Source organism: Acholeplasma laidlawii PG-8A (genome assembly GCF_000018785.1).
Lineage (GTDB): Bacteria > Bacillota_I > Bacilli_A > Acholeplasmatales > Acholeplasmataceae > Acholeplasma > Acholeplasma laidlawii.
In genome coordinates, this window is record NC_010163.1 from 980,413 (window position 1) to 1,038,083 (window position 57,671).

Here is a 57,671-nt window from a genome sequence, read left to right on the forward strand (position 1 = left end):
ATTTTACTGTCTAAGATATCCACACCATCTATTTGAATTTTTCCAGATTTAGATTGGATAACTCTACTAATGACATTAAAAAGTGTAGTTTTACCAGCACCATTTGGTCCAATAATCCCTGTTATTTTGCCTTCAGGAATGGTAAGACTAATATTTTTTAAGACTTCTTTATTACCATAGCTTTGGTGAATGTTTTCTAATATAATCATATTTTATGCTCCTTTATGATGAGATAAATCATGTAGATACCACCAAATAAACTAATGAAGGTGGTGACCACTGTTTTAAAGCCGATTAATTCTACGATCGATTGACCTAGAATTAATACAACAACTGCAATTAAACTAGATAAGATAAATATATGTTTATGGTGATATTTATCATAAAGTTCTTTAGCTATATTTACAGCGATGAGTCCTAAAAATGATAACGGACCAACAAGTGCTGTTGTAAGTGCAATGGCGATAGAGATAAATATTAAATCAATATGTGTTTGCCTTTTATAATCAATACCTAAATTCATCGCATGACTCATACCTAGTGCCATGACATCATATACATAAGTTTTACTATAAAAGTAAATTGTAGTAGCTACTGCAACCGGTAGTGCAATGAGTGTCAAAGTTGAATTAATATTGACAACAGATACATTGGTTAAACTTGTAATCACTTGAAACTCTGTAGGATTCATAAGTATTTGCAAGAATGATGCATAGTTTGAGGCAAGTGTTGAAATGACCATACCAACTAATAGTAATAATAAAATATTGTTTCTGTGTTTTCTTAAAATCGTTTTGTACATTAAAAGTGTTATGCCAACCATGAGTAAGACTGTAATCAAAAAATTAAGTATAGGGTTTACTACAAATTTTGACATACTTGCAAAATACACAAGTGTTGTTTGTGTGACTACAAAGATACTATCAAACCCTAATAAACTTGGTGTAATAATTCTATTTTGTGTTAGTGTTTGAAATACAGTAGTGGCTAAAGAAATAAGTATTGCTGCAATTAAAAGGGCAACAATTTGAACAGATCTTCTTTGAAAGATGGTGAGCATTGTTTTTAAAAATAAGGGTGCTCTATCTGGATCATTTAAACTAAAAACAATGACATCATATTGAGAAACCATCCAAACACTTAAATATAGCAAGATAGCTACAAGGGTAACCATAACCCAAAATTTATATGTTTTAAGCATGTTTTGTCTTCCTTAATAGTAGATATAAGAAAATCACGGAACCAACAATACCCATTACAAAACCTACAGCTATTTCAAAGTTATATCCTGTAAGTATAAATAAAACTATACGGGCTAAAATGTCACAAACTAAGACAAAGATACTTCCAAAAATCATTAAATCAAAGATACTTTTCTTTAAGTGATCTCTGTAGTATAAAGATACTAAATTAGGGATAATCAAACCTAAGAAAGGTAGTGGACCAACTACAATAAATGTGGATGCTGTAATGACTGCAACAATAATGATGCCTAAAGTAATCACTTTATTGTAGTTAACACCTAAGTTATTCGCAAAATCCTTACCTAAAGAGACTATATTAAACTCACTTGCGTAAATAATTGCTACAAGAAGTGCTGGAACAACAAAATAAACCATCTCATAAGTGCCAATGGTTTTATTGGTAAAACTACCAACGCCAATACTATTTAAGAATTGAAGTGTGTTCGTTGACTGTGCTACAACAATAGAAAAGGAACTAATTAAAGCACCAAACATCATGCCTATTAAGGGCACATAAACTTCGTTTTTAAACTGTATTTTGCTTAAGAATGTAATAAATATTAAACTTGCTATAAGTGATGTTACAAATGAAAAAATAAACTGTACCCATAGTGCTAAACCAGGGAAAAATAGGTATGCTACTAATACACCTAGCGTAGCTGCTTGGGTTGTTCCAATAACTCCAGGGGAAACAAATTTATTCTTTGCAACTGATTGCATAATTAAACCTGCAACACTTAATGCTGATGCACTTAAAATAATTGTTAAAGTTCTAGGTATTCTAGAAATGAGTAAAATTTCAATGGTTTCAGGTGTGAATTTAAACAAAGTCCATAAGTTCACATCTTTTCTTGCATCAATACTTAAAGATAATACAATCAATATAATTAAGACAAATACACTTACTGTACGTCTTAGCTTAATCATATTTCCGCTACAACCTCGTAGGTTTCACGAGCTACTTCAAGTATCTCTTCTGGTCTTTCATGACCTGCTTCTTTTTTAGCTTTATGCATCGCTATATGCTCAGGAGAGCCCTCCCAAACAAAAAAAGCGCGTTTATCTTTCCAATAAATCTCTTGCCTAAACAAGTCATAATCCTTATGTTTACTATCTAACAATAAAAAAGATTTCACATAACCTTCGGACTTAGACATTAGGTTTCGTTCGCTAAAGCGCTTAACGACATCTTCCTGGTGACCTTTTTTCACCTTCATGGTACGTACAACTACATACATAATATTCAATTTCCTTTCGTTCTACAAGTGTTCTTATTTAAGTATATAATAAATCGGTAATTGAATCAATCGTTTTTATTTATAATGTTTATAAATACCACAATATGTAAATATAATCGAAGTAATTGTTTAAATTATAAAACTAGTGTATAATCTCTACAGGTGAAATTATGGAAATCATTGGATTAAAGTTGGGAGAAGCTCGATCGAATGCGTATGTAGTTTCAGAAAATAAACAGTGTTTTATTATTGACCCAGGTTACGAGGGTTCTGAAATTATCGAATACATCAAGTCAAGAAAGCTTGACCCACAATTTATTTACATTACACACGGTCATCATGATCATACCGGCGGTGTAAAACAATTAAAGGAACATTATCATATCCCAGTGTATGCGCCACTAAAGGATAAAGTTTGGATGACAGATACTGTCTACAACTATTTTGCATACGAAATACCTGTGGACCAATATGTAGTTGAAGGCGATAAAATAGATTTTGGTCGCCACGTTTTTAAAGTTATCGAAACACCAGGTCACTCAGAAGGTTCTACTGCTTTATATAATGAACCATTTCTATTTTGTGGTGATACGTTATTTTTCGAATCTATCGGACGTACAAATATACCCTTTGGTGATGAAGAAGTTTTAATGGATACCATTAGAACTAAACTACTAACCTTGCCTGATAAAACAGTTGTTTATCCAGGTCATGGTAAACCAACTACTATAGGATATGAAAAGGAAAATAATCCCTTCCTAAAATGAAAACAGATGCGTTGATAGCATCTGTTTTTTTAACTTGAAAACTTTCTTTTTAAGTATTCTATATAATATTTTGAATTAAATGGCTCTCCAGTTGCAAGTAACATCAACTCTTTGGGTGACTTACTTTGACCATATTGATGAATATGTTCTTTTAACCATGCATTGATTTTTTCAATTTTATTATCAGAAATCGCATTTTCAACATTAAAATCTTTATTCATTGCATAATAAATTTGAGCCGCATACGCACTACCTAGCGCATAGGTTGGAAAATACCCAAAAGAACCTGCAGCCCAGTGTATATCTTGTAAAACACCATCTTTATCATCTTTAGGACGTACACCAACGTATTGTTGGTAGAGTCTCTTCCATCGTTTAGCGACATCTTTTGCTTTGAGTTTACCGCTAATCAGTAATTTTTCAATTTCATAACGCACCATGATGTGAAGTGGATAGGTCAGTTCATCAGCTTCCGTTCGTACAAGTGATCTTTCTGCACGGTTAATATATTGATAGAATTCTAGTAGTGTAACATTCTTAAGTTCTTTATCAAATATTTCTTTTAAGTGATCAAAGTGTGCTTCCCAAAATGCATAGGAACGGCCAATCATATTCTCATACATTCTTGATTGAGATTCATGAATACCCATTGAACTACCTGTGGCAAGATTCGTATCTTTTAATTCTGGATTGATGTTTTGTTCATAGATTCCATGTCCCATTTCATGAATTGTTGAGAATATTGCTGATTCAATGGAGTTTTCGATGTATCTAGTCGTAATTCTTACATCAAAACTTGAGAAGTTTGATGTAAATGGGTGTGCACTTGTTCGAAGCACACCATGTGTTAAATCAAATTTAAACACATCAGTTAGATACATGTTGAATTGTTTTTGTTTATATAAAGGAAATAGGTTTTTAGTTAATTTTCTAGATAACGGCTTTTTACCACTGGTTGCTGTTAAAACAAATGGTACAAGTTCATTTCTTAAATCTTCAAAAAATACATCATATTCCTTTGTTGTCATGCCTTCTTCATATAAATCAAGTAAGACATCGTAACCTTTAAGTTCAGGAGTTTGTAGGTAACGTACTATTTTTCTTTGGTATGCCACTATTTTTTCTAGTATGGGTAAAAACATTTCAAAATCATCGTTTTCTCTAGCTTTCGACCAAATTGAAGTAGATTTAGATAATAATACTTGATAATCTATATATTCTTCTTTCGGCATCTTCTTGATTAAACGAAGTTCTTTTTGTACTTTTTTTATTTCTCTTTTTAGTAAATCATCGAGTTTATCAATATTTTCATATAGATAATCTATTGCTTTATTATATTTTTTATCAGTTTCTAAAGCATAGATTTCATTACTTAAGACTTCAATTTGTTCGGCTCTATAATCTACAGCGCCCGTGGGGTGATCTGTTTCTAAATCCCACTCTAAAACCCACATCGCATAACCATATGCATTGAGGCGTTTACGCATGTTTTTGTAGGTATCTATATACGTTTGCATAGTGTACTCCTTTAGGTATTTAATTCTTTTTTATTATAGCATTAATATGTTGTTTTATCGTCTTTTTGTACAATTATTCTACTAAAACTCCATAGAAAGCGTTTCCAAATGGATAAATATAAAACACTTATATTGAATAAGTGTTTTATATTTTTATTTTTTATGAATATGACTCATGATATCTTTTTCATCTTCATAGACAATTACACAGTTCGTACACTTTTTGATTTGATCGATGAAATGCCAACTTGCATCAATTTCATCCCATCTCGTAAATAGTGTCTTATGTCCGGTAACAATATCTAAAATGAGTTTTTCATAGGCTTCTGGAATATTCCCTTCAACGGATTCTGAGGTGTTAAAGGATAGTGTAACTTCTTCTAAATTTTCTTTTAATCCAGGTTTTTTAGAGTTTATATTAAGTGCTACACCATCATTTGGTTGAATATGAATTGTTAGTTTATTTGGTAAAATATCTAAATGCCAGTTTTCTTGTTCATCAGTTGGGTAATAAAGTATTTCAATATAAGATTCTTTTTTAGCCAACTTCTTACCAGTTAATATTTCAAATGGAATACCTCTAAAACGTGGTGTATTCACATACGTTTTAAAGTAGACAAATGTTTCTGTATTAGAGTCACTTGGAATATTTTCTTCATCCAAATAGCCCTTATATTGACCAAATACGACACTTTCTTGATCAATTTCAAGACTTCTTAAGACTTTTACTTTTTCATCTTTAATGTAATCTGATTGATATTTTTTAGGTGCATCCATTGCAACTAAGGATAATATTTGTAGAAGGTGAGATTGAACCATATCCTTTAAGGCACCAGATGTATCATAATATCCAGCTCTTGATAGGATACATTCCTCTTCTTTTACATGGATTTTAACGGACTGAATAGATTTAGAATCCCAAGTATCTTTTAATATTCTATTAGCAAACCTAACAGTCATTAGATTTTGAATCATCTCTTTACCTAAGTAATGATCAATTCTAAATATTTGAGATTCATCAAAGTAGTTCCATAACATATCATTAACTGCCATTGCTGAATCTAAATCATGTCCAAATGGTTTTTCAAATACTAAGACTTGGTTTGGATTTTTATATTCTATCAGCTTCGATTGAGATACGTTTTTAGACACAGTTTTTAATATTTCAGGACCTATTGCCATATAATAAATTTCTTTAGTATCTGGTTTTAACATCGGCTCAATAAATTTTTGAAGGTTTACATAGTCTTGAGGTTCGGTGATTTGTATTTCATAATACGTTAAAATCTTATTTAAAGTCACCATATCTAACTTTTTAGTTGTGTGCTTTTGAATGTATTCTAAATAAGCTTTTGTATCAAAATCACGACGGCCTAGTGCAATGACTTGTAGGTTTTGTGTAATATTATTTGAGTTATATAGTGCAGTAATTGCAGGTAATAACTTTCTTGCAGTTAAGTCACCTGTAGAACCAAATATAACAATAATTAAGTCTTTTTTCATTTTTTCTTCTTATATACTGCATGTCCACCAAATTCATTACGCATTGCAGCTACCACTTTCTCGCTAAATTTGTGCTCATCTCTTGATTTGTATCTTGTAAATAAGGATTGTGCAATGACTGGAATAGCTACCTCTAAATTAAGTGCTTCCTCAACCATCCATTTACCTTCACCACTATCATCAATACGACCTTGTATTTCACTTAATTTAGCATCTTTACTAAATGCATTGCCAATATAACCTACAAGTGCAGATTCAATGATAGATCCACTGTTCCATACTTTAGTTAGACGCTCATAATCTACATCAAAATTAGAGGCTTCAATTAACTCAAAACCTTCACCAATAGCTTGCATCATGCCGTATTCTATACCATTATGAACCATCTTAACAAAGTGACCACTACCTGGACCACCCATATAGCCATAACCGTCTTTAGCAGATACATCATGATATACCGGTTTTAAATATTCAAATACTTCTTTAGTTCCACCAACCATTAAACAAGCACCATATCTAGCACCTTCAGTACCACCTGAGGTACCAACATCAACAAAATCAATGTCTAACTCTTTAAGTTTGTTGTAGCGTTCTATCGATTTATTAAAGTTAGAGTTTCCACCATCAATAATAATATCTTTTTCATTTAAATAAGGAATCACTTGTTCAATAACTTGATCTACTAACCCATTTGGTATCATAAGCCAAACAATCAATCTTGCATGATCTTTTCTTACTAAAAAACTAGCTAATTCATCATGTGTTTCAATACCAGCCTTATTTAATTGTGCTCTAGCTTGATCATTTAAATCAAAACCAATCACTTCATGTTTCTTATCTTTTAAGTTTAATGCCAAATTTGCACCCATTTTCCCTAAACCAATTAAATGAATTCTCATATTTGACTCCTTTTTATTTTTATTCTATATGTTATTTTAACACAGGATGTATCTTTATATTTTATATAAACTCTTTATGCCAGTAAAATGATTGCTGCAATGATAAAGTAACTTCCTAGTGCAAAAAAGTCATTGATTGTGGTAATTAGTGGACCGCTTGCCGCTTTTTCATCTAGATTAAACTTGCGCAGTATCATCGGTGTTAGGACACCAAATAGTGCAGATAAAACCATAGATATAAATATAGATAATGATACAACCAGTGCAACCAAGTTCATATCTGTATAGGTATTAGGTAGGATGTTTAAAAACGCATAGACAAATCCACCACCTATAACACCTGAAATCAAACCATTTAAGAAGCCAATCCCAAGTTCAAAAAAGACATCTTTTTTGAATAATTGGGGTTGATTCTGTAGTTTTAAAATGGATACAGCAATACTTTGAGTACCAATGTTACCTGCCATACCAAGTATAAGTGGTTGAAATAAAATAAGCGCAACATTCGTTTCTAGAACATTACTAAATCCAGAAAGAGCACTTACTATCATAATATTTAATAAAGCACATATCACTAGCCAAGGTAAACGGTTCATAGAGCGCTTTAAAGCGGAATCAGTATCACTTATTGTATGAGCTTTAACTAAACTCGTAATGGTTTCTGTATGTAATTCATCCATAATCGTTAAGGCATCATCTAATAAGATAATACCAATTTGTTTATGGTCATGATCAAGTACTGGAATGATTTCTATATCATAGTCTCTAATCTTTTTAATAGCAAGTTCAATTGGGTCATCTGAATATACAAAAGGATATTGATCATTGATGAGTTTTTCTAGACTTTGATTTGCTCTTGCAATTATCAGTTCTTGAAGTGGAATAGCACCTTTATATAAATCATCTTGGTCATGGAAAAAGATAACATCAAGTTCATCTTTTTCAGTGACTTCTGTTGTCACATAATGTGTTGCTTCTTTTACAGTTAATGTATTGGATAGATTGACAAAGTGTGGAGATGATAAGGCACCTGATGAGTCTACTTCATAGGTAAATAACTGCATAATTTCATTCTTAGTTTTTTCTTGCAATAAAGAGATGATAAATATTTGTTTTTGAACCTCATGTAAATCAATAAATGCTTTAATATCTTCAGTATCTAAAAACTTTAACATGGATTGTTTTTGCTCTTTTGTAAGTTCATCAAAAAACTCTATTTGAATGTCTTCGTCCAGTAATACAAATACATGTTTAAACATTTTAACACCGAGTGCTTGAAAGATTTTCATACGGTAGTCTTCATGGTCTTTAAATACTGTAGCAATATCAGAAGCATGATACTTTTGAAGCTGTACTTTTAACTTTTGTACAGATGCATTTAAGTCAATATTACGCATGGATTATCCCTCCTAGTAGTAAAGTAGCTAGACCAAAATAAATGACTAGGCATAAAACATCAATAATTGTAGTAATAAAAGGACCAGATGAGGAAGCAGGGTCAAAGTTGAGTTTGCTTAATATAAAAGGAACTAAAAACCCTATAATAGGTGCAAGTATTACTATAATCCAAATAGTTAAACTTACAACAATACTTACTAATAAAGGGGACTCCACTTTCATTAAATCACTTAAAATATAGGCTGCAATAAACGCTAAAATACCTAGTGCTAACCCAATTATCATTCCTGATAATGCTTCTTTTAAGCCGTCCTTAATTGAAACTCCTTCTTTACTCGTTAGTCCAACTAATGTAACAGCAAGTGTTTGGTGGGCAACATTACCGCCAGAATCTAATAGCAGTGGTTGGAATAATGCAAGTATTACGACACTTGTTAGAATTTCTTCGTAATTTGAAGTAATCAAAGCAAGTGGTATACTTAAAAGCATCATAATTATTAACCAAGGTAATCTTCTAAGCGCACTATTAAATACATTTGTTTTAACATCGGTATCCGGTAGAAGCGATAGTTTTTCAATATCTTCTACTGCTTCATCACGGTAGATATCAAGTAAGTCGTCGGTTGTAATTGCTCCAATGATTTTTTGTTCATCATTTAATACTGCAACATCATAAGCACCATAATACTTCATATGTTTGATGATGACATCGACATCATCAAACACATTGAGTACTGGTTCTTTTTTGAGAATATCTTGGGCAGTTAAAGGGCTTTTTGCTCTTACTAGAGTTTTGAGTGCAATTTGACCTAGATATTTCGATTCATTATCTGTTACAAATATTGTTTTAACACTCTTTAAGTCTGCTGCGCTTTTAATGAGCTTTTTAGTAATATCTTTGACATCATTTGTACCTTCTACAAACAATATGTCATTATTCATATAAGCACCAGCTGTATATTCCTTATATTGGATTAAGTTTATTACAGGATCACTAGCATCTAGTTCATTAATAAGTTCTAGTCTCTCTGATTTACCAAACTCATTAATAATATCGGCAGCATCATCGGGCTCAAGATTTTGTACGACTAATACTTGTTCCTCTAAGCTTTGAGTTTGGAGTAGTTCTGCTGCATGTTCCGGTTCTAGGTATGACAAAACATCAGCAAACTGCTCTGTAGGTAGAATTTGCTTTAATCTTTCTTGATATTCAGGTTTTAATTCTTTGAAGATTTCTACAATATCAAAACTGTGCATTTCTTCTAATGCTTGAAGGATATCCTTATCAGAAGCATCATTTAAAAGCATATCTTTAATATCCATATTTACACATCCCTTTAATTCTTCAACCGTTATTTTTATTACTAAAATTTGGTAAAGTCTTCTATTATCAATGATATCATTTTTAAGCCCCATTTGTCCATTATGCTGTATGATGTTATTTTTTTATTGTTCTATCTAGTTCGGTTCTTCTTTGTTATACAAAGGTTTAATAAAACGAGTGTAAATTTACATATTATTTCGTCTTAGCATGTTAAAATAAATATAACAATACTTGAGAGGAAATTAAAATGAATAAATCACAACAAAGTAGAATATTTGTTGCTAGCGCACTGTTCATACTACTGATAGCTGCTTCGTTTATTTTTGGAGCGACTGTTTTTATTGTGGGCGCACTGGCAATACTCACGTCTTTCGTGGTAGAAATACTTAGCACAAAAGCTAGAAAAGAAACTTTTGATTGGACAAGTTTCTGGATCACACCACTTGTTATTACACTACTTACAACACCAACGATCATTGATCAAGTTTGGATGGTAAGTATTGCTACAGCATTTGGGGTATTCTTTGCAAAATCCATATGGGGTGGGCAAGACAAGAACGTATTTAATCCAGCCATGGTTGGATTAATCTTCATTGCACTTGCATTTCCAATTTATGTTAATAATTTTCTAGAACCAGTATCTGGTTTGGCTTCTCCTCAGACTTTAGCTACAATCTTTAAAAATAGTCCAGGGCAAATCATGACTACCTATTCCTTATGGGATGTCTTACTAGGAAACTATGCTGGAGCAATCGGTACTACATTTAAGTTGGGTATCATTATATTAGGTTTACTCATGATGGTTGTAAGAATATCTGATTGGCGTATTCCACTAACCTTTGTAGGTACATATTTTGTATTATCACTCATCAATGGTTTTACAAAAACAGGTGTTAATCCATTTATGTATGCAACTTACTCTATTTTAATGGGACACTTAATGTTTGCTGTCATGTTTGTTTCTACAGACCCACAAACTGCACCATTATACAATAAGGGTAAATTCATCTATGGAATTGGATTAGGATTTATCACTTGGATTATTCAAAATATTTGGGTTTTCAATCCTCTTGCACCAAATACTGAAGGTATTATCTATTCTGTAACATTCATGAATGCTGTTGTAGGCTTAATTGATGTATGGACTGTACCTAAAGTAAAAGATATTCCTAACCTCGAGGAGGTAGCTATATGAAAAAATATATTAGTATGTTAAGTTTCGTTCTTATCATGGGTATTGTATCTTCTGTTATTTTAATGGGTGCAGATATGATCACACGTGATAGAATTGCTAAAAATGCAGAATATGCTTGGAAAACAGCTATATTAACGCATCATAATGTTGATTATACTGATGCAAACTTCGACGAAGTATTTCTAGAAACTTTTGAAGAAAGAACTGCAGAAGACACTAATGGTAAGACAAGATACTTATATGTTCATAACCAAACTGGTGCAGTGAGTTATCAGTTCAGCGGTGGTGGCTTATGGGATACCATAGCTGGTGTTATTACATTAGAAAGTGATTTCCAAACAATTGTTCAAATCACTGTTACTAAACAAGGAGAAACTCCAGGTTTAGGTGGTATTGTTGCAGAAAAACCTTATCTAGATAATTATGCTGGTAAGAAATTTGATGAATCCTTAGGGTTGGTGGCTGTTAAATCAGAACCTACTACAGATTATGAAGTAGATGCAATTACCGGTGCTACTGGTACTTCTAATGCTTTTGTTGGTCTATTAAGTGTTGAATACCGCACTATGTTAGGTTTATTTGGAGATGTAAATCCATTATCCGTTGCTATGAAAGCTATTATGACTCATAATGATGTCGAGTTTACTGGCGAAAACTTTGAAAATGTATTTGCTCAAAACTTCGAAACAAATACAATCGATGAATTAACACTATATACTCACAAAGTAAATGGCAACGTAAGTTTCACATTTACTGCTGGCGGATTTAACGGTCCAATTGATGCAGTTGTGACACTTGATCCACTATTCGAAACAATTCTAGGTATCAAAGTACTTTCTCAATCAGAAGGTTGGGGCGCAGTTATTCAAACAAACCCAGCAGTATTAGAATACTTTGTAGGTAAGAAATTTGCACCTGACTTCGAATTATCTGATGATTTTGATGGTTTCGGTGGTGCTACAACGACTAGAAAGAATTTCGTATTAGGACTTAATGAAGCAAGAGATTTATATTATTCAATCTTTATTGATGGTGTAGATCCAAACATGGTTTGGAAACAAGCCCTTCTAACTAATAATGGTATTACTTCTACTGAAGCAGATTATAAGACATTATTCAATCAAACATTTACTGTTGAAACACAAGGTGATTTAACACTTTATAGAAATAACGCAGACCAAAATATTAGTATGTTATTTGAAACAGACGGTTTTGGTGGTGTTATTAAGGGTGTATTAACACTTGAAAATGATTTTTCAACAATTGTTTATATTACAATTTATCAACAATCCGAAACTTGGGGAGCTCGTATCCAAAATAACGCGGAATTCTTTGATGCTTATGTAGGTAAGAAGTTTGCTCCAACTATCTCATTTGTAGAAACTCCAGCAACCGATTCTGAAATCGTTGATGGTTATGGTGGTGCAACTACAACTAAAGGCGCTATGCTTGAGATATTAAATTCAGTACGTGATACATATTACACTGCGTTCTTCGATCCAAACATGGTTTGGAAAAAAGCAATGCTTGCAAATAACGGTGTTGAATCTACTGACTTAAATTATGAAACATTATTTGATACAACATTTAATGTAGAAACTTCTGGTGACTTAACATTATATACAAATAAGACAAATCAAAATGTAAGTTTCACATATGAAACAACAGGTTTTGTAGGTGACATTAAAGGTGTTATAACACTAGCTAGTGATTTTGAAACAATTGTTCGTATCAGTGTTTATGAACAACATGAAAAATGGGGTGCACGTATTCAAACAACCCTAACATTCTTTGATGCTTATGTTGGTAAGAAATTCTCACCAACAATCTCATTTGTAGAAACACCAACAACAGATTCTGAAATTGTTGATGGTTATGGTGGAGCTACTACAACTAAGGCTTCTATGTTAAACATTTTAAATGAGACAGTAGCAGCATACAAATTAGCATTTGCGGTGGAGGCATAATATGGAAAACAATCAATCAATCTTACCTAAACCAAGTCGCTGGTTAAGACTCCAATACAAAAAATGGTTTCTCATACTTAAAAATGGTATTTCAGAAGAAAACCCAATTATTGTCTCAGTATTAGGTATCTGTTCAGCACTTGCTGTTACAAATAGAGTAGAAAATGCAATCGTCATGGGTATTGGTGTTACATTCGTTATCATGGCTTCTTCTATGATGGTCTCTATGATGCGTAATCTCATCCCTTCAAAGGTACGTATGGTAGCTTTCATGGTTATTATTTCAATGTTTACTATCGTAGTTCAAATGTTCTTACAAGCATTCCTACCTGTAGTTGCTGCAAACCTTGGTGCATATACTGGTTTAATTATCACAAACTGTATTGTTATGGGTAGAGCAGAAGCATTTGCTATCAAAAATCCTGTTAAATATACTATTATTGACGGTTTTGCTAACGGTATGGGTTATACCTTAGTATTAATTGCAATCGCTGCAGTTCGTGAGCCTTTAGCATTTGGAACATTCCTTGGTATGAGTATCCCTGGTTTTGATAACTGGATTAACTGGAACGTTATGGCGTTAGCACCTGGTGGTTTCTTCGTATTAACCTTATTAGCATGGTTAGTGCGTACATTAACCAAGAAATATGAAGAAGCGTAGGAGGAGATAAAACATGGAATTAATTGAATTATTCTTAGCATCAATACTATCAAATAACATCGCCTTGATCTTCATTTTAGGGATGTGTTCATTAATCGCTGTATCTACATCCATTAAAAACTCCGTCAACATGGGTGTTGCAGTTATCTTTGTTGTTACAATCACAGCTATAATTAACTGGCCAATTTATGAATTACTTAAAGCAACTGGTACAGAACAATTAGCATTATTAGTATTTATTATTGTTATTGCAGCATTTGTACAATTCTTAGAAATGTTCTTAGCTAAATATTTTCCAAAGATTTACGAATCATTTGGTATATTCTTACCACTAATTACTGTTAACTGTATCGTATTATCTGTATCACTGTTTTTCCAACAAAGAAATTATGACTTCTTACAAACAACCGTATTTGCATTCGGTTCTTCAGTTGGTTGGACATTTGCAATGATCTTACTTGCAGGTGTTAGACAAAAAATGTACCGCGTATCTAACCTTCCAAAAGGTTTACGTGGTCGCGCGATTGCATTCTTAATTTTAGGGATCTTAGCATTAGCATTCATTGGCTTTACCGGTATCGGTAGAGTGTCATTTTAGGAGGAAACTATGGATCCATTATATACACCAATAATTCTTATTGGTTTACTCATCGTTGTTACACTTGTAGTTATCTTAGTTGATAAATTACTCGGTGGTGGTGGTGAACGTAAAATCACTGTTAATAAAGATAATGTCATTACAATCTCTGGTAGAGAAACAGCATTAAATGCATTAACTAATAATAAAATTTTCTTACCTTCTTCTTGTGGTGGTAAAGCTACTTGTGGTACATGTAAATTTAGATTAGTTGACTGGCATGAAGCTCCAAAACCTACAGAAATACCATTCTTATCAAAAGATGAAATTAGCGAAGGCGTTCGCTTATCATGTCAAGTGGTTGTCACTGAAGACATGCAAGTTGAAGTACCACCTTCCGTATTAAATGTTAAACCTTTCTATGGTAAAGTCGTTGAAGTTGAGCAATTAACACACGATATTAGACGTATTAAATTCGAAATGAAAGAAGATTTCGTATTCAAACCAGGACAATACTTACAAATCGAAGTACCTGGTATTGAAACAACGAGAGCATACTCTATTGCATCAAATCCAAATGATTTAAGACACCCTGAGGTAATTATTCGTTTAGTACCAGGCGGTGTTGCAACTAAGTTTATTCATAAAGCTTTAGTTATAGGCGATACATTAAAAATTACAGGTCCATTTGGTGACTTCTTCTTACAAGAAGAGTCTACTCGCCCAATCATTATGATTGCTGGTGGTTCTGGTAAAGCTCCAATTCGTTCAATTATCTATAAATTAATTGAACAAAACATGCCAAGAAAAGCACAATACTTCTTTGGTGCAAGAACTAAAAAAGATTTATATTATACTAAAGAATTCAAAGATGTTGAAGCGATGTATCCAAACTTCAAATATATTCCAGCTTTATCTACACCACTTCCAGAAGATGAGTGGGATCTAGATATCGGTCTTATTACAGAAGTTGTTGCAAGACACACTGGTGATCTAAGTGGTCACGAAGCATATCTTTGTGGATCTCCTGGTATGATCGATGCATGTATTAAAGTATTAAGAGAAAAAGGTATGCCTGAAGAACATATCTACTTCGATAAATTCTAATTTTAAAGGTGAGCTTAATGCTCACCTTTTTATTTTATGATATTCAGCTTATAAAAAAACTCACCTTATTTTGGGTGAGTTTTATAATCATTTTTGACTATCTAATTGTTTTTTTAAGATAAGATCTTTAGATTTCATGATACGTATTGTATTAGATAATTCTGCCTCGTTAATTTTCATTCGAACAACTTTAATGTCTTCCATAATTTCAGGAATTAGAATATGTTCAATCGCGTTTACACGGCGCTTAGTCTTTTCAATTTCTCTTATCAAGATACGGACTCTTTTATCCATTGCAGCAAGTTCAATAAACTTATCTAAATTACTTGCTAGATTTAGGACAATATCATCTAATATTGGATGTGTACCATGAAATGAGTACGTGATTTGAGGCTTTATAGTTTCTTTAATCTCAATTTTAGGTACTGTAACACTCATGACGGACTCTTTTTTATATTCAAGTTCTAGCGTTGTTGCAGGTACTAGAAATTTTTCACGTAATTCAGATTCATAATGAAACGCTTTAGCACTATCATACTTATCTAAGGCATCCAACCATTTATCTTCAACAAGCGTGCGTAAGACTTTATATTGTTCAACCAGTTTTAAAAATTGGCGCATCATCTCATCTTGTTTATCCTTTAAAAGACGATGTCCCTTTCTTGTTGTAGCTAGTTGATTTTTTAATCTTGTAAGCTCCATTCTTGTTGCATTAGCGATATTTGGCATTGAAATTACTCCTTAACTTTGTAGTATTTATCTAAGCGTTTATTAGAAATACGTTTCAATTCAGATCTTGGTAGAATATTTAATAATTTCCAACCTAGATCAAGTGTTTCTTCGATAGTTCTATTGGATTCATATCCTTGAGATAAGTATTCTTTTTCAAACTTATCTGCAAATACTGCATAGAGTTTATCTGTATCAGATAATGCAGATTCACCGAGTACAGTTGCTAATTCTTTAGCTTCTTTACCACGTGCATAACTTGCAAATAATTGGTTTAATGTATCAGAGTGATCATCTCTTGTTTTACCTTCACCAATACCTTTATCTTTTAGACGAGATAAAGATGGTAAAACATCCACTGGTGGTTGTATACCTTTTTGATGTAAGCTTCTAGATAAAATAACTTGACCTTCTGTAATATATCCTGTTAAGTCAGGAATTGGGTGGGTCTTATCATCTTCTGGCATGGTAAGGATAGGTAATTGCGTAATAGAGCCTTTTTTGCCCTTTACACGACCTGCACGCTCATATAAAGACGAAAGGTCAGTATACATATAACCAGGGTAACCACGACGTCCTGGCACTTCTTTTCTCGCTGCTGAAATTTCTCTTAAGGACTCTGCATAGTTTGTAATATCAGTCATGATAATTAAAACGTGCATATCTAATTCATAAGCTAAATACTCAGCTGCTGTAATTGCCATACGAGGGGTTGCAATACGTTCAACTGCCGGGTCATTTGCAAGGTTTACAAACATGACTGTTCTATCGATTGCACCTGATTTTTTAAATTCCTCAATAAAGAAGTTTGACTCTTCAAATGTAATACCAATTGCAGCAAATACTACTGCAAAGTTATCCGTTGTACCAACAACTTTTGCATTTCTAGCAATCATTGCAGCTAGTTTATTATGAGGTAGTCCTGATCCTGAAAAGATTGGTAATTTTTGTCCACGAACAAGTGTATTTAATCCATCAATGGATGAAACTCCTGTTTGAATAAACTCAGATGGATAGTCTCTAGCTACCGGGTTTAGTGGTATACCATTAATATCCATTTTCATTTCTGGAATGATTTTACCTTTACCATCTTTAGGTTCACCCATACCACTAAAGATACGGCCTAAAATGAGTGGAGATAAATCAAGTTCTAAACCATGACCTAAGAATACTGCTTTAGCATCTTCTATTTTTAATCCTTGACTGGATTCAAATAATTGAACTAACGCTTTATCTTGATCAATTTCTAGGACACGCCCATATCTGGTCGTACCATTAGCTAGTTTAACACGCACTGTTTCATCATACTTAACATTTTCAGTATGTGTTACAAGCATTAAGGGTCCAACGACTTCTTTGATTGTTTTATATTCTCTATTCGACATCGTTTTACTCCTTTCTTAAACCGCTAAATTGTTGATGCATCTCTTTAACGACCTCTTCATATGTGTTTAGCATATCTTTTTCTTCAACATACTTAAAGCGTCCAATTTGTTCTTTCACAGCTAAGCGTTCAATATCTTTAAAAGACATTTCATGTTCAATTGCGTGAACTGCTAAGTCGTTAAATAAAATAATCATATCTAATAATCTAAATTGTTTATCTAATGATGAGTACGTATCAATTGGATCAAATGCATTTTGATGTAAATAGTCTTCACGAATCATTTGAGCTACTAATAATTTTAAACGATCTGATGCACCTAGTGAATCTACCCCTACAAGTCTTACAATTTCTTGGAGTGAAGCTTCTTCTTGTAAAAGCGTTGAAACAAAACTTACATGGTGTGTCCAATTTTTATCTACATTTGTGTTAAAGAAGTCTCTAATCTGTTCATCGTATAATGAATAAGATTTTAACCAATCAATTGCAGGGAAGTGACGTCTATATGCAAGTGATGCAGATAAGCCCCAAAACACTTTAACAATTCTTAGAGTTGCTTGTGATACTGGTTCTGATGTATCCCCACCTGGAGGGGAAACAGCTCCAATAGCGGTAATTGCACCAGTTCTTGCCTTTGAACCAAGTGTTTCAACTAAACCTGCACGTTCATAGAATTCTGCAATTCTTGAACCTAAATAAGCAGGATAACCTTCTTCACCTGGCATTTCTTCTAATCTTGAAGACATTTCACGTAAGGCTTCAGCCCAACGTGATGTAGAGTCCGCCATAATAGCTACTTTATAGCCCATATCTCTAAAGTATTCAGCAATTGTAATACCTGTATAGATACTAGCCTCTCTCGCAGCAACTGGCATGTTTGAGGTGTTTGCGATTAATACAGTACGTTTCATAAGTGGCTGCCCTGTTCTAGGATCTTTTAATTCAGGGAACTCCATAAGTACGTCAGTCATCTCATTTCCACGTTCACCACAACCAATGTACACAATAATATCTGCATCAGCCCATTTTGCTAATTGGTGTTGAACTACAGTTTTTCCACTACCAAAAGGTCCAGGGATTGCTGCAATACCACCGATAGCAATCGGGAATAACGTATCAATAACACGTTGTCCTGTAACCATTGGTTGCGTTGGTGCTATTTTTTTATTATATGGTCTTTTAATACGTACTGGCCATGATTGCATCATCTTAAGTGGTAAGATGTCGCCATCATGATCTAGTTCACATACAGTATCAACCACTGTAAATTCACCGGATTTGATTGACTTTACAGTACCACTTAGATTTGGTGGAACCATAACTTTATGAACTACAGATTCCGATTCATGAACAATACCAATAATATCGCCACCTTCTACAATATCCCCAACCTCAACTTGTGGTATAAATTGCCATAGCTTTTCTCTATTTAATTTAGGGATATCAACACCCAGTGGAATACCTTGTCCATGGATTTGATAAATACTATCCAGTGGTCTTTGAATACCATCAAAAATACCACCGATCAAACCAGGTCCAAGTTCAACACTTAATGGTTCATTTGTTAAAAATACAGGTTCACCTGGTCCAATACCAGCAGTTTCTTCATAAACTTGAATCGATGCTAGATCACCACGTAATTCTAAGACTTCACCAATTAATCTTTTGTCAGAAACTCTAACAACATCATAAACTTGAGCTGAACCCATGTTTTTAGCAACAATTAATGGACCTGATACTTTAGTTATAATACCTTGATTTGTCATTTTTTCATGCTCCTTCATATAATTGAAATCCCAATTGATTTTTCAACAAGTAATTTCAATTCGGATAATGTATCTTCATGTTTTAAACCACTTGGTAGTTTTAAAAATATAGGATACATAGACTCTTCATATTTCTCTAATAAAGTTTGAACATAAGCCTCACTAACTGCATCATAGATGATAATTTTACTATCACTTGATGCATATTTGGCAATATGTTCTTCTACATTCTTCAAGTCATTATCAACATAGACGGTTACACCCACACTACGTAGAATAATGAATGACTCATTCGTACTACATGCAACTATTTCTGGCATAATTCATCTACTCCTTAATTTGATAATACTTTTCTTTTAATACACGCATTTCATCTCTTTTTAAAATTGTATAGTGAAGTACTGTTGCAAAACCTAAACTTTGGAAACTCAAATCTTCTAAAAGATTTTGTCTGTAAACATTGAATGCATCATTTAATATATCTAAGAAGTTTGGCTTACCTACATATTTAAATGCATCAGTTAAAGTCACATCAAAGTGAAGACTTAAATACTGTCCTATTTCAGTAAGTGATTTGTCAAACAATTCCATTAGAATATGTTTATCAATCATACCACCACTTAAGATATTCATTTCTAAATATTCTATATTTTTATTGTATTTGATGCTTCTTATCAGTAACATCACATTCAAGATAGTCGTTTCTAATTCAATATATTTTTTGATATAATTATCTGTTTTTTTGTTGAATGAAGTTATGATTCTATCATGTAATATTTTAATCACTCTATCAGAAATACCTTGTGCATCTAATTGAGTTGTCTCTGATTTTATGTGATCTAAAAACGAAATGTCTTCTAAATCAAGTAAACCAGATACTCCATTTAAAATATAATCTTCATATCTTTCTTCATGAAAGTTACTTAAACTATCTGTAAACTTATTATAAGTTAATCCTAGGTGATAGGATTTCATTAGGTTTGATAAAAACAGATGATCAAATGTTAAATATAACACTTTAAAGATGAGATGATCTTTATCCATTAAAGATTCTAAGAATTGACGATGTTTTAATTCTTCTTCTAACATAATGCTGTCAATATTCGTTTCACTGGCACGACCATATTGGTGTGTTTTAAGCAAACTTAAAAAATCTTTTCTAGATATATTTTCAAAACTCTTTAAATGGCTTGGTGATAATAAGTGATCCATAGATCCACTCATTACACCACTAACAAATGAAATATCCATTATTAATTTAACGCCTCATATATAGTTTTTTCATACTTTTTAGTTAGACTCTCAAGTAAATTTTCAAATGAAAAGTTTAAGTCATATAGTTTACCTACAAGCATAAATCCTGATTCGATTTGTGCTGGTGTATGGCTTAATTTTAACTGATAGTCTTTACCTAATTTTTGATTTAATAGATCTGCTTCGACTAAGTCACCCTTCTTAGTTGTTAGAATACTTTGATACATTGCGTATTCTTTCTTATTTACTTGAATTTCTTCTGTTTTATCAATAGCTTGGTTTTGAATAGAACGTACTACATAATTAAAGTAGTCTTCTTTGTTTAAATGCTTTAATTCTTCTTTTAATGCTGTAAAGATGGATTCAATCAGCTGTTGTTTAGATATAGCGACTTCATCTCTTAATGCACGTATACCTTCTTGTTTAGCTTGTTCAACTTGTGCCTTAGCTTTCTGTTGTGCTTTATGAAGTTGAACTTCTAAATCAGCTTTTGCTTCCTCAATTAATCTATGTTTAAGTGCTTCAGACTCATGCTTAGCACTTAAATTTATAGATTCAATAATTGACTGACCTTTTTGTATTATTTTCTCTTCTAATTTTGACATAATAGCCTCTTTAAGCAGGTAATTGTGTCCACATTAAGATGGATACAAGTAATGCTAAGATCGCATAAGTTTCTACTAAGGCTGTCATTGTAATCCCACGTGTTGAGATCTCTGGTCTTTTACCTGTCATTAAAATAGATGCAGCTGACATTTTACCTTGGTAAATAGCTGATACTAAACCAACAAGTGCAATTGGTAATGCTGCTGCAAAATACATTTGACCTTGCATTTCTGTTAATGCGATTGGTGAACCTGTTAACCAACCCATTCTAACTAATAATAATACTGCAACTAAGAATCCATAAATACCTTGTGTACCTGAAAGTGCTTGTAATACTAAAACCTTACCGAACAAATCTGGTTTTTCACTTAATACTCCTGTTGCTGCTCTACCAGCAATAGAAACCCCCATCGCTGAACCAATACCTGCTAAACCTGCTGCTAAGGCAACTCCCATGAGTGCCCAAGTTAAACCGTCAAATGACATAAAAATGAATGGCATATTTTTAATTCTCCTTATTAATTTCTTTATTTTCTTTTAAATTGACTTGATAAACATATTTTAATTGTAGGCTAAATGGTTCAAATAAGTAACCGCCGCCTTCAAAGAATTTTCCGTAAAACTCTAGATATTGTAAACGCCCTGCGTGTACATATGCAGATAACATACCCATAATAAAGTTAAATACGTGCCCTATTAAGTAAATTATGATACCTAATAATATACCTAATACAGGAATAGAACCCCATACCATTTCACCTAGTAAGTTCATTGTATAAGCAATAACTGCAGTGGATAGGGATAATGCTAAAATTCTAGAGTAACTTAAGATATCTGATAAGTAACTTGTTGAGTTATATAGTCCAGCAATAGCTGAAACTATTTTTCCTGGTATAGATTTTTGTTCTCTACCATTTAATAAAATGATAATCAGTACACCTAATCCCATGAGTACATAAGATGTGTAAAGTAAAATATTTTGAATTAAGCTCTCTAGCGGGATAAACGTTGCTGTTATAAATAGACTTAATCCTACTAGGATAAATATCCATGAACCTGCATCATTAAGGCCACCTAAGATATCTTTTTGTCGATAACTGTTAATAAGTTTCAGTATTAAACCGTGTACGATATGCACAACACCCAAAATAAGTGAAATGATTAACATCGGAACCGGATCATTTATCGGATCTAATAATGGAGTGAAGATGGTTGCTCCAAAGAAGGATCCAAATAATATACCTGCACCTATTGAAGTGACACCTGAATAACAAAATATTTTAACCAAATCTTTTGTTGCACCTCTTAGTTTTCCAAATTTGAGTAATAAACCAAATGCAACAATCATCACAAGCCCATAACCAATATCTCCCATCATGATACCAAAGATTAACCAGTACCAAAAACTCATAGATGGGTTCGGGTCTACTTCAGAAGCAGATGGTGTTGAAAATTGGTTGGTAATATATTCATAAGGTTTAACAAATCCATTATTCTTTAACGCTGTAGGCACCGACTCGTCTGAAAGTGCATCACGTGCTTCTAATTCAAAAACAAAGTTCTTATCATTTAATATTGTCTTGATGTCTTCTACTTGATCACCTCTAACCCAACCTTCTACATAGACTGTTGTTTCAGTACTTAAAAGTTCAATTTGTAATTTTGATTCTTTACTTAAGAGTTGGTCATGTAAAAGTTTTAGTCCACCTAAATCTTTACTAGAATCGATAAAGAATTGTTCTGTTTCCTTCATTTCTTTTTCAATGGATTCTAATTCGGAATTTAAGTCAGTAATCACTTCCATATTTGTCTTATCATAGTTTCTATTAGGTTCAATATTAAAATCCATGGATTCTAGTAAATCTTCTAATCTATCACTTTGATCTTTATCAATCAAGATAGAAACATAATGATAATTATCATCACTACTTAAAATATCTACATATGCCCCTAAAGTATCCATGTGACCTTTAAATGCATCATACTTTTCTTTTTGGATAAATCCTAATACGACTTGTGTAAATCTTAAGGTTTCAATTCTTGATTGACTTACACTTAAATTTTTATATGGTAAAAGTTCCTCATATTTTTCTTTTAAGGACTTTTGAGTTTCTTGTAACTTATAATATGTATTTTGCAAATCTAATATATTTGCTGCAAGTTCTAAGCTATGTTGATCTAAGAGTTCAAATTCAGACTTTGTAACAATCGCGTTATTACCCGTAGATTTTTTTAAATATCTTTCAATAATTTCAATAGCTTTACTCACGCGAATTAAATCTTCTGAAGGTGTAACTGATTTAAAATGCTTTTTATCAGGCATAAAAAGGGCATGCATTTGAAGTTCATTCAAAATTTGCTCCTTATCACTTTCTAGAAAAATTAATTTTACTTTTTGCATTGAAACGATCATTTTGATATTACCTCTTTTTTAAGTAATTCCAAATATTTAGATGTTACATCTTTATAGTCGGTTTCAATTTTTTGGTGTAGTTTATTTTTAGCTACATCATTTTCTTTGGTGATTGCCTCTACTTCTAAATCAGCTTCTTTTTGTAATTGATTCAACTTTTCAAGTTGTGCTTGTTTAAGTGTATCAATTACTTGTTTTGCTTCTAATCTAGCTTTTTCTAGCATGGCTTCTTTTTCTTTTCTTGCATTTAAAATATCTTGCTCTACTTGATTTTCTAATGCAATGATTGCTTCTAGCTTGCTCAAATGCCGTCCTCCTTTATGTATACTTCTCTTTTTTATAAATATTTAATCACTTTAATCATTGTAATAAATAAGATGGTGCCTTCTAAACCCTTTATAAATATTGCAATTTTTTCGTCGTAATACATTTCGTTAATCGAGTTTTTGCACATCTTTATAGTCAAGTTACTATTACCTTATATTTAATTCAATACGCTTTATTTAGTTCAATTTGTCATCTCATTAAACCATTTATTTTCATAAGGATACACATGTTTATAAAACATAGTTTTGACCTTCCTTGACTTTTAAAAAATCGTCTCATATGATTTATATTTTAAGATGAATTTTTTGAATTGTTCTCTCGTTAATCATTGTATCACGTATATAATAATATGGTTTTTATAATGCAATTACATAAGTATCAAATTAATTTACGCATTATCCTTCTCCACCATAAAAAGTAGTTATTTTCCTTGTATATGCACCAGTTTATTGTGTGAATTGCTTTCTTTGTTTACAAGTGCACAAATTTAATATCACCAATTTATATACCAAAACTATTTTAACATATTTATGGAGGTTTTTCATTTAAAATCGGAAAGTTTATTACATAAATTACATCTTCGTATGTAGTTAATTTAAATAAAAATACCCTTAAAACTGAGTTTTTCATCAATCTTTAAAGGGTATTTCATGTTTAAATATGACCAGCTTTAGCTTTAGTGATTTGTTCTCTTAATTCTTTTTCTAATTGAGAGTAATCCACATTTTGTTTTTTAGCTTTTTCACTTGCCTCTTTTTCAATCCTAGTTACAAGTTTAACGGCATCTTCTTTTGATCTTGCCAGTTCTGCACTCATCGCAAATATTCTTAGTAAACGGTCCTTGTAAACAACTGCACCACTTTGAACATATAAATAGAATACAAGATCATTTTGGACGAGTTTGATGAATTCATTATGTACTGTAGTAAGCGTTTGAACGTGTTTATCTAAAATTGCAAACTCGCCTTCTTTTTTTAATATCACAGCATAATCAATTGTTTCTTGGTATTTTATACCTTGTTGTCCAATCACTTCTAATTTCATAGTTTTTTAGCCTTAGCAATTGCATCATCAATCGTACCAACAAGTAAGAATGCTTCTTCAGGTAAATCATCATGTTTACCTTGTAAGATTTCTTTAAATCCCCGAATGGTTTCTCTAATTGGGACGAAACTACCAGTTTGACCGGTAAATCTTTCAGCGACGTGCATATTTTGACTTAAGAAGTTTTGAATACGTCTTGCACGGTGTACAACTAATTTGTCATCATCACTTAATTCATCCATACCTAGGATGGCAATAATATCTAAGAGTTCATGATATCTTTGTAGCATACGTTGTACTTCACGTGCAGTGTCATAATGTTCTTGGCCTACAACAGAAGGTGTAAGTGCTCTAGATGTGGACCCAAGCGGATCAATTGCTGGATATATGCCATCCTCAGTTAGTTTTCTACTTAAGGCTGTAGTCGCATCAAGATGCGAAAAAACTGTTGCTGGAGCAGGGTCTGTGTAGTCATCTGCTGGTACATAGACGGCTTGAATGGAGGTAATAGATCCGTATCTGGTTGATGTAATACGTTCTTGAAGTTTACCCATTTCCGTTGCTAGTGTTGGTTGATAACCAACAGCAGATGGCATTCTTCCAAGTAGGGCTGATATTTCAGAACCTGCTTGAATGTATCTATAAATGTTATCAATAAATAGCAAGACGTTTTGTTTTTCACCATCTCTAAAATACTCCGCAAGGGTAAGTCCTGTTAAAGCAACCCTTAATCTTGCACCCGGTGGTTCATTCATTTGACCAAAGACCAGTGCAGTTTTATCTAAAACACCAGAGTCTTTCATCTCATGATAGAGTTCATGACCTTCACGGACACGTTCACCAACCCCTGTAAAGACAGAAATACCACCATGGTTTTTGGCAACGTTATGTATCATTTCTTGAATTAATACGGTTTTACCAACACCGGCACCACCAAATAAACCAATTTTACCACCTTTAATATATGGGGCAATTAAGTCTATGACTTTGATACCTGTTTCTAAAATTTCAGTTTCTCCGCCTAAATCATGGAAATCAGGAGGTAACTTATGGATTGGCATGTATCTTTTTGTATCTACTTCATCTAGACCATCCATTGGTTTACCTAAAACGTTTAACATGCGCCCTAATACTTTTTTACCTACTGGTACTTTAATTGGAGATAGTGTACCGATAACTTCCATACCACGAGCTAACCCATCGGTTGCTTCAAGTGAGATTGTACGAACCATATGATTTCCTAAGTGGGAAGCCACTTCTAGTGTTCTTGTTTCAGTTTCACTTAATCTAACCTCAAGTGCATCGTTGATATTCGGAAGTTCATCCATAAAAGAAACATCCACAACAGGTCCTATGATCGCTACAATTTTTCCTTTCATGTTTACCTCCTTATAGTTTAGAATTTGAAATATCTAAGAGTTCATTTGTAATCTTGTGTTGTCTTGCTTGATGATATTTCAAGTTTAGTTTTTGCAATGCTTCAGTTGCATTATCGGTTGCATTTTTCATAGCCATAATTCTAGATGCGTATTCACTTAACTTAGCATCAACTATTAAGCCATAAATTCTGCTTTGTATATAAATCATTATTAAATCATTAATTGTATTTACTTTAGATCCTTCATAAAAGTATGGATCATGTGCTTTTTTCTTTTTAACAGCTTTGACTTTAATCGGTAATAATATCTCATTTTCTGGTACTTGAGACATACTATTTATAAACTTATTTGAAAATACAGAGATTTCACCATAGTGGTTTGATGTATAAAGGTCAACAAGATGATCCATATAATCCACTAAGATAGATTCGTCAATCGCATCATGGTTTAAAATAACTTCTTCATTAATTCGTTGAAGTCCTTGTTTACTACTAAAAGCGTGTGCACGTCTACCAATTGTGATAACATATACATTTGCTCTATCCATATCTTTAATATGTTCTAAAAATTGCTTGAAAAGTTGTTGATGATAGCCCCCTACCAAACCACGGTCTCCTGAAATCAAAATAAATAATTTCTTATCTGATCTTTGTTTTGTTTCTAGAAAATAAGTATTTTCTTCAACATTTAATACATCATTTAAGACTTCATCAAATGCATTTTTAAATTTATAGTATTGCTCATAAGCATTTTGTGCTGACATTAATTTAGAAGATGCAATTTGATACATTGCTTTCGTAATGGATGCTGTCTTTTCAATAGAATCAATTCTAGATTTTAAGACTTGCAAATTAGCCATTAGATAAATCTCCTTACGTGATCTATAAATAATTCCATTAATGCCTTATCTTTAATTGCCTTATGTTCAACAAGTTCTTTTCTAAGTTTTTTACCAGTTTCATTTAAAGATAAACCTTGTTCGATTTCAGCCATTAAAGACCTGATTTGTTTTAGGTTTAAATCATCCATAAAGCCATTTTCTAGTGCATAGAATGTTACAATTTGACTTGGCATATCAATGAGTTCATGAACATCTTGTTTTAAGATTTCAACTGTCTTACGTCCACGGTCTAAACGACGCTTAGAACTTGGGTCTAAGTCTGAACCAAATTGTGCAAAACTTTCTAACTCTCTAAAGTTAGCCAGTGAGATACGCAAGGTTCCAGCAACTTGTTTCATCGCCTTCCACTGAGCACTACCTCCTACACGTGATACGGATAACCCTGCATTAATTGCAGGTCTTACCCCTTGGTAGAACAGTTTTTGTTCTAAGTATAATTGTCCATCTGTAATACTAATTATATTGGTTGGAATGTAGGCACTTATATCTCCTGCTTGTGTCTCAACAATTGGTAATGCAGTAATTGAACCACCACCATGTTCCTTACTTAATTTCCCAGCACGCTCTAAAAGTCTTGAGTGCAGATAGAAAATATCTCCAGGATATGCTTCACGTCCACTTGGGCGTTTCATTAATAAAGATAATTCTCTATATGCTACAGCATGTTTTGATAAATCATCATAAATAATTAATACATCTTTACCTTGTTCCATAAAGTACTCAGCAATCGATGAACCTGTATATGGCGCAATGTAAAGTAATGTTGCTTCTTTAGATGCCCCAGCATTGATAATCACTGTATAATCCAGTGCATCTTTAATTTGTAATAATTTGACTAGATTGGCAATCGTTGAGTCTTTTTGTCCGATAGCAACATACACACAAATAACGTTTTTACCACGTTGATTAATAATTGTATCTATGGCAATTGTAGATTTTCCAGTTTGTCTATCCCCAATAATTAATTCTCTTTGTCCTTTTCCAATTGGAACAAGTGCATCAATTACTTTGATACCTGTATGAAGTGGTTCATTTATAAATCCACGGTGCATTAAGTCTTTTGCAGGGCGTTCAATCGGATAGTATGCATCAGCATTAATAGTACCTTTAAGGTCCAGTGGATTGCCTAGTGGATCTACAACTCTACCAAGTAGGTCTTCACCTACTGGTACTTCAAATATCTTTTTAGTGGCACGAACGTTATCCCCTTCTTTAATGAGATCAGTACGTCCAAATAAGATAATACCTACATGAAACTGTTCTAAGTTAAACACGAGTCCTTTAACATCATGAGGTAGTTCAACAAGTTCCCCTAGAATAGCCTGGCTTAAACCATAAACGGTTGCAATACCATCTGCTACGCTTAAAACTTTACCAATACTTTCTAGTCGGACGTCAGCTTTATAGTCTTCAATTTGTTTTTGTATAAGTGCACCAATTTGGTCAATATCAATTTTAGCCATGTGATCATCCTTTCCTAGATATTTGTGCGCATATCATCTAAAGCTTTCTTTAGTGAGCGCTCAATACTACGTCCTTGATATGTCATCTTTACACCTTCTATTAATGTTGGATCAATATGTTGGTTGAATTCGATTTCTAGACCAGGTAGGTAGTCTTGAATTTCTTCTTTTAATTGATTTAATCTTTTTTTGCTAAGTGGCTTAGCTGAATATAATTGTACATAAGCGATTTTTTGGTTTAGTCTAGATTTAGCAATCCATTGTTCGTATATATCTTCGTATAGTCTCACTTGATGATGACGAACAAGCAGCATTAAAAAATTCATGAATAAAGCATCAAATATGCCAAGTTCTGTTAACATTTTATTTTTGACTCTATTTCTAATCATTGGAGAGTCTAATAAAACGATCCAGTCCGGGTAATCTCTTGCGAGTGATACAAACGTCTCAAACTGTTCAATGATAGATTCGATAGCGTCTTCTTTAAGTGCAAGCTTAAAGAGTGCATCAGAATAAATAGTTGATGTCATAATTTCTCATCAAGCATTTCATCGATAACTTCATCGATGTTTTCATCCGTAACTTGGTGGGATACAATCTTTTCTGCTACATCAAATGCAATATTTTTAATGTTTTCACGTATTTTTTCGCTTTGAAGGCGTAATTCTTGCTGAACATCTCTATCCACTTGTTGAATACGTCTTTTAGCTTCATTACGTGCATCACTAATGATACGCTCTTTTTCAAGTTGCGCTTCACTCATTAATGTATCTTTCATTTGACGAGCTTCTTTTCTCATAACTTCATATTCAGTTTGTAGTTCATATCTGATTTGTGCGACACGTTCACGTTCGTGAGCTGCTTCATGAAGTTCTTTAGACAGCGCTTCTTGACGTTGTTCTAAGTATCTTGTAATAGGTTTCCATAGAAAGATACGTACAACAATAATTAGAATAACAGTTGCAGCTATTTGCCATAAGACTAAATCCCATCGCTCGAAGATAGAATTTAATCCTTCTTGAATCGCATCAGATATTTCTTTGAAAATATCCATAATTTATCCTTTTACTTACTTGATAATATAAATGCAATAATTAATGCATAAATACCAGAAGTTTCTACCATCGCTTGACCTAAAATCATGGTCACTGTAATTTTACCACTTGCCTCTGGTTGGCGGCCTACAGCCTCAACCGCACGTGCAGCAGCCAGCCCTTGTCCAATACCTGCTAAACCAGCAGCCAAAATGGAAATACCAGCGCCTAAGTATGCTAAACCTGTAGCAAAAAATTCAGTTTGTGTCATTATTTGAAAGAATGTATTCATGTCATATGCCTCCTTTGATTTCTAAATCACTTTCTTCTATTTTATTTGATGAAAATACTGTTGTAAGTAATACAAACACGATGGTTTGAATCACTCCAAATCCTATATCGAATATCGCATGTGCTACTGGTCCTGCAATCACAGTTGCTGGTCCTGATACCGCATATATTAGTGTAAGTACTGCTGCTCCGGATGCGATGTTACCAAATAGTCGCATCGTCATGGAGATTAACGGGGTTAAGTCACTTAATATATTTAAGGGAATCATGACTGGTGAAAACCACCACATAGGTCCCATTAAAGTCTTAAAGTGCTTGAGTCCTTTTGATCTTAATCCAACTGACTGTATTGTTATAACACTTACAATTGCAAATGCTAATGTGACCGTTGCATATTTTGTTGGTGTATCTAATAAGAATAGTCCAGATATGTTGGATAAAAATATAAAGATAGCAAGGCTTAGTATAATCGGTGCAAGCATCTTCCAGTGTTTACCAATGTTATTTTTAGCATAGTTGTTCATAAACTGAACAAATGTAATTATACCTGTCATAACTTTGCCTGGATTATCACCAATCTTTAATTTGCTGACTTTATGCCTGATAATTAGTGAACATATCAGTACAACAAGAACAATGATGAAACTTGACCATATGTAGTAGGGAATAGTTAATAAATATCTAATCACTTGTTCTATCATCATCTCACCCCACTTTTACTTGTTAATGCATTGATGATTGTAGCAATCTGTATAATAGAAAACCCAGTGACTAAACTAATACCTATAAACTCTAGATTAGCACTATCTTTATTTAGCCAAATAACTAAAAATGCAACAATTACATAAATCATATATCTAAGAAATAAGGTACTAAATACAGTAATTTGATTGATCTCTTTATAACGTTCAATACGCTCTAATAAAAAGTAATTACCAATAGTAATCACGCCCGCGATTAAGAAATAAAGGAGTAGATCTAAAAATAAGGTACTATAAATAATTGTACCTATAAGTAATAACATGCCTGCATAAACATACGTTTTTTTTAAATTAATCGCTTTGTCCGTTTTCTTCATTATCTACCTTGGTTAACCTTTCATTCCTAAAAAATTGATACAACAATAACATGCTAACAAATAAGCCTAGAATTAAACCGATACCTGAATATAATGCTTCACTAGTACCATCTGGATCTTGATATTTACCAAGCATGGCACCTAATATGCCCCCCAGTATCATGTTGAATATAAACTGGGTTACTAACACATAAACTTTAATTGCTCTTCTCATGTTATCACCACTTGTTTAAGTCTTATTTATAAAAAATAGTTATTTCTTATTTAAATTATAACATAAAACAGCCCTAATCTAAAATGATTTGTCTAATATGTTATTAATCTTTATATTGATACTAAATGCCTTATAGTAAGCCATTAAACATAAAAGAAATACACAGATATACCGTTATAAGTATATCTGTGTATCTGGGATTATTTTTCTTCACCTGAGACCATAAGCTCACCAACGTGTACCGTTGGAGAACCAGTGCCTGAAACATCAAATGTGAGGTCTGAACCAATACCTTGAATATTCTTTAATACATCAAACCAGTTTCCTGATAAGACAACCATTTTAACTGCATGGTCTAGTTTACCATCTTTAATAAATACGCCGCCAGCTTGTAAGCTAAAGCTTCCATTAGAATGGTTCACACCTGCGTGTAATCCAACAAGATCAGTGACATAGAAACCTTCTTTAATGTCTTTAATTAATTCATTAAAGTCTTTTTTACCAGGTTCTAAGTATAATCCAGCAGGTCCAATGCCACCACCAAATGCGTTACCAGTTGGTGTTTCATTAAATAACTTAGCTGTTTTTAATGAATGTAAGAAGCCTGTGAATACACCATTATCAATAATCTTTTTAGGATTTGATGCAACGCCTTCATCATCGAATGAGTTTTGGAATGGTGCTAATTCATTTAACGGATCATCCCACAGATTAAAGCCTTCTACTGCAATTTGTTGACCCTTTTTATCTTTAAGTGGTGTCATTTTACGGTAAGCCGCCTCACCTGAGAATAGCCCAGAGAACACGCCTAACATATCACCAAATCTTTTAGCCGAGAATACGGTGTTATACTTTTTAGTTTTAATCGATTTACCATCTAATTTAGATAGACCATTATCAATAGTCTTTTGAGCATCTTTTGCGGCATCAAAGTCACTAAACTTCTTAGCCAGTGTAATATCAAAACCTGTTTTGATATCACCATTTTTCTCAAAGATACCTACTGCATATGCATAAGAGAAATTATGTTTTCTAGTTAAGTTTAGTCCTTTAGAGTTAATGATGGTTGTTTCACCATAACTTTCAGAGTAACTTGTAGTATCTACTTGTTTAACAAATTCATTAGCTAATACATTTTTTTCTAGTGCGATTAAGTAATCAATCTTTTCGTTAACCGGAACACTATCAAAATCAAATGTGTTTTCTTTAACTACAGGGTAACTTGGTGAACCCTCAAATATAATTGCAGGTTCTTTAACAGTTAAAGCCTCTGCATTTAATTTAAGTAAATCAAATGCTTTATCAACTGCTTCATCTGATAAGTCTTCTAAAACAAAACTTACTAATTTCTCATCATATACTGCACGGATTTTAGCTTTTTCAACATCAGAGGTCGTTAGATTTTCAACTTTACCTTGATAGACTTCAATAGATAAACTCTTTGATCTTGTTGAAAAGATTTCTACATCACTAAAGCCTTTTTTTAATCCTAATTCAATCCAATTTTTAAACATTATTTGTTACCTCCTTGACCACCGACAAGCATTTTAGATACACGAATTGTCGGTTGACCTACATCAGTAGGAATAGATCCTGATGCTGCACCACACATACCTTGTCCATATGTTTTATTGTTTGCTACACGGTCAATTAATTGAATTGTTTCTGCACCATGACCAATTAACATTGCACCTCTTACAGGTTTTGTTAATTTACCATCTTCAATCATATAACCTTCCATAACAGCAAAGTTATATTCACCTGTTGCAGGGTTTACTGTACCGCCACCTAACTTCTTAGCGAATAAACCATATTTTGTATCTTTAATGATATCTTCATATTCTTCAGTACCATTTTCAATATAGGTTGTATTCATTCTAGCTGTCGGAGGAAACTTATAACTTTGGCGTCTACCAGAACCGGTAGATTCATAGTTCATACGTTTACCACTTCTATAGTCTGATAAGTATCCTTTTAAAACACCTTTTTCAATCAGTAAGTTTTTACGTGTTTTGTTACCTTCATCGTCAAATGTTGTACGGCCCCATTGACCATCTTCATCACCATCATCATATGCTGTAACCACTTCACTAGCTACTTTTTGACCAAGTTTACCTGCAAACGGTGATAAACCTTTAGATACTGCAGATGTTTCAAGAGGATGCCCTACAGCTTCATGGAAAATCACGCCACCAAAGCCATTGTGAATGACAACAGGCATTTCTTGTGGTTCCATATTATCTGCATAAAGGTAAGTCATAACTGAATGTCCTACATCTTTTGCTAGTGCTTTCAAATCGATTTCATCAAAGATTTCAAAGCCCATGTTTCTACCTGGTGCCTCATATGCATCTTGCATCAGTTCACCATCTTGAGCAACTGCAGATAATACAACACGTGTATACGTTCTTACATCATCTTGATAAATACCATTTGAATTAGCAATGAGTACTTTTTGTTCCCATTCAACCAGTGATGCTCCAGCTTGAATAATTTTATCATCATGATCTTTAATGATATGAGATAACTCAATTAATTTCTTTGATTTTTCAGCTGGTGTCACTGAATTAAATGGAATTTTAATGTTATTTACATAAGGTAATTTATCACCTAATGGTTTCACCTTATTTGGTGCATCATTAAATGACCCTCTTAAAGTTAACATTAATTTTTCAATTGATTGATAACTTGTATCATTTGAGTAACCATACACTTCATCGATGCCCTTTAATAAACGAACACCCACGCCATAAGTATTTCCGCCACCGGCAGAAATTACATCACCATTGTTTACGGTGATTCGACCACTATATGTGTCTTCTAAAAATATTTCAGAAAAATCTGCACCTGTTTCCAGTCCCAAACCTAATAATGTTTCTAATTCTTTTTTACTAAACATGTGTTTCACCTTCCTTTTTGTCATATTGCAATTGATATAGGTTATAGTATAACCCATTTTGTTTTAAAAGTTCTTGATGTTTACCTGATTCTACAATTTCACCTTTACTCATAACAATAATTCTATCACTATGTTGAATAGTAGATAGTCTATGTGCAACAATAAGCATTGTAGAAATATTCATCATTTTATTTAAGGATTCTTGAATAATTGTTTCTGTTTCAGAGTCAATGTTTGCTGTTGCCTCATCTAGAATCATCAGACTCGGATTATAGACAACTGCTCTAGCAAAACTAATTAATTGTCTTTCACCACTACTAAAGTTGTTACCACGTTCTTTAACCACATGATCTAAACCTTCAGGTAGCTTGTTTAAGATATAATCTAGACCCACATAATTACTTGCACGTTTAATGTCTTCATCTGTAATATCAGGGTCACCAAGTGTGATGTTATCTCTAATGGTTCCACTAAATAAGAAGACATCTTGTAGCATTTGACCAACAAATTTACGTAAGGATGAACGCTTAATGGTTTTAATATCAATCCCATCAATAAGGATTTGTCCCTTTTGGATATCGTAGTTTCTAACAATCAATTGTAGAATTGTTGTTTTACCACTACCTGTGGCACCAACAAATGCTACCGTTTCATTTGGATTGACTTTAAAGGAAACATCTTTTAAGATCCATTCACCTTCAATATAGCTAAACCAAACGTTTTTAAATTCGATTTGTCCATCAAATTTCTTTAGTTCAATCGCGTCCACATCATCTATAATATCTGGTTTTGTATCTAAGACGTCAAATATTTTTTCTGCTGAACTAAAACCATTTTGAAGTGCATTAAATTGTTCAGATATTTGCTGTATTGGTTCGAAGAACTGTCCAACATAAATGTAAAATGAAATAAATAATCCGACACTTAAGGCACCATCAATGACGGTTGTTACACCAAAGTATACTGTAAGGATAGTAGCTATCATAGAAATCATCCAAATAATCGGTCTATAAATACCAAATGTATTGATTTCTCTATAATAACTTTTCATTAACTTATCATTTAATAACTTAAAGTTTTGAACCTTCTTTTCTTCTTGATTAAATATTTGAGTGATTTTCATACCACTTAAGTTTTCAGATAAATAGCCATTGAGTTCTGAAATGTTTGTACGCACATTTCTATATGCTGTTCTTGAGTATTTCCTAAAAATGGAGCTTGCTAGTAAGATAAGTGGTAAGGTTAAGAAAGTTAGGAGTGCCATTTGCCAATTTAGTACTAATAGCACAACTGCAATCACAATCATCATAAGAACGTTTCTTAATAGGTTAACAATCGTGTTTGTAAACATATCAGAAATGTTACCTGGGTCATTTGTTGCACGAGTAACTAATTTACCTACTGGTAATAAATTGATTTGACCAATTGATAAATTTTCAATATGTTCAAATACTTCTTTTCGCATGACGTGCGTCACATCTTGGCCAATTTCTTGTAAGATACGTTGTTGGAAAAATCCAACAACAACACTAATCATTAAAATGACTAAACCTATAAGTGTAGCAACTGCTAATGCTAGCATCTTTTGATCGTTTGTTACATCTGTTTTAGTCATATAGTCAATCGACCAACCGGTTGCAAGTGGTAATACAAGATTTGTAAATATCGTAACAAACATCATAAAGAATGCACCAATGAACTTACCTCTATACGGTTTTAAGTATTTTAATAATCGCTTAATTAATGTTTTATCAGCATGTGCGGCATGGTTGTCTTGAAAATCACGCATGTTGTTCACCTTCTTCCACTAATGCTTCTAATGTTTGTAGTTTCACCATTTCTTGGTAAGTAGGATTTGTTTTTAATAGTTCTTTATGTGTACCTAATCCAATAATACGACCTTCTTCAATTAATATAATCTTATCTAGATTTTTAACGGTTGAAATACGGTGAGCTATCATTAAAGTTGTTCGACCTTTTCTAATTTTTCTTAAGTTAGATATAATTGCTTCTTCAGTTTTTGTATCTACTGCAGATACAGAGTCATCTAGGATTAAAATGGTTGGATCTTTTGCGAGTGCTCTAGCAATAGAAATACGTTGTTTTTGACCACCTGATACAGTTGTTCCACGTTCACCTAAGATGGTGTCATATTGTTCTTTAAAGGACATCACGTTTTCATAGATATCAGATAGCTTGGATACTTCATGTAACCAGTCTTCATCAATTTGATCTTTAAATGAAAAACCAATATTGTTTCTAATCGTGTCTGAATATAAGAAGTTATCTTGTGGTACATAACCAATATGATCTCTTAATGCCTTAATAGAGATATCGGTCATATCATGTCCACTATAGCTAATCATGTTTGGTTTTGGTTGATATACGTGAAGTAGTAATTCTACTAAGGTAGATTTACCAGAACCAGTTTTACCTAAAATACCCACCATTTCACCAGCTTTAATCTCAAAGTTCATATCTTTTAATACGTATTCATCGCTATCTGGATAATTAAAGTTTAGATTTTCCACTTTGATGTGCCCATCAAGTTTAACTTCTTCTAAAACTCCTGGTTTATCAACAACATCTGGTTTTGTTTCTAAGAATCCATAAATTCTTTTAGCGGATGCTTGAGCTTGACCGTTGACCATCATAAACCAAGATAGCGCGAATACTGGCCATAACAACGTAAAGAAGTAACTAATATATTCCGTTAAATCACCTGATTTCAATTCATTTTGTGCAATTAAAATTGAACCATATACGATAACAGATAAAATCACTAAAGTAATCATGACGTCAATAATAATGTTGACAACAATCGAGTACTTCACATGGGTCATCGTTGTATCATATAGTTTTTTTGATTTTCGATCAAAAGTTATTGCTTCTTTAGCTTCTCTGACATACGCTTTTATCACTTGAATACCTGTAAAGGATTCTTGAGTAAAGTCACTCATTTGTTCAAATGATTCTTGGCGTAATTTAAACTTAGCTTGCATCTTTCTATTTAAGAAATATACTAAGACACCCATAAGTAGGATTGGTATACCTGCATAAAGGGTCATCACTAGGTTTAAACTAAACATTCTAATTAAGACCATTGCCCCTAAAAATAGACCGTCTACAAGCATTAAGAGTCCAAAACCATATAATTCTTTAACTGAATTAAGATCGTTAATGAAGTAACTCATTAAACCACCTATTTTTTGATTAGAATAGAAGTTTTGGGATAACTTGGCTGCGTGTTCAAACATATGTAGTCTAATATCTGTTTCTACTTTTCTACCATTACCAAATAGTAGCACACGCCATAAATAACGTCCTACAGTCATAAATATTACTATCCCAATGAGATAGTAAATTAGGTTTAAGATGTCACCTACTTGTGTCACCGTACCTTCTTCTACACCTGTAATGACTTGATTAAATATTCTAGGAATTTCTAGTTGAAAGTAATCTAGGCCAATGAGTAATAAAATACCCAATAGAAATGACCATCCATATTTAATGTAATAATGTCTAAAATGTTTTAATAATATCATCTTGTTTTATACCTCTTAACTATTCTATCAAAAATGTGGAAATTATTTGATTTTAAACCTTGTTTTTGTAGTAATAGTTATCTGTTTTAATTTTTTTATATATAACTAGCCTTATTTTATAAGATTCCTTATATCAGGCGTTACAAACATAAACTATCCGATGTTATTTTATCGGATAGTTTATGGACTTACTCAACAATAATTCTAACCTTATCGCCGTCTTCTGTATCAACAGTTAGAATCTCACCTAATACACCTTGATTGACCATCATAAGAATAGAATCTAAATCGATTTCATAATCATCTAGTTTTGCATTACCAAACTTACCGTTTTTTAAGAGTTTTGCAAACTCAACTGGAATATTGATTCTAACCTTTTCACCATCAGCTGTATCTACTATGATCTTTAACATTCTAAATGATTGTTTCTTCTCATTTGGTACCGTGATAAGTTCTTGTTCTGGTTTATCCATGAGTGCAGATAGTAATTTTTCAGCCTCATCTGGTGTGATGACACCTGATTTTAGTAATTCTAATATTTGAAGTCTTTCTTCTTTTAAGTTATCCATTATTCGGTTTCTCCTTTAACTTTTTTAATGATTTTAATTGCTTCTTCAACTTTCATTTCACCAGTTTTAATTTTATTTAAGATTTCTTGTTGTTTATTTTTAATATAAACTTCATCAATTTTAACTGGTTGAACCTTAACTCTTACAGGTTCATCATCATCTTCATCTACACTGTAACCAAGTGATGTGATTGCTTCATCTAAGTACTTTTTAACTGTAGGGTAGCTAATATTCATCTCTTTTTCTACCGCTTTGATGTTACCTCTGTTTTTAACAAATACCTCTATAAAGTAAAGTGTTTCTTTATGGATATAGTTAAACTTTGAAAAACTAAATTCACCCTTAATTTCCGTGTGACAATGATCACACGCTAAATGCGTAATATGTAAATCTTTATTACATACAGGGCAGATTGTTATAACGTTATGTTTATTTGACATTTTTTATTCCTCATTTCTTAAAGTGTTTTTATTTTTATATAAGCATCTTTTGAATCTACTTCGATGTAGACGTGCTTTGATGTGATAAGTTGGATTAAATCTTTGTTTGTTATAAAGTCATTGTCTAAGCTCTTTCTTTTGATGAAGAACTTAATGAGTCCTGTAGGTATTGGAAGTATTGTAAATAAAGAGAATATACCTGTGAAGATGGGGTGATCTTTAAAACGAAACTTTACTTTGATGAAGTGTGTCTGCTTCAATTTAACTTTTACATTATAAAGTAATTGATAAGCTTCTTCTACACTCAGTTTTTGATGGTAAACTTTATTTAATGTTTTAATTTGTTTCATTTTTTCAATACTTTCCTTAATATTTTTAATTTACACATTGATTTTATTGCTTATAATTAACTTTGTCAACACTTTTGATTTAAAAAATTAAAAAAATTAATTCCGACGTTAATTTTTTCAAATTTTCAGTTTATTTTTGTATAATATATATAAGTGAGGTATATATATGAAAAGATTACAAGAAAGATTTTTACGTTATGTAAAAATAGATACACAATCAGATCCAAACTCTACAACTTTTCCTTCTACTTTAAAACAACTTGATTTATCTAAGTTGTTAGTTGAAGAAATATCATCAATGGGTTTTGATGCAAGATTAGATAAAGACGGCTACGTTTATGCCAAAATCGATTCTAATATCGATAAGAAGGTGCCAAGTATTGGTTTTATCGCACACGTGGATACTTCTCCAGATGCACCAGGTAAAGATGTAAATCCTAGAATTATTAAAAACTATGATGGTTCATTAATTAAACTAAACGAAACATTTCAGATGCATCCAGATAAGTACCCTTCGTTAAAAAAGGTAATTGGTGAAGATATTATTGTCACTGACGGTAACACTTTATTAGGTGCCGATGATAAAGCAGGTGTTGCAGAAATTATGGAACTACTTCATAGAATCGCTGATGATAAGTCTATCAAACATGGTGACATCTATATTTGTTTCACACCGGATGAAGAAATCGGACAAGGTGCTGATAGATTTGATTATGAATGGTTCAAAGCTGATTTTGCATATACTTTAGATGGTAGCGAAGTTGGTGGTATTGAATACGAAAACTTTAACGCTGCAAGTGCAGACGTTAAATTTATCGGTAACTCCATACACCCAGGTAGTGCTAAAAATAAAATGATTAACGCACTTCACCTACAAATGGAGTTCCATAGTATGTTACCTAAGTTTCTAGATCCAGCAATTACTGAAGGTTATGAAGGTTTTAACCACTTATCGAATGTAACTGGTCAAGTTGAAGAGGCTTCTGCACACTATATTATTAGAAATCACCATATGGCTAAGTTTTTAGAACAACAAAAAACTTTTGAAGCGATTAAAAACTATATGAATGAAAAGTATGGTTATGAAGCTGTTGTATTACATATTAAAGAATCTTACTTAAATATGTATGAAATTATTAAAGATCACATGTACGTGATTGATTATGCAGTCAATGCAACCAAAGCTGCAGGCTTAACGCCTAAATTTGAAGCAATTCGTGGCGGTACAGATGGCGCTAGATTAACTTATGGTGGACTTATTTGTCCAAACCTCGGTACAGGTGCATATCACTTCCATGGACGTTTAGAGTTTGCAAGTATTAACCAAATGGAAAAAGCTGTTGAAGTTATGTTTAATATCATAAAGGAAGTACAAAAATAAAAGGAGGTTTTATTTTATGTATGTAGCAAACCCAGATAGATATCAAAAGATGCAGTATCGTAGATTGGGTAACAGTGGTTTAGTGTTACCTGTGCTATCTTTTGGTATGTGGTATAACTTTGGTGAGCATAATGATTATGATACATCCAAAGCAATGATTTTAAAAGCATTTGATCACGGTATCACACACTTTGATCTTGCGAATAATTATGGTCCACCTCCCGGACATGCAGAGACTGTAATGGGTCGCATTTTAAACGACGGTCTTATAGCTTATAGAGATGAAATCATTATTTCTACTAAAGCAGGATTTAGAATGCATGATGGTCCTTATCAAGATGGCGGTTCAAGAAAGTACTTAATGTCTTCGCTTGATCAATCACTAAAAAGATTAGGTATCCCATATGTTGATATCTTCTACCATCATAGATATGATAGTCAAACATCTTTAAGAGAGACAATGATTGCATTAAGGGATATTGTTTTAAGCGGTAAAGCATTATATGTAGGTTTATCAAACTATAATGCAGAACAACTAAAAACAGCGCATAAAATACTTAATGAACTCAATGTTCCATATGTCATTACTCAGCCAAGCTATTCCATGTTAAATCGCTGGATTGAAAAAGATAATTTATTAGAAACTCAAAAAAACCTAGGTGGTGGCGTTATTTGTTATTCAGCACTCGCACAAGGTTTACTCACTAATAAGTATATTACAGGCATTCCAAGTGATTCACGTGCCAAAAACCCTGACGCACTTTGGTTTAAAGAAAAAGATGTCACACCTGAAGTTGTTGAAAAGTTAAAAAAACTGGACTTGATCGCATCCAAACGCGGTCAAACAATTGCACAAATGGCACTTGTTTGGACCTTAAGAGATGAAAAGATGACTTCTACTTTAATTTCTACATCAAAACCTAAACAACTAGAAGAGAACCTAGCTGCATTAGATAATATGAATTTTACAGAAGATGAATTACTACAAATCGATCACATTTTAAATAGTTAGTATAGTTAAAGGCACCTTTAAAGGTGCCTTTATTTTTATAATTTATCAAAATAACCTTCTAAATATAAATTAAGTATTTTTTTATCTTTCCTAATGCCTAATGCACTTAAGTAGTTTAACTTAGAAAACGGATTTTTTGAAACATAAATCATTTCCTTAAAGTCAAAGTGACTACTATCAAATAATAACATATCATGTGTTGTACAGTTTAACTTTATATGTTTTAGACTTAAGATAGGTCGCACCTTTTTTAACCATCTAGTAAATGATGCATGATCGATATGACTTGTCACATCCTCAATAAAGATTGCGTCATAAACTTTAGCGTTTGAAATCATCATACTTAAAACAAGAATCGCTTTTTCACCTTTGGATAAGTCGCTAAAGTTTAGTATCTTTCCATCATTGTAATGAACATCAATTGCATGTATAGACAATTCGTTTAGATTGCGACCACTTAATTTGTAAAACTCATCATATACTTCAATAAAAAAGTTTGATGTATTAAACTTCGTGACATGATTTCTAAACTCATCTAATAGATGATCATAACGGTGTCTATTTAAGCGATACCTCAAATCATCTAAGGTTACTTCTTTATATTGAAGCGAATGTATTTGAGGTAGTACAGATTGTACCAATTTTAATACACTCACATAATGACTCTCATCCATATCTGTATAGAAGTTGATATGATTATCCGGTCTTAGAAATTTTAGTTTATGGATATAGTCTGCTAGTTTTGAAAGTATGAGTGCACCCTTACTTTCAGAAAAGTCTTTTAATCTTAAGTGATTTAATATAAACTCACGTTTATCAAATCTTAAATCATATAGATAGGTTTTAAATCTTTCAAAATCAAATGGCGTAAATATTCTTTCTAATTTATCACCAATCGTAATATCATATCCATCTCTTATAAAATACACATACTTGGATGTTTTAGTGACTTGTTCTAATGCCTCATAAAGTATTTCACTTTTATCATAATTAAGTGTTGTATGATAATGAATCATCTGATTATCTATCATGAATTCAATGGTGTAGGTGGTCTTTATTTCATCAGGTATACGTTCAACTGATCGCATACCATATAAAAACACTTCTTTAAACTGTTTTATAGCTTCAAACACTAGTGATTTACCAGAACCTACTTTACCAAATAACATATTAAAGATAAGCTGATCATCAAAGTTTAGAGTAACCTCATTATGTATTGATTTGAAATTTGATATTTTTATACTATTTATCATATTATTCGTAATTCCTTATCTATATTTTATATATTAAGATGTCTATATAATCTATCTTACGATTATTTCGTTTATATTGCAAGAAGTTAGTAAAAGAAGATGTCTCTATATATAATATACAAGAATTAGAAAAAGGATAATGATATATATGATTAAATTAGAACATATAAGTAAATCATTTAAGACAAAAAATAACAGTGTTTGTGCACTCGATGATATTTCACTTGAAATCCATGATGGTGAGATATTTGGCATCATTGGAAAAAGTGGTGTTGGTAAATCCACGCTACTAAAGATACTATCTTTATCAATGATGTATGATACCGGCACATACACATTAATGGATATAGATGTTAAAACGTTAACTCATAAAGATAAGGTTAAACTTCTACAAAACACTTCGTTTATTTATCAAAACTTTTCCTTACTATATAACTTAAATGTTTTAGATAATGTCAGTTTACCTTTAAAGTTACGTGGTGTCGATAAACTAACCCGTCATCAAAAGGCTAGAGAGATGTTAGCCTTTGTCGGCCTAGATTCTAAAGCACTAGATTATCCAATCACCTTATCTGGTGGCGAGGCACAGCGTATCAGTATTGCTAGAGCGTTAATTACAGATCCTAAACTACTTTTTTTAGATGAACCCACTTCAGCACTTGATGAAGAAACTGCCTATGATATTTTAAAGCTTATTAGAAAACTACATGAAACCTTCAAACCTACGATTGTATTTGTCTCACACCAAATACAATCCATCAAGTATCTATGTGACCGAGTGATGATGCTTGGAGATAATAAGATTAAACATATTGGAAAAATTGATAAATTAAGTACACTCTCCACCACTTATGATGCAATCTGGGGTGACAGACTATGATCATGTTTATCAGTCAAATAGATCAATTAAAACTCATAGATGCTGCACTTGAAACATTCAATCTATTATTGGTAAGTACATTAATATCCTTACCAATTGGTACATTACTTGGTATGATGTTTGCACTTTATGAAAAGAAAGTATTTCATCAGTTTAAATCTCTTGTACATATACTTTCTATTTTAGTAAGTATCATACGTTCCATTCCATTTGTTTTATTGATGGTTATCATCATACCAACATCATTTGATCTATTTGGTACAAGTATTGGTTTCATACCTTCTATTATGGCATTAAGCCTGATTGGAATAGCTACATTAGCTAGACTCGTGGAACAAGCTATCATAGATATGAATCCAATGATAATTGATATTGCACACACAATGGGTGCATCTAAATATCAATTATTTAAAGAGTTTATCTTTGTAGAAGCAAGATCATCCATAATCTTAGCGTTTACTTCGTTTTTGGTAAGTCTACTTGCTTATTCTTCTGTGGTTTATATTATCGGTGGTGGAGGATTAGGCTATACTGCGATTCAATAGGTTATTACTCACCTGTTGGTAAAACCTTAATGTGGGCTTCAACCATTATTATGATTCTAATTGTACAAGTAGTTCAACTACTTGGAAATATACTTGCAAATTATTTAAACAAAAAGAAAAGAGGTCATTAACATGAAAAAATTATTACTTATCACAACTACCATACTTTTAGGCTTATTAACTGCTTGTACATCTTCTGATGATGTATTAAAAATTGGCGTAAACTTTTATCCGATGCCTGAGTTACTTGATTTAATTGAAGCGGATTTATTAGAAAAAGGTATTAAAATTGAACAAGTTCAAATGGATTACAACGTATTAAACACGCCACTAAATAACGGTGAAATTGATGGAAACATGGTACAACATCAATACTTTATGGAATTCTTTAATAAGGCTAATAACGCAGAACTTGTCATTGCACAACCAATTTATCATTCTTACTTTGCATTATATTCAGGTGTTTATGATACGTTAGAAGATATTCCAAATGGTACAACAATTTATGTACCTGAAGATGTCGTCAATCTACCTAGAGCTTTAATCTTACTAGATAGTTTAGGATTAATCACTTTAAAAGAAGGCATTGATGTCACAGCTACATTAGATGATATTGAATCAAACCCTAAATCCCTTGTATTTGAAACAAGATCCCTTGGTACAACATCAAGTGCATACCATTCAGATGGTTCTAAACTAGCGATTATGTATCCGACTTATGCAAGAGATACAAATAATCAATTAATGGATGATAGTCAAGTTTTAGAATATGAAGAATTAAATGATTTAACTAAGACCTATGCGATTAGTTTTGTAACTAGAAAAGATAATTTAAATGATCCTAGAATTCAAACATTTATCGAGATTCTTACATCCGGTAAAGTAAGAACTTGGTTAGAAACGAATTACGGTTGGGCTGCTACACCTGCATTCTAAGACTTTAAAAAAAACCTCATTTGTGATATATTAAATACAAGTGAGGTATTTTTTTATGGACATTTTAAAAACATTTTTAACTGAGTGGTTAACAGGTCTAGCATTTGACCCTGTATTAGTTAGTTTAATCGTTACTGTTGCTTCAATTTTTGGTTGGATACTTATTGGTTCTGTCTTTCATATGGTCATTAAATTGGTCATTTCAAGACTTAAAGCTAAAGAAAAACGTATGGTGAGACGTCAACGTACTGTTGCAGCACTCATATTGGCCCTTATTAAGTATTTGTTCTGGTTTGTTATGGCCATGATGGTCTTAAAAGAATTTGGCCTTGATTTAGCCCCAATCCTTGCAAGTGCCGGTATCTTAGGTTTTGCTGTTGGCTTTGGTGCACAAGAACTTATTAAAGACATGATAGCTGGATTCTTTATTATTTTTGAAGGTGCGATGAGTGTAGGAGATTTTGTTGAAGTTGGTAATTTTTCCGGTACCGTTCAAGAAGTAGGTATTAGACGTACCAAAATCTTAAATTGGAAGAATGAATTGAGATTAGTGAATAATGGTGATATTAAATCACTAACCAATTTTGCAGGTAGAGATTCAGTGGGTGTTGTAGAGTTTTTCGTATCTGCTCAGTTTGATATAAATCATTTTACAAGTGATTCATTTAATGAGCTACTAGCTAGTTATAAAAAGTATGACGCTATTACTGAACTTCCAAGTTATCAAGGGGTAGTGGATACACAGTTACATAATTTAAAACTAAGAGTTATTTTTAAGACTCAAAATCAAAAGCATTACAGTATCGAAAGAGATTTAAGACGCGATATTCAAGTGTTTATTCAAAGCATTCGAGAAGAAACTAAAGTGTTTTAGAAAAAAGCCGACTAGGTAAGAATGGGAGACATTCTAGTACCTAGTCGGTTTTTATTTTTATATATGATTAATTTCTATTTGGATTCCATTCAATAGGGTGTTCTTTCCATACTGTGAAATCTATACCTGGTACATTTGTTTGATCTGTTGGGTTTGTAGGTAATAATAACTCCCAAAAAGACCCGTCGTATATAACAAAATCACCTTGTAGATATCTATTTGTTGATACCCAAACATCAGTTAACTCGTTCCAACCATTTCTACTAGTACCTGGCTCTGAAGTATTAGTTGTATCATGATTACCATACCATACATAATATTTACCTTCATGTTCTACGATGCTCACTTTAGAACCTGAGCGATAATACATCGCTGTAGGGCTCCATTTTAATGATAATGGTTGCCACGCTCCAGAAACACCTGGTATTTGATTTTGTGAAGTCCCACTTCTTAGAATGTAGAGATCATTATTATAACTAACGATTGAATCTTGAACGTATGTATTTTTAAAGTCCCAATTTTCTTCTAATGACCACCAACCTGATGTTGTCTCTGGATTGGTGTTTATTGTTGCTGTTGGGTTATTCCAAAAGTATCTTTTACCATTGTAGATTATACTATCATAACGGTTATAAGTTGTTGTAGATAGATAATTTCCACGATGATTGAGTAATCTCCAGTTTGCACTTGAACCCGGTGTATTACCAGTACTTACAGCATTAACTGCAATGTAGTATTGATTATTATAAGAGACAATACTTTGAACTGGATATGCTCTATTAACATATTCTATGCCAAGTCGTTGATATCCATAAGCACCTAGTGCAGGTACACTCCAGTTTTCAGCTACCGTTACTTTATAATAATATCCCTCATGATATACATACTCGCCTGACTGATATTTACCCTTATTATGCTCACTGTAATTGATACTCATGTATTTTAAATTGTAGTGTTGTTCAATAATTTCACTATGTGCGGTAAAACTACCGTAAGACACATACCATGACTTAATATCATTAGATAGTGTATAAGTTACATCGCCAGGAGTATATACTTTACCTGTTTCATGTTCTAAACCTAAGAGTTCCCATGCCCATGCTAGTGGTGGAGGATTTCCAGCCCATACATTAGCTTTTGCACGATAAAATTTATTATTATAGTAAATAATTTCACCAGCTAAGTAAGCTCTTGTATCAGAGTAGTATACAGAAATAGTTTGCCATGCCCAAGGAGATGCATCTGGTTCTGCACCTGTAGATGCTTGTCTAGCTTTATAATAACCAGCGTTAACCCCATTACCACTTAAGTCATCATAGTAGACCATATCACCAGATTTATACGTAACATTTGGTTGCCAAGTTGGCACCATGGAAGGTGCATACAACACATCTTCTAATCCCCAACTTGTAATTGGCCCATAAGTTATTTGAATTTCAATTGTATTTCCATTTCTTGAGACTGTGAAATTAAGATGGTTTACTAAATTAATTCTAACATCATAAGTACCCGCAGGAAGTGTTAAACGGTTAGATAGTGCAGATCTTGTATGCCAAATATAACTAAAGTTATTTGTACCTGATTTAAACTCCACATACACACCACGCGTATATTGAGGATTAGATACTCCATTAAAAATAACATTTAATGATTGACCTGAGATATTGGAAGGTACATTAAATTGCTTAATTACGTGATTAGAAGCTGCTAGATTCCAATTTGAAGATCGATTAGTTTGAACAGCTGATACTACTAAACTTAGTTTTAAAACGGCATTATTTGATAAGTCGTTTAATACACTTGTATTCACAGATGCATTAGTGATAAATCCAACATCAAATGGTGTTAAGCCTTTTGATAAGACTTGATCATGCATATAGTATCCTGAATTATCGATACGGTTTGATTGTGCATAATTCCATGTAAACACATTAGGTTTATTTTGTACAACGTTGTTTACAGTCCATACTTCGACTAATTTAAATCGAACATTAACCGTTTTTAATGCAGTGATTAAAACATTTATTGAAAGCGGAAAAGTTGAACCACTTAAATTATTTGAGATTTGTGATTTAGTAAATTGAATTGCATATTCTGTTTGATTATAATAACTACTGTTATAGTCTAGTGGTTGAGAACCTAATTGTACTCTTGCACTTGATGATATAAGTTCTGTACTACGTGCATTAAGGTCAAGTGCCTCAGTTGAAGGTTGTAGTGTAAACCATGCATAAGCACCTACTATTGTTGATAGGAAAACGGTTGTCATAAGAAATAATATAATGATTTTTTTTATTTTTCTCATAGTATTACACCATAACCTTTACACGGTATACGAGTGCATGATACACAGACTTTTGAGCCGTTGTAAGACCATCATAAGCGCCCCAAACATAAATGTATACACGTATAGATGATTCACCTTGAAGTGAAAATCCTGCTAAATTATGTTGATTCATCGCTGTAAACACACTACCAGTTGATTGGAAATATTGAAATCTATTTGCCATGTATACAGTTTGTGTTAATGTAGGATGTTCTTCTAGCACAAGATATTTTAAACCAGCTTGATTACCAGCATACACACCAAATTCAGGTGCTGCTACAACATTAAGTTGTAGATTCACATTCACTGATGTTAATCCTGGATTAGTAATAACAATTTCAAGTACTGATGCATATCCATAAAAGTTAAAACTTGTATCATTAAAATCACTATCATTTAAGTAAACTAAGTCTCTTATGCGATCTCCTAAAAAGATACCTTCAGTTTCAGCATCAATTTCTAAGACATCCTCATTACCCATTAATGAACCTTCAAAGTAATCTACATTTGCACGATTGCCATAGTCAATAAACCAAGCAAAAACGCCAGTTGCCATGGAAGCCACTGATACAAGTAAGAATATGATTAAGATAACTGATCTTCTTAATGATTTCATACGTACCTTTCCGATGCAACTGGCTGTCTATTACTAATTAGACCCTTTAGTTTTGCGTCCTTAAGTTACCTTAAGTTTGCCTTTTAATCTTGACGTTTGTCGTTTTTTTGTTTTAATTCTTGTTTATATTTTTCTAAGTCTGTTTTATATTTATATTTTTGACGCTCAGTAATTTGATAAATTACTATGAGTAGTTGAAAAATAAATATAAGTGCAATAATTAATATGATGATACCAATGACTAAGAGTCGTTCATTTACTAAATACCTTCCAATAAAACTACCACCACTCCATACTACTTTAGATAAGTACTTTTCTTTGGTAATATAACCTTCAGTATCAAAATCACTTTCATCATTATTGACACCTTTTGTAATATAACCTTCTGGGTTTTCAGAGATAATTTCATGGATTATAACTCGGTTATCCATAGATGTGAACGCAATGACATCTCCAATTTTCAAGTTATCAAATGCTACATCATTCATAATAACAAAGTCCCCAACAAGGATTTCGGGTTCCATAGATGGTGTAAGTACTAAACCGTAACTAACACCTAAAATTGAAAATGGCTTTTTAGTTATTTGACTTAATAAGGACATTGTAACAAATATGAGTGTGAAGAATATGATGATTGTTACAATAATCTTTTTAGTATGATTAATTGTCTTTTTCATTTACCTTTTTTTAAAGCAGCCATTGCTTTATCATGAGATGCTTTAATTTTCTCTTTTTGTTTATCAATGTATTGTTTTTGTTTTAACTTTTGCTTTTCTTTAGAAATTCTAAGTTTTTCTTGAGCTTTTTCTTTACGTTTTCTTAGTCTTTCTAGTTCACGCTCAGCCTTACGTTTTTGAATATCTGCAATACGTTTAGCTTCTTTTTTGTATCTTTCACGATACTGTGTTTTTAATTCAAGCAACATTTCATTATCTTTTGCAACTTGAACCTTTTGTTCATCAAGCATTTCAACACGCTGTAATTTTATGTACTCTTCATTTAGTTCACTAACTCTTTTAGCTTCTTTTTTAAGCTTTTCATCACTGTCTAGTTTAACAGACTTGAAGAATCTTTTTTGATATCTAAGTGTTGTTTGATACCATTTTTTCTCTAGTGCGATTGCTTTTTTGTAATCAGCTTCTTTTAGTTGTCTTACGATAGATGCAATTTTAAATTTTTCATCTGCACTATCTAAGTCATCTTTAGGGTTAGTTTCTTGAACTAATCTATCGAAGACATCATCGTCTTGATTGATTTCAAAATAAGATGCATAAAGACTGTTTGTTATTTCTATCGTATCTTTTAAAGCTTTTCTTAATGCGACTTCATATTTAGGTTCTGTCTGCATGTACTGATCAATAGTTTTCTTAAACATCTGTTTTGTCTTGTTTAAGTAAAATTCATTCATCAAAGTATCTTCAATTTTATAGCTTTCAGGATCGATTTTAAGTTCATCCGCAGTAAGTTTTATTTCTTCTGCTTTTTTCACCTTAAAACTTTTGGTTAATAACTTTTGGTCTTTTTCTCTTACAACATCATGAAACATCATGGTTGAGAATGCAAATAATGCATTTTGACTTAAGTGTTTACGATATGTTTCATTAAATCTTTTTTGTTTTACATCACGAATAAGTTCAAACCCTAAACTATTGTACTGGTCTAAGTATTGCCAGAGTAGGTAACAATTTCGGTAGTTCGTATTTTTTAAGATGATTTGTGTTTTCATGATTGGGGCTTTTACCTTTCGGTAATTGCGCATCGTCTTCATGAATTCAGTATTTAAAGCATTTGCTAACTTTTTGTGAAGTTCTTGTGCACGTGCTAATAACTTTTGATTATCTTCTTCAATTTTACCTTGATCGATAGTTTGAACTTCTCTTAAATCTATATTAATTTCATATTTTGAATTATCTATGGATAACTCAATGGTATTATTTAACTCTTTAATCTTTTTAGTATTAACGTCTTCTTCAAGTATTCTCATACGTCTTGAGACAAAATCTACTAAACGTTGAATCAGAGTTGCAACAAATCTATTTTCATAAATACCAAACTCATCTTCTGAAAATTCAACTAAAAGCTTTTTAGGCATAACCTCAGTTGTTGGTTGATCTTTGTCTGGTAGTTTGAGTAAGTGTGTATTTGCAGCTAAGTGTCTAACAGTTCTAGATGTAGTTTTCTTTGCTTTTTCAACAATTACGACTTCCTCTTCAACTCTTAAGGCTGATTTGTAGTTTCGTAATATTTTATCTACATAAGGATAGTATGATTCAATAGCAAATATCCAGTGATCATCGAACTTTTTTGTTTCTGTTGTCTCTACTTGCTTAAGTTTATTTACGCCATCATATAAACCTTGATAAAAGTAAACAGGAAAGTCAGTATCTTCTTCGAGTTCATCAAGTCTTGAGATTAACATGGTGTAGAATAAATCTAAATCATAGCTATTTTTCAAATAGAGTCAACCTTTCTACATTTGTTTCTTATAGTTGTTAATCATATTACGTGCTTCAGTAAATGATTGTTTACCAAATAGTTTATCAATTAAAGCAATAAGCTCATCTAATTCTTTTCTTAAGAATGGTAAGTTTAAGAACTCAAATTTACGTAATACTTTTCTAGTTATAATATAATCAAGACCATCTACCTCAGATTGTCCACAAGCAACGAATATTGGCACAAATGTATTGATTTGTTTCATAATACGGTTACCAAATGTAATTTGGAAATTTTGCGTAATGAACTCATCTATTTTTTTAAGATTTTCTAATGATTTTTGAGAAATCGGGTTCATTTTTACTGCTTCTTTAAATAATGCATCCATGTAATCATGTGTGACATGAATTGAATCTGTGAATGGTGCATCAATGTAATCTGCTCTTACAGATAATTCAATAGATGCAGCACGGTCATATACTTTATCTGTGATTGCAAATGTTGAGTCATCACGGTTAGCTGTACCTATGAACCAAATATTTGGTGGTAACAGTAGTTTTCCTTCTTTTAAGTGTATTGGATCACCTGGAACAGTATCTGATGTAATATCAATTTCCCATTCACTTGTATTTGGCATTTCCAATATAGATAAGAAGTCAGCAAAGTAGTATTCAACACGCGCTAAGTTCATCTCATCTAATACAATAAAGTTTAGGTCAGTACGGTAAGTGGCTTCATAAATAGATTTTAAGAAGTCAGTCTCATTAAATTTTTTGGTAAATTCATTTAGATATCCAATCATTTCTGCGCGATCACGCCATGATGGCTGCACAGAAATGATTGAAGTATCGTTATTAAAGAATTTCCCCATAGAATAAGGTAGAGACGTTTTACCAGTACCTGAGATCCCTTCTAAGATAATAATCTTTGAAGACCCCATACCTGCAAAAAATATTGAAACAATTTTTGGCGAATAAAATAATTTTAATTGTGATGCTGCAAAGTTAATAAATCTATCAACAAGTTGATTTAAGTTAAGCATATCTGACTCTGTCATGTTGGTTTGAAGTACTTGCATATGGTAAGTTTCATCCACTGCAATAAGCTTTGTAAAACGTGAAGTTTGTTCTTCTAACTTTTCATCCTCTTCCTCGTTTAACTTAGCTAATGTACCGGTTACACTACGACGATTCATAGGTAATCCTAGGTCACTTGATTTAAGTGTTAATATTGCATTTTTTTCATCAGTTACATCAATCAGTTTTTGATTAAGTTCTGTGATTTCAATTAAAAGATCGTCTTTAGAAACTTCCTTTTTCACGAATCTAAAATATCTACGCAATAGTACGATGATAAAGTAAGCTAGTGATACAATAAATATGAAATTGATGATTAGTATTAATATACCAATGATCCAGTCCAAAGCGTTAAAGTTCATGCTTGCATTTACAAATGAATCTAACATGTTCGATGGATTTACCCATAAAGCATAGTAGAATGCATTAAATATGGTTGCAAAGAATGATGCTACATACTCAAAAACAGTTTGGATGAATTCTATGTACCAAGTTGCAAACTCACTCATAATTGACCTTCTTATTTTATGTTAATAGTTTATTTTTTGTTGCTGTGTTTTTCTAATAATTCTTTTTCTAATTCTAAACGAAGTGCTTCTTTTTCAAGAGCATATTTTAATTCTAACTTTTCTTTGTTGCGTCTTAATATATATCTAATTAAGATAACAGCTTCAAATGTAAATAGAATAAACAGTGGTAAGATGACATAGAATACTAATCCGTTTGGCGTACGTATTTCTTGAATTGCACTACCAACACCAGACCAATGTCCTGTATATCTTCCTATAACATCATCTAGACTAGATGCTTCTAATTGCATATTAGGATCAAAGTTTGTACCATCAAATGAGCCGTACATACGTGCATTGACATCACCTTGAGTTACTACTGTGTCTCCTGTAATAGTTTTGATTCTATGGATGATATGTATACGTTGAACGTTATCATAAAATACAATGATTTGACCAACTTCTAAGTTTTGTTTTTGACTATCACTTAGAATATCTATAAATACTAGGGAGCCTGTATCAAAGTTGTCTTTCTCTTCACCTTCCATCGATCCAGATAGAATAGAAACGAAGCCTTTACCAAAAATATTCGGTAAATCTTTTTCGGTTCTAACTGTTAGGTTGGATATTGAAAAGAGTAATAACATTAAGAGTAATAGATAAAATACAACATTACCCACAATCCCTAAATACTTAAAGACTCGTTGTTTACTTGACATGTGATATACCTCGTTTTAATTTTATGATTATATCATACCACTTTTAATTTAATTTATGAAGAAAACCTTAATTGATTTCAAGGTTTTCTTCAATATAATCAATAATATTAAGCTGTTGCAGTAAAATTAAAGTTAACTGTTAAAACACCAGAAAGAATCGCGTTAAATGCTTCTTGATCCCAACCTTCAACCCAAACTCTAACTGTAATAGCTCCAACTTTTGCACTTGAACCACCAATTGCAGTTAATGATGATGTATCATAAGTATATCCTGAAATTACAGTTCCGTTCGGATTTAGTGCAGCAACAACTACAGTAAGTCCATTACCAGCTTGTTCTGTTGGTTTAAGAGCTAATGCAGCAGCAGCTGTATCAAAGTCGTTTTCAACAAGATCAGTATCCATGATAGCGTTATAGAATAAGATAGCTTCATTTGTAGCATAAGTTCCAAAACCTAGACTATTTGTGTCAGTACCAACACTTTGCTCAAAAATTGTTGATGTTGTAGTAGTAATCATATCTTGGAAACTTACTCTTGCTGCATTTGACACATAATCAAGGATTGGTGTATTTGCATCTGGAGCACCTGTTTGTCTAGTACCTGGTACATATATACCTGGAATCCAAGAAGTTTGTGTACCACTAAGTGTTAATGAATCTATAATGATATTATTTAGGTTTGCAGAACCTGCAAACAATAAGTCAAATTCAATGAATCCAGCAGTTGCAGCTGTACTAGATCCTAGATCATATAAAGCTATACCATCTTGTGATGTTAATGGAACAAATGTTACAGCACCTGCAGCTGTTTGCATTTCAGTAGTTGTTAAAGTGTTTTTCCAAGTAGTTCCATCAAGTGAAACATAGAAACCTTCTCCGGTTTGAACTGTACCTGTGAAAGCTTCAATAGTCGCTCTATTATTAATTGTGAACCATGCTAATACCCCTACGGATAAAGCCACGCCTGTTAGTACTAATGCTAGTACCGACATAACTAATTTATTTGTTAATGATTTCATTTTTTTCCTCTCCTTATTTAGGGAATTTTTTATTATTTATTTTTGTTACTTGGCTTTTAACCATTTATAACCTTATATTTTTATGATGCTTCAACATATCTGGCTGATCTTATATTTAAACTAATAAGTAGTTTATCATCTAGTATCGGATCAAATGCATCTGCATCCCATCCTTCTAGCCAAATATTAATTGTTGTCATACCTTGATAAATGTAAGTTCCATTATCTTCTGATATGAGTTGTAACTCTGCAAGTAAGCTTGTTTTATCTAGTGCTATATCATCTTGCAGTGGTGAAAATTTTGATAATTCATAGATTTCATTCGTTGGTGCTGGTGGTATTTGTAATTCAATACCTAAGCGCTTCATGAAATAATCATATGCTCCAAATACTTTTCCAAATCCTCGGTATCTATCTTCAGATACATCATATATGAATGATATATCAGGGTTTGGACTATCACTTGAAATTCTAACAGCATTTTTAGCATAATACAAACGATTTGTACCTGCAGGTATGATACCCATACCATCATGAAATGCGATTGGGTTGGTCCATCTATTACCTTTAGATGTAACATATGTACCTTTTAGAGTAGATGCTTCATCATATACAGGATCAATTTTATTTGATAGGTATATGAATTTTTGGTGTGCTCTTACATTTGGATTATCACTTGTTAATCTAAAATATAGATCAAAGGATATATAATCATCATTCTTAGTTGCCCTTTTAGTTAATTCATAAGGACCTTTGAAGAAGTTTTTACCATCTTGTGAAGTAATTGATGATAATACTGGGTTTTTACCAATAACATCCGATAACATCTTATTATCTATAGTTTTATGATAAGTAATACCATCTAGTGACAGTTGAATGTTATCGTCTAATGAAATACCTATTTCAATAGCCTCAATCATATTTGTCTTAGATATTGAAAACCATGCATATACTGTAGTAGATAGTGTAATTGTTACACACATAAACGATATAATGAGTAAATAAAATTTCTTATGCATTTTATTCACCTGTTACACTTAAGATCATATTTAACTTTAATGATCCTCCAAGTAACTCTTCTTCAGTATATTTACCTATTTTTGATGTTAAATATTCTTCCAAATATCCATCAATCCAAATAAATACTGTAACCTTTGAAACATCGCCTGCTTTGAGTTCAAATATATTTGAATCCACTGCAACCGAATTACTTCTAAACCTTAAGGATGAAACGTCATCTATTCTAAATGGTTGGAATTCATAGACATCTCTTACATCATCAACTACGACCATAATTCTTAAGTGTTCTTCAATATGATTATTTAATTCTTCAAACACTATTTTGTAGTTAATACGGTTTATTGTAGCTGTTTGATTCATGTTTTTAACATAAAATGTAAATGCTACAACTTCTCTATCTTTATCTAAAACATTTTTTAGATAATATCCATTTGTATTTAGCGCTTCTTGATAGTGAAATGCCATAATACCCGAATAAGATGCTTGATTGACAAACGCAGTACCTGGATACCTTAACACAGTTCTTGTATCTTTAAAATCTTCTGTTTCAGAGATTCTAATTGAGTGTCCACTAAAGTCATCAATCCTAACTGAGTAGTCTCCGGTATTTTGCCCATAAAACGATACAACACCTAATGTTAAGGATAGAAATCCAAATAACGGTATGAGCAGGAATATGAATTTAGATGTTCTGGTTGATCTTCTAATAGTGCTATTGATCCCCCAAAATTTAGTTGTCCTCATATACGCATCCTCGTTTTATTAAAACAAAAACCAATTGCTTACCCTAGATAAGTGCAACTGGCTGCCTAATATATAGGCCCTATAGTTTTGCGTCATTAGGTTACCCTAATTTTGCCAAAAACTTTACACATGCTTATTTTAGCATATAGATTAAATTTGTCAACAAATTGTACTTAAAACGTCTTATAAAGCAATAAAAACCAATTGCTATATAGCAACTGGCTATCCTAATTTGGACCCTGTAGTTTTGCGTCATTAAGTTACCCTAATTTTGCCTTTTTTATGATACGCTCATATTCTATCAAGTAATTTATTGCTTGTCAATAACTTTACATCATTATATTTATTTTTCTAATTCTTTTCTAGCTTTTAAAAATTGGGTAGTATCAACAACATTCATTGGTTTAGTTAAATGATACCCTTGACCATAGTCTACACCTTTTAGAGTTAACATCTCTACCATGGCTTGATCTTCAATACCTTCTGCAACAAGCATTAAAGACTTTTTCTTTACAAACTCAATAATCATATCTAAATACTTTCTAAAATTATAATTTTGTTCTAGTTTGAAGAAATCTTTGTTGAATTTAATCATGTCAATTTGGAATCTTTCAACCAAATCCATGACATCATAGTCAGTTGTAGATATATCTATAGCCAGTTTAAATCCCAGAGTTTTAATCTTTATTAGATTTCTTCTAAATACTTGATTATTCTTGTAAAGTGTAAAGTCAGGAATTTCTATTGCAATGTTTGATGCATCTTGACGATACTTTTCAACTAGTCGTTGAAAAATTGTAAATGTCATCTCATTTAAAATTTGTCTAGGTGAAACGTTAATATTAATTACAACATCATTAAGTCTTTGTTGACTTAAATCTACTAAGAGTTCAAGTGCTTGTTCAACTGCAATATTACCAATATCATCAAGTTCTCCTGTTTGCTCTGCAAGATGCAGGAACTTAGAAGGTGCTAATATCCCTTTTTTAGGATGATTCCATCGAAGTAATGCTTCTAGTCCATAAACTTTATTCATATCTTTTAAGTTGATGATAGGTTGATAATAATAAATGAACTCTTTATTATTTTTAGCATTTTTAAGTTCGTGAAATAAGTCTAAACTTTCTTTAGTTTGACTTAACTCCTCTGAATAATACTTAATGTCATTACCACCACTTCTTTTGACCATATAAAGAGCAATCTCAAGTGATTGGTATAATAAATCTAGATTTTCACCATGAA

Annotated in this window: 58 protein-coding genes and 3 riboswitches (2 of these 61 only partly in view); of the genes, 12 read left to right on the forward strand and 46 right to left on the reverse strand. The window is 32.3% G+C overall.

All coding sequences use genetic code 11. The features are described 5' to 3' along the window. The 4 genes in view from ACL_RS04730 to ACL_RS04745 are tightly spaced (each overlapping or abutting the next) and all read right to left on the reverse strand, a layout consistent with a single transcriptional unit that may run on beyond the window. Positions 1-209, reverse strand: the 5' portion of a protein-coding gene (locus ACL_RS04730) for an iron ABC transporter ATP-binding protein (protein WP_012242897.1). 586 nt of this gene lie to the left of the window's left edge; only the first 209 of its 795 coding nucleotides appear in the window; the start codon lies at positions 207-209; the stop codon falls past the left edge of the window. Beyond that, entirely contained in the window at positions 206-1,201 is a 996-nt protein-coding gene (locus tag ACL_RS04735; protein WP_049751959.1) for an iron chelate uptake ABC transporter family permease subunit, read from the reverse strand. The genes ACL_RS04730 and ACL_RS04735 overlap by 4 nt, the downstream gene beginning before the upstream one ends. Continuing rightward, complete coding sequence (locus tag ACL_RS04740) at positions 1,194-2,171, reverse strand: ABC transporter permease (protein ID WP_012242899.1); 978 nt, start codon at positions 2,169-2,171, stop codon at positions 1,194-1,196. Before ACL_RS04740 ends, ACL_RS04735 begins: the two co-directional genes overlap by 8 nt. After that, a complete protein-coding gene (locus ACL_RS04745) occupies positions 2,168-2,482 on the reverse strand; it encodes an antibiotic biosynthesis monooxygenase family protein (RefSeq protein WP_012242900.1) in 315 nt (104 codons plus the stop codon). Before ACL_RS04745 ends, ACL_RS04740 begins: the two co-directional genes overlap by 4 nt. Before the next feature lie 170 nt (positions 2,483-2,652). Between ACL_RS04745 and ACL_RS04750 the strand changes: the two genes are divergently transcribed. Then, positions 2,653-3,249: an MBL fold metallo-hydrolase gene (locus ACL_RS04750; RefSeq protein ID WP_012242901.1), complete on the forward strand. Its 597-nt coding sequence runs from the start codon at positions 2,653-2,655 to the stop codon at positions 3,247-3,249. Between the two features lie 29 nt (positions 3,250-3,278). Here ACL_RS04750 and ACL_RS04755 read toward each other — a convergent pair whose 3' ends face one another. From ACL_RS04755 to mgtE, 5 genes are all read right to left on the reverse strand, one after another. Next, a complete protein-coding gene (locus tag ACL_RS04755) occupies positions 3,279-4,766 on the reverse strand; it encodes a carboxypeptidase M32 (RefSeq protein ID WP_012242902.1) in 1,488 nt (495 codons plus the stop codon). A gap of 153 nt (positions 4,767-4,919) precedes the next feature. After that, positions 4,920-6,269, reverse strand: coding sequence for a glucose-6-phosphate dehydrogenase (gene zwf / locus ACL_RS04760; RefSeq protein WP_012242903.1), 1,350 nt, complete (start codon positions 6,267-6,269; stop codon positions 4,920-4,922). Then, positions 6,266-7,168 carry a phosphogluconate dehydrogenase (NAD(+)-dependent, decarboxylating) gene (gene gnd / locus ACL_RS04765; RefSeq protein ID WP_012242904.1) on the reverse strand — a complete coding sequence of 301 codons (903 nt, stop codon included), beginning with the start codon at positions 7,166-7,168 and terminating at the stop codon, positions 6,266-6,268. Before gnd ends, zwf begins: the two co-directional genes overlap by 4 nt. A gap of 74 nt (positions 7,169-7,242) precedes the next feature. Continuing rightward, the gene (locus tag ACL_RS04770) at positions 7,243-8,565 is read right to left on the reverse strand and encodes a magnesium transporter (protein WP_012242905.1); all 1,323 of its coding nucleotides are present in this window, start codon (positions 8,563-8,565) and stop codon (positions 7,243-7,245) included. Next, on the reverse strand, positions 8,558-9,982 hold the full coding sequence (gene mgtE / locus ACL_RS04775) for a magnesium transporter (protein WP_012242906.1): 1,425 nt from the start codon (positions 9,980-9,982) through the stop codon (positions 8,558-8,560). The genes ACL_RS04770 and mgtE overlap by 8 nt, the downstream gene beginning before the upstream one ends. Before the next feature lie 155 nt (positions 9,983-10,137). Here mgtE and ACL_RS04780 point away from each other — a divergent pair, with 155 nt between their 5' ends. Genes ACL_RS04780 through ACL_RS04800 form a run of 5 tightly spaced genes read left to right on the forward strand, consistent with a single transcriptional unit; the run spans position 10,138 to position 15,397 of the window. Continuing rightward, positions 10,138-11,085 carry an RnfABCDGE type electron transport complex subunit D gene (locus ACL_RS04780; protein WP_012242907.1) on the forward strand — a complete coding sequence of 316 codons (948 nt, stop codon included), beginning with the start codon at positions 10,138-10,140 and terminating at the stop codon, positions 11,083-11,085. After that, a complete protein-coding gene (locus tag ACL_RS07300) occupies positions 11,082-13,052 on the forward strand; it encodes an FMN-binding protein (RefSeq protein ID WP_012242908.1) in 1,971 nt (656 codons plus the stop codon). The genes ACL_RS04780 and ACL_RS07300 overlap by 4 nt, the downstream gene beginning before the upstream one ends. 1 nt (position 13,053) lies before the next feature. After that, positions 13,054-13,713 (forward strand): Rnf-Nqr domain containing protein, encoded by a 660-nt coding sequence (locus ACL_RS04790; protein ID WP_012242909.1) that lies wholly within the window; start codon positions 13,054-13,056, stop codon positions 13,711-13,713. A gap of 13 nt (positions 13,714-13,726) precedes the next feature. Further along, a complete protein-coding gene (locus tag ACL_RS04795) occupies positions 13,727-14,311 on the forward strand; it encodes an Rnf-Nqr domain containing protein (RefSeq protein WP_012242910.1) in 585 nt (194 codons plus the stop codon). A gap of 9 nt (positions 14,312-14,320) precedes the next feature. Further along, entirely contained in the window at positions 14,321-15,397 is a 1,077-nt protein-coding gene (locus ACL_RS04800) for an NADH:ubiquinone reductase (Na(+)-transporting) subunit F (RefSeq protein ID WP_012242911.1), read from the forward strand. An 87-nt stretch (positions 15,398-15,484) separates the two neighbouring features. On the opposite strand, the gene ACL_RS04805 is transcribed toward ACL_RS04800, so the two are convergent. From ACL_RS04805 to ACL_RS04930, 26 genes are all read right to left on the reverse strand, one after another. Next, positions 15,485-16,126 carry a V-type ATP synthase subunit D gene (locus tag ACL_RS04805; protein WP_012242912.1) on the reverse strand — a complete coding sequence of 214 codons (642 nt, stop codon included), beginning with the start codon at positions 16,124-16,126 and terminating at the stop codon, positions 15,485-15,487. A gap of 5 nt (positions 16,127-16,131) precedes the next feature. After that, the gene (locus ACL_RS04810) at positions 16,132-17,511 is read right to left on the reverse strand and encodes a V-type ATP synthase subunit B (protein WP_012242913.1); all 1,380 of its coding nucleotides are present in this window, start codon (positions 17,509-17,511) and stop codon (positions 16,132-16,134) included. A gap of 4 nt (positions 17,512-17,515) precedes the next feature. Next, on the reverse strand, positions 17,516-19,276 hold the full coding sequence (locus ACL_RS04815) for a V-type ATP synthase subunit A (protein ID WP_041634129.1): 1,761 nt from the start codon (positions 19,274-19,276) through the stop codon (positions 17,516-17,518). 14 nt (positions 19,277-19,290) lie between these two features. Further along, positions 19,291-19,596 (reverse strand): V-type ATP synthase subunit F, encoded by a 306-nt coding sequence (locus ACL_RS04820; protein WP_012242915.1) that lies wholly within the window; start codon positions 19,594-19,596, stop codon positions 19,291-19,293. 7 nt (positions 19,597-19,603) lie between these two features. After that, the gene (locus ACL_RS04825; RefSeq protein WP_012242916.1) at positions 19,604-20,527 is read right to left on the reverse strand and encodes a V-type ATPase subunit; all 924 of its coding nucleotides are present in this window, start codon (positions 20,525-20,527) and stop codon (positions 19,604-19,606) included. 2 nt (positions 20,528-20,529) lie between these two features. Further along, a complete protein-coding gene (locus ACL_RS04830; protein ID WP_012242917.1) occupies positions 20,530-21,135 on the reverse strand; it encodes a V-type H+-transporting ATPase subunit E in 606 nt (201 codons plus the stop codon). Between the two features lie 10 nt (positions 21,136-21,145). Further along, a complete protein-coding gene (locus ACL_RS04835; protein WP_012242918.1) occupies positions 21,146-21,637 on the reverse strand; it encodes a V-type ATP synthase subunit K in 492 nt (163 codons plus the stop codon). 4 nt (positions 21,638-21,641) lie between these two features. Then, positions 21,642-23,537 carry a V-type ATP synthase subunit I gene (locus ACL_RS04840; protein ID WP_158298327.1) on the reverse strand — a complete coding sequence of 632 codons (1,896 nt, stop codon included), beginning with the start codon at positions 23,535-23,537 and terminating at the stop codon, positions 21,642-21,644. Between the two features lie 8 nt (positions 23,538-23,545). Further along, the gene (locus ACL_RS04845) at positions 23,546-23,854 is read right to left on the reverse strand and encodes a hypothetical protein (protein WP_012242920.1); all 309 of its coding nucleotides are present in this window, start codon (positions 23,852-23,854) and stop codon (positions 23,546-23,548) included. A gap of 676 nt (positions 23,855-24,530) precedes the next feature. Then, positions 24,531-24,920: a F0F1 ATP synthase subunit delta/epsilon gene (locus ACL_RS04850; RefSeq protein WP_012242922.1), complete on the reverse strand. Its 390-nt coding sequence runs from the start codon at positions 24,918-24,920 to the stop codon at positions 24,531-24,533. Continuing rightward, positions 24,917-26,299: a F0F1 ATP synthase subunit beta gene (gene atpD / locus ACL_RS04855; RefSeq protein ID WP_012242923.1), complete on the reverse strand. Its 1,383-nt coding sequence runs from the start codon at positions 26,297-26,299 to the stop codon at positions 24,917-24,919. The genes ACL_RS04850 and atpD overlap by 4 nt, the downstream gene beginning before the upstream one ends. A gap of 10 nt (positions 26,300-26,309) precedes the next feature. Beyond that, positions 26,310-27,158, reverse strand: coding sequence for an ATP synthase F1 subunit gamma (gene atpG / locus ACL_RS04860; RefSeq protein WP_012242924.1), 849 nt, complete (start codon positions 27,156-27,158; stop codon positions 26,310-26,312). Continuing rightward, the gene (gene atpA / locus ACL_RS04865; protein WP_012242925.1) at positions 27,158-28,663 is read right to left on the reverse strand and encodes a F0F1 ATP synthase subunit alpha; all 1,506 of its coding nucleotides are present in this window, start codon (positions 28,661-28,663) and stop codon (positions 27,158-27,160) included. The genes atpG and atpA overlap by 1 nt, the downstream gene beginning before the upstream one ends. 14 nt (positions 28,664-28,677) lie before the next feature. Then, positions 28,678-29,193 carry an ATP synthase F1 subunit delta gene (atpH, locus tag ACL_RS04870; protein ID WP_012242926.1) on the reverse strand — a complete coding sequence of 172 codons (516 nt, stop codon included), beginning with the start codon at positions 29,191-29,193 and terminating at the stop codon, positions 28,678-28,680. Beyond that, positions 29,190-29,717 carry a F0F1 ATP synthase subunit B family protein gene (locus ACL_RS04875; protein ID WP_012242927.1) on the reverse strand — a complete coding sequence of 176 codons (528 nt, stop codon included), beginning with the start codon at positions 29,715-29,717 and terminating at the stop codon, positions 29,190-29,192. The genes atpH and ACL_RS04875 overlap by 4 nt, the downstream gene beginning before the upstream one ends. 11 nt (positions 29,718-29,728) lie before the next feature. Beyond that, positions 29,729-29,989, reverse strand: coding sequence for an ATP synthase F0 subunit C (gene atpE / locus ACL_RS04880; RefSeq protein WP_012242928.1), 261 nt, complete (start codon positions 29,987-29,989; stop codon positions 29,729-29,731). 1 nt (position 29,990) lies between these two features. Further along, on the reverse strand, positions 29,991-30,692 hold the full coding sequence (locus ACL_RS04885) for a F0F1 ATP synthase subunit A (protein WP_012242929.1): 702 nt from the start codon (positions 30,690-30,692) through the stop codon (positions 29,991-29,993). Continuing rightward, positions 30,689-31,066, reverse strand: a complete 378-nt coding sequence (locus ACL_RS04890; protein ID WP_041634135.1) for a hypothetical protein — start codon at positions 31,064-31,066, stop codon at positions 30,689-30,691. The genes ACL_RS04885 and ACL_RS04890 overlap by 4 nt, the downstream gene beginning before the upstream one ends. Then, positions 31,041-31,280, reverse strand: coding sequence for a hypothetical protein (locus ACL_RS04895; protein ID WP_012242931.1), 240 nt, complete (start codon positions 31,278-31,280; stop codon positions 31,041-31,043). The genes ACL_RS04890 and ACL_RS04895 overlap by 26 nt, the downstream gene beginning before the upstream one ends. Positions 31,281-31,480: 200 nt before the next feature. Beyond that, complete coding sequence (locus ACL_RS04900; protein ID WP_012242932.1) at positions 31,481-32,794, reverse strand: TldD/PmbA family protein; 1,314 nt, start codon at positions 32,792-32,794, stop codon at positions 31,481-31,483. Continuing rightward, positions 32,794-34,179 (reverse strand): TldD/PmbA family protein, encoded by a 1,386-nt coding sequence (locus ACL_RS04905; RefSeq protein ID WP_012242933.1) that lies wholly within the window; start codon positions 34,177-34,179, stop codon positions 32,794-32,796. The genes ACL_RS04900 and ACL_RS04905 overlap by 1 nt, the downstream gene beginning before the upstream one ends. Then, positions 34,172-35,968: an ABC transporter ATP-binding protein gene (locus ACL_RS04910; RefSeq protein ID WP_012242934.1), complete on the reverse strand. Its 1,797-nt coding sequence runs from the start codon at positions 35,966-35,968 to the stop codon at positions 34,172-34,174. The genes ACL_RS04905 and ACL_RS04910 overlap by 8 nt, the downstream gene beginning before the upstream one ends. Then, positions 35,961-37,724, reverse strand: a complete 1,764-nt coding sequence (locus ACL_RS04915) for an ABC transporter ATP-binding protein (protein ID WP_012242935.1) — start codon at positions 37,722-37,724, stop codon at positions 35,961-35,963. The genes ACL_RS04910 and ACL_RS04915 overlap by 8 nt, the downstream gene beginning before the upstream one ends. Before the next feature lie 188 nt (positions 37,725-37,912). Further along, complete coding sequence (locus ACL_RS04920; protein WP_012242936.1) at positions 37,913-38,293, reverse strand: SHOCT-like domain-containing protein; 381 nt, start codon at positions 38,291-38,293, stop codon at positions 37,913-37,915. After that, positions 38,293-38,733 (reverse strand): DUF2089 domain-containing protein, encoded by a 441-nt coding sequence (locus ACL_RS04925; RefSeq protein WP_012242937.1) that lies wholly within the window; start codon positions 38,731-38,733, stop codon positions 38,293-38,295. Before ACL_RS04925 ends, ACL_RS04920 begins: the two co-directional genes overlap by 1 nt. 17 nt (positions 38,734-38,750) lie before the next feature. Further along, positions 38,751-39,083, reverse strand: a complete 333-nt coding sequence (locus ACL_RS04930) for a hypothetical protein (RefSeq protein ID WP_012242938.1) — start codon at positions 39,081-39,083, stop codon at positions 38,751-38,753. A gap of 166 nt (positions 39,084-39,249) precedes the next feature. Between ACL_RS04930 and pepT the strand changes: the two genes are divergently transcribed. After that, positions 39,250-40,464 carry a peptidase T gene (gene pepT / locus ACL_RS04935; protein WP_012242939.1) on the forward strand — a complete coding sequence of 405 codons (1,215 nt, stop codon included), beginning with the start codon at positions 39,250-39,252 and terminating at the stop codon, positions 40,462-40,464. A 16-nt stretch (positions 40,465-40,480) separates the two neighbouring features. Then, on the forward strand, positions 40,481-41,476 hold the full coding sequence (locus ACL_RS04940) for an aldo/keto reductase (protein WP_012242940.1): 996 nt from the start codon (positions 40,481-40,483) through the stop codon (positions 41,474-41,476). Between the two features lie 35 nt (positions 41,477-41,511). Here ACL_RS04940 and ACL_RS04945 read toward each other — a convergent pair whose 3' ends face one another. After that, a complete protein-coding gene (locus tag ACL_RS04945; protein ID WP_012242941.1) occupies positions 41,512-42,729 on the reverse strand; it encodes an ATP-binding protein in 1,218 nt (405 codons plus the stop codon). Between the two features lie 148 nt (positions 42,730-42,877). On the opposite strand from ACL_RS04945, the gene ACL_RS04950 reads away from it, so the two are divergent. The 4 genes from ACL_RS04950 to ACL_RS04965 all read left to right on the forward strand — a co-directional run bounded on the left by ACL_RS04950 (position 42,878) and on the right by ACL_RS04965 (position 45,964). Next, positions 42,878-43,609 (forward strand): ATP-binding cassette domain-containing protein, encoded by a 732-nt coding sequence (locus ACL_RS04950; RefSeq protein ID WP_012242942.1) that lies wholly within the window; start codon positions 42,878-42,880, stop codon positions 43,607-43,609. Further along, the gene (locus ACL_RS04955; protein ID WP_049751960.1) at positions 43,606-44,154 is read left to right on the forward strand and encodes an ABC transporter permease subunit; all 549 of its coding nucleotides are present in this window, start codon (positions 43,606-43,608) and stop codon (positions 44,152-44,154) included. Before ACL_RS04950 ends, ACL_RS04955 begins: the two co-directional genes overlap by 4 nt. A gap of 132 nt (positions 44,155-44,286) precedes the next feature. After that, entirely contained in the window at positions 44,287-45,090 is an 804-nt protein-coding gene (locus ACL_RS04960; RefSeq protein ID WP_012242944.1) for a MetQ/NlpA family ABC transporter substrate-binding protein, read from the forward strand. Positions 45,091-45,145: 55 nt separating this feature from the next. After that, a complete protein-coding gene (locus ACL_RS04965) occupies positions 45,146-45,964 on the forward strand; it encodes a mechanosensitive ion channel family protein (protein WP_012242945.1) in 819 nt (272 codons plus the stop codon). Positions 45,965-46,031: 67 nt separating this feature from the next. Here the strand turns inward: ACL_RS04965 and ACL_RS04970 are convergent, their stop codons facing one another. The 10 genes from ACL_RS04970 to ACL_RS05015 all read right to left on the reverse strand — a co-directional run. Beyond that, entirely contained in the window at positions 46,032-48,269 is a 2,238-nt protein-coding gene (locus ACL_RS04970; protein WP_012242946.1) for a hypothetical protein, read from the reverse strand. 4 nt (positions 48,270-48,273) lie between these two features. After that, on the reverse strand, positions 48,274-48,906 hold the full coding sequence (locus ACL_RS04975; protein ID WP_012242947.1) for a hypothetical protein: 633 nt from the start codon (positions 48,904-48,906) through the stop codon (positions 48,274-48,276). A gap of 11 nt (positions 48,907-48,917) precedes the next feature. Further along, positions 48,918-48,997, reverse strand: a riboswitch (cyclic di-GMP riboswitch). Continuing rightward, complete coding sequence (locus tag ACL_RS04980; RefSeq protein WP_012242948.1) at positions 48,990-49,583, reverse strand: signal peptidase I; 594 nt, start codon at positions 49,581-49,583, stop codon at positions 48,990-48,992. (Overlaps the previous riboswitch by 8 nt.) Next, on the reverse strand, positions 49,580-51,361 hold the full coding sequence (locus tag ACL_RS04985; protein WP_041634146.1) for a hypothetical protein: 1,782 nt from the start codon (positions 51,359-51,361) through the stop codon (positions 49,580-49,582). The genes ACL_RS04980 and ACL_RS04985 overlap by 4 nt, the downstream gene beginning before the upstream one ends. A 15-nt stretch (positions 51,362-51,376) precedes the next feature. Continuing rightward, the gene (locus ACL_RS04990) at positions 51,377-52,927 is read right to left on the reverse strand and encodes a hypothetical protein (protein ID WP_012242950.1); all 1,551 of its coding nucleotides are present in this window, start codon (positions 52,925-52,927) and stop codon (positions 51,377-51,379) included. Between the two features lie 29 nt (positions 52,928-52,956). Then, entirely contained in the window at positions 52,957-53,646 is a 690-nt protein-coding gene (locus ACL_RS04995) for a S24/S26 family peptidase (RefSeq protein WP_012242951.1), read from the reverse strand. 107 nt (positions 53,647-53,753) lie between these two features. Then, on the reverse strand, positions 53,754-54,665 hold the full coding sequence (locus tag ACL_RS05000; RefSeq protein ID WP_012242952.1) for a hypothetical protein: 912 nt from the start codon (positions 54,663-54,665) through the stop codon (positions 53,754-53,756). Positions 54,666-54,745: 80 nt separating this feature from the next. Beyond that, entirely contained in the window at positions 54,746-55,684 is a 939-nt protein-coding gene (locus ACL_RS05005; protein WP_012242953.1) for a hypothetical protein, read from the reverse strand. Position 55,685: 1 nt separating this feature from the next. Continuing rightward, positions 55,686-56,429 (reverse strand): hypothetical protein, encoded by a 744-nt coding sequence (locus ACL_RS05010; protein WP_012242954.1) that lies wholly within the window; start codon positions 56,427-56,429, stop codon positions 55,686-55,688. Between the two features lie 49 nt (positions 56,430-56,478). Next, a riboswitch (cyclic di-GMP riboswitch) is annotated at positions 56,479-56,555 on the reverse strand. Between the two features lie 84 nt (positions 56,556-56,639). Beyond that, positions 56,640-56,715, reverse strand: a riboswitch (cyclic di-GMP riboswitch). Between the two features lie 57 nt (positions 56,716-56,772). Further along, positions 56,773-57,671, reverse strand: partial view of a bifunctional diguanylate cyclase/phosphodiesterase gene (locus ACL_RS05015; protein ID WP_012242955.1) — the 3' portion only. 502 nt of this gene lie beyond the right edge of the window; only the last 899 of its 1,401 coding nucleotides appear in the window; the start codon falls outside the window, past its right edge; its stop codon occupies positions 56,773-56,775.

What these genes read in the sequence shown, in the direction of transcription:
- ACL_RS04735 (WP_049751959.1), bottom strand. Translation starts at nt 1,201, where the DNA reads ATGCTTAAAACATATAAATTTTGGGTTATGGTTACCCTTGTAGCTATC.
- ACL_RS04740 (WP_012242899.1), bottom strand. Translation starts at nt 2,171, where the DNA reads ATGATTAAGCTAAGACGTACAGTAAGTGTATTTGTCTTAATTATATTG.
- ACL_RS04745 (WP_012242900.1), bottom strand. Translation starts at nt 2,482, where the DNA reads ATGTATGTAGTTGTACGTACCATGAAGGTGAAAAAAGGTCACCAGGAA.
- ACL_RS04750 (WP_012242901.1), top strand. Translation starts at nt 2,653, where the DNA reads ATGGAAATCATTGGATTAAAGTTGGGAGAAGCTCGATCGAATGCGTAT.
- ACL_RS04755 (WP_012242902.1), bottom strand. Translation starts at nt 4,766, where the DNA reads ATGCAAACGTATATAGATACCTACAAAAACATGCGTAAACGCCTCAAT.
- zwf (WP_012242903.1), bottom strand. Translation starts at nt 6,269, where the DNA reads ATGAAAAAAGACTTAATTATTGTTATATTTGGTTCTACAGGTGACTTA.
- gnd (WP_012242904.1), bottom strand. Translation starts at nt 7,168, where the DNA reads ATGAGAATTCATTTAATTGGTTTAGGGAAAATGGGTGCAAATTTGGCA.
- ACL_RS04770 (WP_012242905.1), bottom strand. Translation starts at nt 8,565, where the DNA reads ATGCGTAATATTGACTTAAATGCATCTGTACAAAAGTTAAAAGTACAG.
- mgtE (WP_012242906.1), bottom strand. Translation starts at nt 9,982, where the DNA reads ATGGGGCTTAAAAATGATATCATTGATAATAGAAGACTTTACCAAATT.
- ACL_RS04780 (WP_012242907.1), top strand. Translation starts at nt 10,138, where the DNA reads ATGAATAAATCACAACAAAGTAGAATATTTGTTGCTAGCGCACTGTTC.
- ACL_RS07300 (WP_012242908.1), top strand. Translation starts at nt 11,082, where the DNA reads ATGAAAAAATATATTAGTATGTTAAGTTTCGTTCTTATCATGGGTATT.
- ACL_RS04790 (WP_012242909.1), top strand. Translation starts at nt 13,054, where the DNA reads ATGGAAAACAATCAATCAATCTTACCTAAACCAAGTCGCTGGTTAAGA.
- ACL_RS04795 (WP_012242910.1), top strand. Translation starts at nt 13,727, where the DNA reads ATGGAATTAATTGAATTATTCTTAGCATCAATACTATCAAATAACATC.
- ACL_RS04800 (WP_012242911.1), top strand. Translation starts at nt 14,321, where the DNA reads ATGGATCCATTATATACACCAATAATTCTTATTGGTTTACTCATCGTT.
- ACL_RS04805 (WP_012242912.1), bottom strand. Translation starts at nt 16,126, where the DNA reads ATGCCAAATATCGCTAATGCAACAAGAATGGAGCTTACAAGATTAAAA.
- ACL_RS04810 (WP_012242913.1), bottom strand. Translation starts at nt 17,511, where the DNA reads ATGTCGAATAGAGAATATAAAACAATCAAAGAAGTCGTTGGACCCTTA.
- ACL_RS04815 (WP_041634129.1), bottom strand. Translation starts at nt 19,276, where the DNA reads ATGACAAATCAAGGTATTATAACTAAAGTATCAGGTCCATTAATTGTT.
- ACL_RS04820 (WP_012242915.1), bottom strand. Translation starts at nt 19,596, where the DNA reads ATGCCAGAAATAGTTGCATGTAGTACGAATGAGTCATTCATTATTCTA.
- ACL_RS04825 (WP_012242916.1), bottom strand. Translation starts at nt 20,527, where the DNA reads ATGGATATTTCATTTGTTAGTGGTGTAATGAGTGGATCTATGGATCAC.
- ACL_RS04830 (WP_012242917.1), bottom strand. Translation starts at nt 21,135, where the DNA reads ATGTCAAAATTAGAAGAGAAAATAATACAAAAAGGTCAGTCAATTATT.
- ACL_RS04835 (WP_012242918.1), bottom strand. Translation starts at nt 21,637, where the DNA reads ATGCCATTCATTTTTATGTCATTTGACGGTTTAACTTGGGCACTCATG.
- ACL_RS04840 (WP_158298327.1), bottom strand. Translation starts at nt 23,537, where the DNA reads ATGCAAAAAGTAAAATTAATTTTTCTAGAAAGTGATAAGGAGCAAATT.
- ACL_RS04850 (WP_012242922.1), bottom strand. Translation starts at nt 24,920, where the DNA reads ATGAAATTAGAAGTGATTGGACAACAAGGTATAAAATACCAAGAAACA.
- atpD (WP_012242923.1), bottom strand. Translation starts at nt 26,299, where the DNA reads ATGAAAGGAAAAATTGTAGCGATCATAGGACCTGTTGTGGATGTTTCT.
- atpG (WP_012242924.1), bottom strand. Translation starts at nt 27,158, where the DNA reads ATGGCTAATTTGCAAGTCTTAAAATCTAGAATTGATTCTATTGAAAAG.
- atpA (WP_012242925.1), bottom strand. Translation starts at nt 28,663, where the DNA reads ATGGCTAAAATTGATATTGACCAAATTGGTGCACTTATACAAAAACAA.
- atpH (WP_012242926.1), bottom strand. Translation starts at nt 29,193, where the DNA reads ATGACATCAACTATTTATTCTGATGCACTCTTTAAGCTTGCACTTAAA.
- ACL_RS04875 (WP_012242927.1), bottom strand. Translation starts at nt 29,717, where the DNA reads ATGGATATTTTCAAAGAAATATCTGATGCGATTCAAGAAGGATTAAAT.
- atpE (WP_012242928.1), bottom strand. Translation starts at nt 29,989, where the DNA reads ATGAATACATTCTTTCAAATAATGACACAAACTGAATTTTTTGCTACA.
- ACL_RS04885 (WP_012242929.1), bottom strand. Translation starts at nt 30,692, where the DNA reads ATGATGATAGAACAAGTGATTAGATATTTATTAACTATTCCCTACTAC.
- ACL_RS04890 (WP_041634135.1), bottom strand. Translation starts at nt 31,066, where the DNA reads ATGAAGAAAACGGACAAAGCGATTAATTTAAAAAAAACGTATGTTTAT.
- ACL_RS04895 (WP_012242931.1), bottom strand. Translation starts at nt 31,280, where the DNA reads ATGAGAAGAGCAATTAAAGTTTATGTGTTAGTAACCCAGTTTATATTC.
- ACL_RS04900 (WP_012242932.1), bottom strand. Translation starts at nt 32,794, where the DNA reads ATGTTTAAAAATTGGATTGAATTAGGATTAAAAAAAGGCTTTAGTGAT.
- ACL_RS04905 (WP_012242933.1), bottom strand. Translation starts at nt 34,179, where the DNA reads ATGTTTAGTAAAAAAGAATTAGAAACATTATTAGGTTTGGGACTGGAA.
- ACL_RS04910 (WP_012242934.1), bottom strand. Translation starts at nt 35,968, where the DNA reads ATGCGTGATTTTCAAGACAACCATGCCGCACATGCTGATAAAACATTA.
- ACL_RS04915 (WP_012242935.1), bottom strand. Translation starts at nt 37,724, where the DNA reads ATGATATTATTAAAACATTTTAGACATTATTACATTAAATATGGATGG.
- ACL_RS04920 (WP_012242936.1), bottom strand. Translation starts at nt 38,293, where the DNA reads ATGGATAACTTAAAAGAAGAAAGACTTCAAATATTAGAATTACTAAAA.
- ACL_RS04925 (WP_012242937.1), bottom strand. Translation starts at nt 38,733, where the DNA reads ATGTCAAATAAACATAACGTTATAACAATCTGCCCTGTATGTAATAAA.
- ACL_RS04930 (WP_012242938.1), bottom strand. Translation starts at nt 39,083, where the DNA reads ATGAAACAAATTAAAACATTAAATAAAGTTTACCATCAAAAACTGAGT.
- pepT (WP_012242939.1), top strand. Translation starts at nt 39,250, where the DNA reads ATGAAAAGATTACAAGAAAGATTTTTACGTTATGTAAAAATAGATACA.
- ACL_RS04940 (WP_012242940.1), top strand. Translation starts at nt 40,481, where the DNA reads ATGTATGTAGCAAACCCAGATAGATATCAAAAGATGCAGTATCGTAGA.
- ACL_RS04945 (WP_012242941.1), bottom strand. Translation starts at nt 42,729, where the DNA reads ATGATAAATAGTATAAAAATATCAAATTTCAAATCAATACATAATGAG.
- ACL_RS04950 (WP_012242942.1), top strand. Translation starts at nt 42,878, where the DNA reads ATGATTAAATTAGAACATATAAGTAAATCATTTAAGACAAAAAATAAC.
- ACL_RS04955 (WP_049751960.1), top strand. Translation starts at nt 43,606, where the DNA reads ATGATCATGTTTATCAGTCAAATAGATCAATTAAAACTCATAGATGCT.
- ACL_RS04960 (WP_012242944.1), top strand. Translation starts at nt 44,287, where the DNA reads ATGAAAAAATTATTACTTATCACAACTACCATACTTTTAGGCTTATTA.
- ACL_RS04965 (WP_012242945.1), top strand. Translation starts at nt 45,146, where the DNA reads ATGGACATTTTAAAAACATTTTTAACTGAGTGGTTAACAGGTCTAGCA.
- ACL_RS04970 (WP_012242946.1), bottom strand. Translation starts at nt 48,269, where the DNA reads ATGAGAAAAATAAAAAAAATCATTATATTATTTCTTATGACAACCGTT.
- ACL_RS04975 (WP_012242947.1), bottom strand. Translation starts at nt 48,906, where the DNA reads ATGAAATCATTAAGAAGATCAGTTATCTTAATCATATTCTTACTTGTA.
- ACL_RS04980 (WP_012242948.1), bottom strand. Translation starts at nt 49,583, where the DNA reads ATGAAAAAGACAATTAATCATACTAAAAAGATTATTGTAACAATCATC.
- ACL_RS04990 (WP_012242950.1), bottom strand. Translation starts at nt 52,927, where the DNA reads ATGAGTGAGTTTGCAACTTGGTACATAGAATTCATCCAAACTGTTTTT.
- ACL_RS04995 (WP_012242951.1), bottom strand. Translation starts at nt 53,646, where the DNA reads ATGTCAAGTAAACAACGAGTCTTTAAGTATTTAGGGATTGTGGGTAAT.
- ACL_RS05000 (WP_012242952.1), bottom strand. Translation starts at nt 54,665, where the DNA reads ATGAAATCATTAACAAATAAATTAGTTATGTCGGTACTAGCATTAGTA.
- ACL_RS05005 (WP_012242953.1), bottom strand. Translation starts at nt 55,684, where the DNA reads ATGCATAAGAAATTTTATTTACTCATTATATCGTTTATGTGTGTAACA.
- ACL_RS05010 (WP_012242954.1), bottom strand. Translation starts at nt 56,429, where the DNA reads ATGAGGACAACTAAATTTTGGGGGATCAATAGCACTATTAGAAGATCA.